We start from the raw sequence: 57671 nt of genomic DNA, 5'->3' as shown, positions 1-57671 counted from the left end.
GCCGTGGCCCTCGTTCGGGATGCGATCGAGCTGCCGGCTCGTATCGAGCAGCGCCGCGAGCGGCTCTCGCTGGCTCGAGCGCCGGAGCACGAGCACCCGCTCGGCGCTCAGCCACCCCACCGTGCGCGACGCGTCGAGCTCCGGGTGATGGGGCATCAGATCACGCCCCGAGTTGAGGACCATGATGTCCTGCCAATCGCGGCCCGTCCACGCGGTCACGCCGCGGAGGACCGCGGCGATGAGCGCGTGCTCCGTGCTCACCCCGAAGCGCGCCGGCAAGTCCCGCAAGATGACCTGAGACTCCTGCTCCGAGAGCGACGCCCAGTGATCGCGGACCGACTCCACCGTACAGAGATGGCGGGTCGCCGGGTGGTCCGCTGGGAGGGGATCGATCTCGTCCCAGGGCAGCGAGAGCCAGTAGGCGCGCTCGTTGGGCAGGATCTCCTCGCTCACCCACCGCTCGAGCGCGCGCGTCCAGCGGCCGGCCGATGCGCCCGCGGGCGGCAGGCGGGGCGTGGCCGTCGTCGCGAGCTGATCGTAGATGGATTGCAGATCGAGCGCGGCGATCATCATCGACATCCAGTCGACGACGAGGTGGTGCGCGTTGAGCCACAACCGCCCTCTCCCCTGCTCGTCCCACCGGAAAAACACGATCCGGAACAGCCGCCCGCGCTCGAGCTCGTATTCGTCTTGCATGCGATCGCAATGCCGCTCGATCTCGGTCCCGCGCCGATCCTCCGGGATCCCGGACAGATCCACGCAGGCGAACGGCGCCTCGGTCCACGGCGCGTCGATCACCTGGCGAAAGCCGCTCGGGGTGCGCTCGAAGCGCGCGCGGAGCGCCTCATGGTGGTTGACGAGGACGAGCGAAGCGCGCGCGAGCCTGTCGAGATCGAGCGGCGCCACGGCCTCCAGCAGCAGGTTCACGTTCCAGCGCGCCGGGCGGGTGCGCCCGGGGGCCTCCTCCAGATACCAGCGCTGGAGGACGGTGAGCGGCCGCTCCCCATTCTCTGGTTCGACGTCCACCGCCGTGCGGTCCCGGGAGGCGCAGGCGGCCGAAAGGCGCGCGATCGTCTGGTGCTGGAAGAGCTGCCTTGGCGTGACATCGAGCCCCGCCTCCCGCGCCCGCTCGACGAGCGCAATGCCAAGGAGCGAATCCCCTCCGAGCGCGAAGAAATTGTCGTCCACGCCCACCCGATCCAGCTTGAGGACGCCGGCCCAGAGCGCTGCCATGCGGCGCTCTGCCTCCGACGACGGCGCCCGGTAAGCCGCGCTGGCTCCCTGGTGGTGCCGGTGAGCGAGCTCGAGGAGCGCGCTCCGATCGACCTTGCCGTTGGCCGTCAGCGGCATGCGCTCTAGCGCGACCCACGCGCTGGGTACCATGTACTGCGGCAGCCTCGCGGCGACGACCTCCTCCAGGACGCGAGGCTCGAGCGCGGCGCCCCGCTCCGCCACATAGCAGGCGACGAGACGCCTGGCCCCGCTCGGGGTCGACTCCACGCACACCACCGCTTGGTCGACCTCGGGATGCTGCGCCAGCGCGGCCTCGATCTCCCCGAGCTCGATGCGGTTTCCCTGGATCTTCACCTGGAAGTCTTCCCGCCCGATGAACTCGATGTTCCCGTCCGGAAGGAATCGCCCGAGATCGCCGGTCCAGTAGAGCCGCTCGCCCGTCTCCGGGTGCTCGAGGAAGCGCTCCGCGGTCTGCGCAGGATCCCGGTAGTAGCCGCGGGCGAGGCAGATCCCGCCGACGTACATGCGGCCGACGACCCAGTCCGGACAACTCTGCATGCGCTCGTCGAGCACGTGGACACGCTGGTTCGGAAGGGGCTTGCCGTAAGGGATGCTCCTCCAGGTCGAATCCACCTCTCCGACGGGATAGAAGATCGACCAGATCGACGTCTCCGTCGGCCCCCCCGCGCCGATGACCCGCGCCGCCGGGCAAGCGCGGCGGATCCGATCGGGCAGGGGCACGGGGATCCAGTCGCCGCTCAGGATGACCCAGCGCAGCGAGGGGCACGCCGGAGGAGCGCCGCCGACGTGCTCGACGAACATCTGCATCAGCGCGGGCACCGAGTTCCAGACCGTGACCCGGTGGGTCTCGATGAGGTGCCGCCAGTGCGCCGGATCCCGCGCCGCCTCGGGCGAGGGGATGACCAGGGCGCCTCCCGCGCCGAGCAGGCCGAACACGTCGTACACCGAGAGATCGAAGTGAACGGCGGAGAGCGCGAGGGCGCGATCCGATCGGGAGACCTGGAAGCGCTCGTTGATCTCGAGGATCGTGTTCAGCGGACCGCGGTGGTCGAGCGCCACGCCCTTGGGCTTCCCCGTCGAGCCCGACGTGAACAGCACATAGGCGAGATCGTCCGGCCCCTGGACCGCCGCGACCGGGGTGTCGTCCTCCGACGCGGACGCGCTGTCGTCGTCGACCGCGATCAGGCGCAGGGCGTCGGGCCAGGCCAGCGAGGAGGCCAGACGCTCCTGCGTGAGGACGATCTCCACCTGCCCCTGATCCAGGACCGCGCGGATGCGCTCGATGGGCCACTCCGGATCGACGGGCAGGTACGCCGCCCCCGATTTGAGGGCCGCCAGGATCGCCACGATCTGCGCCCACCCCTTCGCCGTGGCCACCGCGACGAGCGCGTTCGGCCGGGCTCCGAGCGCGCGGAGGCGCCGGGCGAGCGCGCTGCTCTTCCGATCGAGCTCCCCGTAGGTGAGCGTCCTGTCGGGGCTGATGACCGCCGGGGCATCGGGGTTCAGCGCCGCTTGCCGCACGAACCCGCTGTGCAGGAGATCGCTCGAGACCTCTCGGGTGGTGCTGTTTACGCCGGCGCGGACGGCGCGCTGCCGCTCCGGGAGCTCGATGGTCGCCGCCCTGGTCCAGGGCGCGCCGTCCCGGGAAAGGCGGCTCAGGAGCGCCTCGTACGCCTCCAGGAGATCCGCCGCGAGGCCTTCAGGGAACAGATCGTCGGCGGAGCCGAAGCTCAGCACGAAGCCCCCCTCGTCCTGCTGGATCTCGTGCTCGATGCAGCGAGCCTGCGTGCCTTGTCCCTCTCCCTCAGGTCGGAAGGGCGCACAGACGCGCAGCCGGACGGCCGTCGCGCCGGGGTGACGCACGGCTTCGTCCGGCGCTCGTGCCCCGGGCGCGGCGCGCGCCATGGCCTCGTCGAAGGCCCGGACGAGGTCGACGAACGGCGCCTCGCCGCCGCGGCTCACCTCGATCTGCCCGCTCCCCGCGCCGATGGAGACGGACACCATTCCGTTCTGCGGGTCGCCCGGCGCGCCGACCACGACGGCCAGCGGCGACGTGCTCCACGCGGCGACCGCCTGCGCGAAGGCGGCGGCGACGGCCGCGCCCGGGGCCACGCCGAGGAGCGCCGCGCGCGCCTCGAGCCCGCGGAGGAGCCCGGCGTCGACGCGCCGGGCGCGGCGGACGAGCCGAGGAGGCTCCCTCGCGAGGTCGCTCCGCACGAACGGGAGCGCAGGCGCCGAGAGCCCCCGGCGCGCAGCCGCTGCCGTCGCGGGCCCGAGCGCCTCGCCGCGGAGGAGCGCCGAGACCCTCGTCTCGGGCTCACGCGCCGCCTCGGTGAGGAGGCGCTGGAGGAGCTCGGCGTGGCGCGCGATCGTCGCCTCGCGGAACAGCGCCGTGTCGTACTCGATATGACCGCTCAGGGTCGCCCCGTCGCGCTGCATCGACAGGGTGATGTCGTACTGCGATGTGCCGGGATCGAGGTCGATCGGCGTCACCCGCGCCCGGCCCAGCGAGACCGGCGCTGGCACCTTGGGCTGGAAGGCGAACATCACCTGGAACAGCGGAGTCCGGCCGAGATCTCGCTCCGGCCGAACGGCGTTGACGAGCCGCTCGAAGGGGATGTCCGCGTGAGCGAACACGCGCACCGCGGCGCCGCGCACCCGCGTGAGGAGCGCGCTGAAGGCCGGGTCGTCCCCGAGATCGCCGCGGAAGACAAGGGTGTTTACGAAGCACCCGATGACGCCCTCGAGCTCGGGGTGATCACGCCCAGCGATCGGCGTCCCGACGAGGAGATCCGCCTGCCCGCTGAGCCGGTGGAGCAGCGCGAGGAACCCGGCCATCAGGACCATGAACGGCGTCACGCCGCGCTCGCGGCCGAGGTCCTCGACGGCCTCGGTCAGCGCCCGCGAAAAGCGGAAGTGGTGCCGCGCCCCCTGGTACCGCTTCTCCGCGGGGCGAGGGTGATCCGTCGGGAGATCGAGCGTCTGGCTGGCCCCCGCGAGCTCGGCCTTCCAGAAGGCGATCTCCTCGCTCCGCGCCGCCTCGTCCCACCGCTGCCGCTCGTGGACCGCGTGGTCGCCGTGCTGGACCGGGAGCGGCTCCCAGCGCGGGCGCTCGCCCGCCGAGATCGCTTCGTAGGCGGCGGCGAGCTCGCGCACGAAGATCTCGTGCGACCAGCCGTCGGTCACGATGTGGTGCATCGCGAACGCGAACAGGTACCGCTCGTCGTCGAGCTGCGCGAGCTCGGCCCGCACCAGGGGGCCTCGGGCGAGGTCGAACGGGCGCCCTGCCATCCGCCGCAGCCGCGCGAGCGCCGCCGCCTCGCGCGCGTCCCGGGCGAGCGCCCGGTGATCGATCTCCTCGAAGTCGAGCTGCGCCGATGGCTGGACGATCTGGACGGGAGCCCCGTCCACGACGCGGAACACGGTGCGGAGGGCCTCGTGCCGCTCGATGACGGCGTGGATCGCGCGCTCCAGCGAGCGCACGCACAGGGGCCCCGCGATCTCGGCCGCGCCGCCGACGTTGTAGGCCCCTGTTCCGGGCGCCAGCCGGTCCAGGAACCAGAGCCGCGTCTGCGCGTACGACAGCGGGATCACCCCGCCCGGGTCGCGGCGGCGCAGCGCCGGACGTGTCGACGGACGCGCGAGCTGCTCGATCCGCCGCGCCAGATCGGCGAGCGACGGCGTGTCGAACAGCCACCGGAGCGGCACCTCGGCGCCCGCGCGCTCGCGGATGCGGGAGACGGCGCGCATCGCGAGCAGCGAATGGCCCCCGAGCTCGAAGAAATGGTCGGTCCTGCCCGGCGCGCGCCCGAGGAGCTCTTCCCAGACGGCGGCCACGAGCCTCTCCATCTCGGTCGCCGGCTCCTGCCGATCGCGCGCCGGCGGGCGCTCCAGCGCGTCCAGGCCCGGGAGCGCCTTGCGGTCGATCTTGCCGTTCGGCGTCTGCGGCATCCGGGGCAGCTCGACGAAGCGCGCCGGGAGCATGGCTTCGGGCAAGAACGCGCGCGCGTGCGCCCGGAGCGCCTCGGGGCTCACCGGCCCCGCCGCGGGCACGTAATAGGCGACGAGCACCGCCTCGCCCACCGCGTCCCGGTGCGCCGCGCAGACGCACTCCCCGACGCCGGGGTGGCGCGCCACGGTCGCCTCGATCTCGCCGAGCTCGATTCGGAAGCCGCGGATCTTCACCTGATGATCGATCCGGCCGAGGAACTCGAGCCGCCCGTCGTGCGTGATGCGCGCCAGGTCGCCGGTGCGGTACATCCGCGCGCCCGGCGCCGGCGAGAACGGGTCGTCCACGAACCGCTCCCGGGTCAGGTCAGGCCGGCCGTGGTACCCGCGGGCCAGGCCCGCTCCGCCGATGTAGAGCTCCCCGGCCACGCCGATCGGGAGCCGCTCGTGCCGCTCGTCCAGGAGGTAGATGCGCGTGTTGGCGATCGGGGATCCCAGGGTGATCCTGTCCGGATCGTCGACGCGCGCCGCGGCGGACCACACGGTCGTCTCCGTCGGGCCATACAGGTTCCAGAGGCAGCCCGCGCGCGCGCCGATCTCCCGGGCGAGGTCCGGCGGCAGCGCCTCCCCGCCTGCCAGCGCGCGGAGTCGCGGGCTGCCCGTCCACCCCGCCGCGAGCAGGAGGCGCCACGTGCTCGGCGTCGCCTGCATGACCGTCGCCCCCGAGCGCTCCAGCGCGCGCAGGAGCGCTGTGCCGTCCCGCGCTTCGGCGGCGGACACGAGGACCGTCCGCCCGCCGACGCTCAGCGGCAGAAACAGCTCCAGGACGGAGATATCGAACGACGCCGTGGTCACCGACAGCAGCACGTCGCCGGCGTCGAGGCCGGGCCTTTCCCGCATCGCCTCAAGGAAGTTCACGACGCTGCGGTGCTCGACCTGCACGCCTTTCGGGTGCCCGGTCGAGCCCGACGTATAGATGACGTAGGCGAGGTTCCGGCTGCAGGGCGGCGCCGCGAGTGGCTCCTCGGCCAGGCCGGAATCCGTGGTGAGATCCTCGAAGAACGCCGTCCTCTGCGGCTCGCCGGCGAGCGGGAGTCGCAGCGCGCGCTGCGTGAGCAGGACGGCGGCCCCGACGTCGCGCAGGATATAGGCGATGCGCTCGCCCGGCAGCGCGGGATCCAGGGGCACGTAGGCGCCGCCCGATCTCAGGATCGCGAGCAGCCCGACGACGAGATCGATCGATCGGTCCATGCAGATCGCCACCGGGACGTCCGGGCCGACGCCCATCGCGCGCAGCCGGCGCGCGAGGCGGGCCGAGGCGCGGTCGAGCTCTCCGTACGTGATCTCGCCCTCGCCGAACGCGAGCGCGACGCGCTCCGGATGGCGCTGCGCCTGCCGCTCGAAGAGCTCGTGGACGCAGAGCTCCTCGGGGAAAGGTCGCTCTGTCCGGTTCCATTGATCGAGGTGCAGCGCGTCGGCCTCGTGCACGACCGGCAGGTGGAGCACGCGCGTGTCGGGGCGCGCCGCCGCCGCGCGCAGGAGCACCTCATAGCTCCTGAGCATCCGCTCCGCCGTATCGCTGCGGAACAGGTCGGTGTCGTACTCCAGATCGAGCCGGAGGCCCTGCGGGCGGTCCCAGGCCTCGACGGTCCAGTCGAACTTCGACGTCGTCACCGGCACCTCGACCGGCTCGACCGTCAGCCCGGCGAAGGCCGGCAGATCGGCGGCAGCGGTCTGCAGGATGAACAGGGTCTGGAACAGCGCCGCGTGGGACGTGCTCCGCTCGGGTTGCAGCGCCTCCACGAGCAGCTCGAACGGCAGATCGTCGTGCGCGAAGGCGTCGAGCACGTCGCGCTTCGTGCGGCGGAGCAGCTCGACGAAGCTGGGGTTGTCCGAGAGGTCGGCGCGGAGCGCGAGGTTGTTGACGAACATCCCGGCGAGCGGCTCGATCTCTCGCCGCGTCCGCCCGGCGACGGGCGACCCGACCACGACGTCGAGCTTCTGCGTGACGCGACAGAGGAGGACCTGGTACGCGGCGAGGAGCGCCATGAAGAGGGTGACGCCCTCCCGCTGGCACAGCGCCTTCACCGCCGCGCCGAGCCGGGGTGACAGCGTGAGCGACGCCTTCGCCCCCCGGTGCGCCTGCGAGGCCGGGCGCGGACGGTCCAGCGGGAGCTCGAGGAGCGCCGGCGCGCCGCGCAGCCGCTCCTTCCAGTACGCGAGCGCCCGTTGAAGGCGCTCCTGGCTCCACTGGCTCCGCTGCCAGACGGCGTGATCGCCGTACCGGACGGGCAGCTCGGCCAGCCGCGGGGCGCGCCCCGCGACGAGCTCATTGTAGAGCGCGCCGAGGTCCCGGAGCAGCACGCCCCAGCTCCAGTGATCGCTGGCGATGTGGTGAGTCGCCATGAGCAGGACGTGCTCCTCTGCGGCCAGGCGAAAGAGCGCTGTCCGGAGGAGGTCGCCTCGCTCCAGGACGAAGGGCACCTGGGCGATCTCTGCGCACCGGAGGGCGAGCTCGCGCTCGCGGGCCGCCGGATCCACCGTGGAGAGGTCCGTGACCGCCACGGCGACGCCGGACGGCGGCAGCACCTCCTGGTAGGCCTCCTCGGCGTCCTCGCCGAAGCGGGTCCGCAAGATCTCGTGTCGCTCCACGAGGAGCGAGAGGGCCCGCTCGAGCGCGGCCACGTCGAGCGAGCCCCGGAGCCGCGCGGCCCCCTGGAGGTTGTATGCAGGGCTGTCGGGCGCGTACCGGTACAGGAACCAGAGCCGCTGCTGCGCGAACGACAGGGGGAACCTCGACCGCGTCCCGCTCCGCTGCGGCCCCGCCGCCGCGCCGCCGCCGGACGGACGCTGTCCCTTCAGCTTCGCGACGAGCGCCTTGAGCTCCTGGGACGACAGGCCTTTGATCCGCTGCTCTAGCTCGCTCACCTCGACGCTCCTCTCCAAGGTTCTGGCGCGTTCACGGCTCAGGACGGCTCGCCGGGCGCGGCCGCGTCTGTCATCGACTCGAGCACCGCGAGGCGCTCGGCGAGAGCGCTCGTGATCTTCTCGGCGAGCCGGGCGACGGTCGCCCCCTCGAACATGTCCTGCTTCGGCAGATCGACGTCGAACGCGTCGTTGATCCGCGAGAGGATCTGGATCGCCAGGAGCGAGTGGCCGCCGAGGCTGAAGAACTCGTCGTGGATGCCTATCGGCCGCCGGCCGAGCAGCTCCTCCCACTGCGAGCACACAACGCGCTCTATCTCGTCGCGAGGCCGCTCGTCGTCGCCGAGGGGCCGCCGCGGGCTCGCGGAGGGCTCCAGCCGGGCGCGGCGCTGCTGCTCGGCGAGGGCCGGGAAGTCGCGCGGCGAGACCACGATCTGCTCCGGCCCGGCGAGCGCGAGGATCTGCTCGAGTGCCTTCATCCCGTCCTCCGGGGCGATGCCGCGCGACGCCCTTCGCGACGGCGCGGCGAGGGCGGCGCCGCCGTGGACGCGCTGAAGGACGAAGCGGGTCACATCGGCGATGACCCGCCCCTGCTCGTCGAGCAGGGTCACGTCCGCGGAGAGCACACGGCCAGGCTCGGTATCGTCGCGGCGCAGGCGGACATGGCTGAACAGCCGCGCTGGAGTCGGCGCCAGGCAGACCACGCGGCCGTACCCCGCGGGGAGGTAGATCCCTCGAGGGTCGAGCACGGCGGTCACCGAGGTGGCCACGTCGAGCAGCGCCGGGTGCAGACCGTACACGGACAGATCCGCCGCGAACTCCGGGCGAAGGCCGAGCTCGGCGAGCGCCTCGTCCTCCCCGACATGGAGCGATTCGATGCAGTCCCAGCGAGGTCCCCACCGGAGCAAGCCGCTCGCGTTGACGGCCTCGAAGAGCTGCCGCGCGGCCGCCGGGCGGCAGCGCCGCCGGATCGACGCGACAGGCGCGTGCTCGCGCGTCTCGTCGAGCGCGGGCGTCCAGGTGCCCGACGCGAGCCGCTCCCTGGCCCCGGCAGGGCCCGGGGCGAAGATCGAGAACTCGGTCCGCGCCCCGCGCTGCTCGCTCTCGAGACAGACGTCCTGCGGCGCCCCGTCCTCCACGCGGCAGGGCGTGTGGAAGCGGACCTCATGCAGCTCGACGGCGCCCCTCCCCGCGAGCGTGGCCGCGGCCCGCGCCATCTCGAGCAGGGTCGTGCCGGAGACCAGCCCGTCGCGCTGCGTCCGGTGCTCCGCGACAGGCCAGTCGCGCGCCAGGCTGAACCGCTTGTGGAACACCCGGGGCCCGGGCGCCGCGCCGTCCACCCGGTCGATCAGCGGGTGGTGCCCCCGGAGGCTCGACCCTGGCCCAGGCGGCAACGGCCCTGGCCGGGTGATCCCGGCCCGCGCCGCCATCCCGATCTGCTCCCAGCCGTCCCAGGCGATGGCGAAGCTCGGGTTGCCGGTCGCGCTCTGGTACGCCCCGGCGAAGGCGTCGAGGTACGCATTCGCGGCGGCGTAGTCCGCCTGTCCGATCGCCCCGAGGTGCGAGAACGTCGATGAGAACAGCACGAGGAAGGGCTGCTCTCCCTCCCGCCCGAGCTGGTCGGCGAGGTTCCGTGTCCCGGTGGTCTTCGGCGACAGCACCCGGCAGATCTCCTCGTTCGTCCGCGCCTCGAGCGGGCCGGCGCCCGGGATCCCGGCGCCGTGGAAGATCCCGTCGATGCGCCCGAAGCGGGCCCTCGCCTCGGCGAAGACGCGCGCCACGTCCTGCGGCTCGGCGACGTCCCCGGGGGCGACGACGAGCTCCGTGCCCTCCGCCTCCATCCGCCCGAGCGCCTCGAGGATCTCCGCGGTCGCGGCCAGCGCCCCGTCGCGCTCCCGGTAGCTCGACCACTCCGATCGCGGCGGGAGCGGCGTCCTCCCCATCAGCACGAGCTTCGCCGCCCAGGCGCGCGCGAGGTGCTCGGCAAGGCGCAGCCCGATCCCGCCGAAGGCGCCCGTGATCAGGTAGACGCCCCCGCGCCGCAAGCGCGACGCTTCCGCGGCCGGCGATGGAGGGAGGATCGCCTGGAACGCGGGCACCCAGCGCTGCTGCGCGCGCAGCAGCACGAGGTCGTGCTCCGGCTCGCCCGCGAGCTCCCGGAAGAGGGCCCGCGCCCACGATGTGGCGGCCTCCCCGTCGCGCGGCGGGACCACATCGACGGCGCGACAGCGGACGCCGGCGAGCTCGTTGCCCAGGCTGCGGCAGAGGCCGACGAGCGCGGCGTGGTCCGGCGAAGGGGTCGTCTCGCCGGCGATCGCGTGGGCTCCCCGGGTCACGATCGCGAGCTCGATTCCCGCCCCTGGCGGCGCGGCGCCGAGGCTCCGCGAGACGGCGCACACGCTGAGCAAGCCCCTCCGCAAGATCGCTTCAGCGCCCTCGCCCGGCCCCCCCAGCGCGCTCCACAGGTGGACGATGCGTCCGGGAAAGAGGCCTTGCCCGTCGAGGGTCGAGAGCAGCGCCCGGAGATCCTCCTCGCTGTCAGGGCGCAGGACGAACGCGAGGTCGCCCGACGCGGCGAACGCCGGCCCGGGGCGCGCGGTGATCACGCGAGCGCCCGAGCCGCGGACGTGCGCCTCCAGCGCGCCCGCGCCCTCGTCTGCGTCGGTGAGGAGCAGCCACGGCGCCCCGTTCTCGAGCCGGGATACCGGGGCGGCCTCATGGAGACGAGACCAGCGGAGCCGGAACAGCCGCGCTCCCCCGGTGTCCTCCGCGCCCTCGGGGGCCATCGTCTCCGCCGCGCCCGTGGACGGCTCCGGCAGCTCGTCCTCGACCGCGTGGCGCCTCCGCTCGAAGGGATAGGTCGGCAATGGGACGCGGCGCGCCCGGGCGTCCGGGAATACCGCCTGCCAGCGCAGGTCGGCGCCGCGCGCCCACAGCTCGCCGGCCGCCTCGAGCAGCACGCGCCGGCCCTTCCCGGCGTCGCCCGGCCCGGGCAGCAGCGGAACGGCAGCGCTCTCCGCGCTCCCCCCGAGCTGCGTGCGCACGAGCGAGCACAGCGTCGAGCCGGGCCCGACCTCCACGAACAGATGCGGTCCTTCGCCCTCGAGCGCCGCCTTGACGCCGTCGCCGAAGCGGACCGCGCGCCGCAGGTGGTCAGCCCAGTACTGGGCGCTCCGCGCCATCGAGCCCGTCATCCACCCGCCGGTGACGTTGGAGAGGAGGGGAATCCGGGGCTCGCGCAGCGTGATCCCCGCCATGGCCCTGCGGAACTCGTCCAGGATCGGCTCGGTCGCGGCGGAGTGGAACGCGTGGGAGGTCTGGAGCCGGCGTCCCTTGATCCCGCGCGCGCCGAGCTGCGCCTCGTACCTCGCGATGGCCGCCTCGGGGCCGGAGACGACGCACAGCTCGGGCCCGTTCACCGCGGCGAGCGACAGCGCTTGTGGCAGGCTCTCGAGCGCTGCCCCCTCGGACAGCGGCACCGCGAGCATCGCCCCGCGCGGCAGCGACTGCATCAACCTCGCGCGCACCGCGACCGCCCGGAGCGCGTCCTCGAGCGAGAACACCCCCGCGACGCAGGCCGCCACGAGCTCGCCGACGCTGTGCCCGAGGAGCGCCTCGGCGCGCGCTCCCCACGACTCGAGCAACCGCGCCGCGGCGTACTCGACGGCGAACAACGCTGGCTGAGCGACCTCCGTCTCCCGGAGCTCCTCGGCCGGGCCGTTGAACAGCAGCGCTCTCAGATCGCGGCCAAGGTGCGGCCGGAGCCGCTCCGCGCACTCGTCCAGGGTCTCCCGGACGACGGCGTGCTCCTCGTATAGCGACCGGCCCATTCCAGGGTGCTGGCTCCCCTGGCCGGTGAACAGCATCACCACGCCGGCGGTGCCGGTCCGCGCCCCTCGCCCCGGCCTGGGCGCGCGCAGCCGCGCGACGGCGTCGGGCGACGACGACGCGACGACGAAATCGCGGTGCGGGAACCTCCGCCTCCCCTCGAGCAGCGTGAACGCCGCGTCGCGCAAGGAGATCTCCGGGTGCCCCTCGAGGTGCTCCGCGAGGCGCGATCGCATCGCTGCCAGGGCGGCCTCGCTCCGGGCCGACAGCGCCAGGATCTCGCTCTCTCCGCCGGGGGTCGGGTGATAGACCGGCCCTTCCTGGAGGACCGCGTGCACGTTGGCCCCTCCGATCCCGAACGAGCTCACGCCCGCTCGCCGAGGGCCGTTGTCCCTCGGCCAGGCGCGGAGCTCCGTGTTCACATAGAAAGGGGAGCTGTCGAAGTCGATCTCCGCGTTGGGCCGCCGGTAGTGGAGCGTGGCCGGGATCTGCGCGTGCCGGAGCGCCAGCACCGTCTTGATGAGCCCGACGATGCCGGCCGCCGTGTTCGAGTGGCCCACGTTCCCTTTCACCGATCCGAGGACGCACCGGCGGAGCGGGGCGGCGGCGCGCCGGAAGGCCTGCTCCAGGGCGCGGACCTCGATGGGGTCGCCGAGCGACGTGCCGGTCCCGTGCGCCTCGACGTAGTCGATGGTGTCCGGCCGGACGCCGGCCACCTCGTGCGCCATCACGATCACCGAGGCTTGCCCGTCGACGCTCGGGGCGGTGTACCCGACCTTGGCGGAGCCGTCGTTGTTCGTCGCGGACCCGAGGACGATCGCGTGGATGAAATCGCCCTGCGCGATCGCGTCCTCGAGCCGCCTCAGCACGACGACCCCGACCGCGTCGCCGAACACGGTCCCCGCGGCGTCGGCGTCGAAAGGACGGCAGTGGCCGTCGGGGGAGCATGGCCCGCCCTTCTCGTAGAAGTACCCGCGCCGCTCCGGGAACATCACCGACGCCGCGCCCGCGATCGCCATGTCGCACTCGACCGCGCGCAGGCTCTGGCATGCTTGATGGACCGCCGCGAGCCCTGTGGAGCAGGCCGTCTGGACGCTGATGCTCGGTCCCTTGAGGTTGAGTTTGTACGCGACGCGCGTCGTCAGGTAGTCCTTGTCGCTCGCGATCAGGAGCTGCATCGCCTCGGAGGACTCGAACTTCTGGAGCAGCGCGCGGTGGTGCGAGAGGAGATACGAGTTCATCTTGGCGCCGGCGAAGACGCCTATCCAGCCGGGGAACCGCTCGGCGTCGTGACCTGCGTCCTCGAGCGCCTCGTACGCGCACTCGAGGAACAGCCGCTGCTGCGGATCGATCCACTGCGCCTCCCGCTCGCTGTATCCGAAGAAGTCGGCGTCGAACCACTCCGGCCTGTCGAGGCAAGGTCGCGCCTTGACGTAGCCCGGATCCCTCACCTGGGCGCGAGGGACCCCGGCGGCGATCAGCTCCTCTTCCGTGAAGCGGGCGATGGACTCCCTGCCATCGCGCAGGTTCCTCCAGAACGCCTCCGGATCGTTCGCCTGCGGGAACCGCCCGCTCAGCCCGACGATCGCGATGGCGTCGCGCAGATCTCCGAGGTCCTGCATCGTTCAATCCTCCGGCTTGCCCTGGCGCGAGGCCTGCTCCGACGCGGACGGCGCGAGCTCGCGCCGCTCCAGGCCGCGCTCGCGCTGCCGCCGGGCGCGCGCGGTGATGGCGTCGAACCGGGCGCCCTCCGCCGCGCCCGGCGCGGCCCCGGGCGCCGCCGCATCCTCGCCTTTCGCCGAGGAGGGCGCGTTCACCCCGAGCGTCCTCAGGTACGCCGCCTGCTGGGACACCGTCGGATGCTCGAACAGGTGCACAAGGGGAACATCGCGGCTGAAGCGCTCGCGGAGGCTGCGCGCCATGCTGACGAGCAGGAGCGAATCGCCCCCGAGGTCGAAGAAGTTGTCGTCGTGACCGACGCGCGGGCGTCTCAGCACCTCGGCCCAGATGCTGGCAATGGCGCTCTCCAGCCCGTCGCTCGCCGCCGCGGCGGGCCTCGCCCAGGCTCGCTCTGCGGGCGGCGGCGCGTCCTCCGGGGCTGACCGCTGCGCGCCCTCCGGGGCTGACCGCTGCGCGCTCTCCGCCGGGCCAGGGAGCCTGTCGACGACGACCACCCTGACGGGCTCCTCCGCCCAGCGCTCCGCGACGTACGACGAGAGCGCCCGCGCGAGCCCATCGCGCGGCCGCTCCGGCCTCGCCAGGGCGGCGCCCTGCGGCGGCGCGGCGCGCGTCGCGGCGTCGACCATGGCCGCCAGCGCCGCCGACTCGCGGGCCAGCGCCTCGAGGGTGGTGTCCGCGTCCGAGATGGCCCCCCCGACGAGGCCGTGGAGGTATTCGTGGCGCGGGCCGACCTGGAAGAGGTGGGCGACCTGCGCGAAATCGAATCCGCCGGTCTGACAGAGGCCGATCTGGTGATCCGGCGCCGTCGACTCGAGCAGATGGGCGATGACGCCGGCCTCCATGAGGCACAGATCCCGCGCCCGGCTGCCGTACACCGGCTCGATGGCGCCTAGATCCGCCACGAGGTACACGCTGAATGCCGAGCTGTCGAACGCCTGCCCGTTGGGGCCCCCGTGGACCGAGCGGTCGATGTGCGCGCCGGGCTGGATCGCGACCAGCTGCTCGCGCTCCGGGTGGAAGTAGTACGTGCCTCCGGGGACCCGCTCGATCCGATCCGGCTTCACATACAGGTACACGTGCACCGGATACAGGTTGCCCGCCGAGGCGTAGAGCTGCTTGGCGAGCGGATAACCCGGCAGCCTCACCGGAGACAGCTGCCTCAGGAAGCGCGCCAGACGTTCGAAGGCGATGGGCTCGCTCCGGAACTGGCGATAGCTGCGCCGCCGCGCGAACGCCGAGAGATCCTCGTCCGTGCGCGCGCGCGCGATCAGGGGGATGGCGGCCCCGGCGAGATCGTCGCGCTGCGCCGGCTTGCTCAGCTTGAACTTCAGCTTCGCGATCGGATCCTGCAGCAAGGGGACCTCCGGGTCCGCTGCGCCCTCCCGGGCCGTCACGTACGCGACCAGCCCGGCGCGCTCGCCCGCGGCGCGCTCCACCCTCGCTGCCGCGACGCTCGGGTGCTCGCGGAGCAGCGCCTCGACCCCGGGCGCGAGCCCCGGATCTGCCGCATTGTCCCGCGGAGGCGCGATGACCTGCTCTTCCACGCCGGACTCCCGCGCTGGATCCGGAAGGGCGCTGCGATCGACCTTGCCGTTGCTGGTGAGGGGGAGGCGGTGCACCTCCACGAAGGCGCTCGGCACCATGTAGTCCGGGAGCTTCGAGGCGATGAACGCCCGCAGCGCGGGCGCCTCGAGCGCCTTGCCCGGGGCCGGAACGACATGGGCGATGAGCCGCTTTCCACCGCTCGCCGTGCTCCCCACCGAGACAGCGGCGCTCGCCACGTCGGGGTGCTGCAGCAGCGCGGCCTCGATCTCCTCGAGCTCGATCCTGTGCCCTTGAATCTTCACCTGGAAGTCTTCGCGTCCCAGGAATTCGATGTTCCCGTCCGGCAGACAGCGTCCCAGGTCGCCGGTCCAGTACAGCCGCTCTCCGGTCTCCGGGTGTGTCACGAAGCGCTCGCGCGTCCTCTCCTCGTCCCGCCAGTAGCCGCGCGCGAGGCCCATGCCGCCGATGTAGAGGCGCCCGGGCACCCCGTCGGGACACGGCTCCATCGCCCCGTCGAGCACGTGGAACCGCTGGTTCGCGAGCGGCTTGCCGTAAGGGATGCTCTTCCAGCTCGGATCCACGCGGGTGATCGGATAGGCGATCGACCAGATCGACGCCTCCGTCGCCCCGCCGAGGCTCAGCACCGACGCGCCCGGGAACGCCTCGCGGATGCGATCGGGCAGGGTCACCGGGATCCAGTCCCCGCTGAGGAGCACGGCGCGCAGGGGCGCGGGGGCGCCCGGGCGCTCCGCCCGGTGCTCCACGAGCATCTGCATGAGCGCCGGGACGGTGTTCCACAGCGTCACGCCGTGCCGGGACATCAGCTCCTCCCAGTGGCCGGGATCGCGCAGCCGGCCCGGCTCGGGCAGCACCACCGCGCCCCCCGCCGCCCACAGGCCGAAGAGGTCGTAGACCGACAGATCGAAGGCGAGCGACGAGAGCGACAGGACACGATCGGACGCGTTCACGCCGAGGCGCGCGTTCACGTCAGCGAGGGTGTTCACGGCGCCGCGGTGATCGATCGCCACGCCCTTCGGCCGCCCTGTCGAGCCCGAGGTGAAGATGACGTAAGCCAGATCGTCGGGCCGCTGAACGGCCTCGAGGGGCGACTCGTCCTCTGACAGTCCGCCTGGCGCGTCCAGGGGCACGACGATCGTCCCCGCAGGCCACCGGGCCGGCTCCGCGAACCGCGCCTGGGTGAGGACGATCTGCACCTCGCCCTGCGCCAGGATCCCCCAGAGCCGCTCTCTGGGCCACGACGGATCGATGGGAAGGTAGGCAGCCCCCGACTTGAGGACGCCGAGCGCCCCGAGCGCCTGCGCGATGCCCTTCTCGCAGGCGACGGCGACGAGGGTATCGGGGCGCGCGCCGCGGCCCCGCAAGGCGCGGCCGAGGGCGTTGCTCTGCCGGTCGAGCTCCCCGTACGTGATGCTCCCCTCGGGCGCGATCACCGCGGGCGACCCGCCGCGGACCGCCGCGCTCCGGAGGAACGCCGCGTGGAGCAGCTCCTCCGGCGCGGGCCGCTGCGTCCGGTTCATCCGGGCGCGCGCCTCCTGCTGCGCGACCGGGAGCGCGACCCTCGCCCGCTGGAGCGCCTCGTCGCCGTGCGCCAGACGGGTGAGCAGATCCAGAGTGGACTCGAGCATCGCGCCGACCATCCCCTCGGGGAAGAGCCCCTCGACGACATCCCAGGAGAACGCGAGCTCTCCCTGGTCCTCGGTCACCTGATGATCGAGCCACACCTGCGGTGTCTGGGTGACCATGAAGACCTCCTTGCCGAGCCAGGAGAACAGCGACTGTGGCTCGGCCCCTCCCTGGCCCAGCAGGCTCGTGAACACCACGGGGACGCTCGGCGCGTGCGCCTGGCGGAGCGCCGGGATCGCCCCCGCGCGCCGGTGCTCGATCGCCCTCCAGATCTGATCCTGGGTGGCGCGCGCCAGCTCGGACACCGCCTTGCGCCCGCCGACGTCGAAGCCCACGAGCACCACCGTGGTGAAGTCGCCGACGATCGCCGCGACGTCCTCGTGCAGCCGCGGGCGCTCGAACGACGTCAGCGTGAGCGAGAACTCCGGGCGGGCGCTCCACTTCCCGAGCACCTGGGCGAACGCCGCGAGGACGACGGCCGAAGGCGTGAGGCGGCTCGCCTTCGCCCGGCTCTTCAGCGATTCCCACGCAGCCCTATCGAGGCGCCCCTTGTGCCGCACGAACCGGGGCGGCGTGACGTCTCGAGGCTTCCCGGCGAGCGGCAGGTCGGGCGCCGGGGGGAGGCTCGCCACGCGCTCGCGCCAGAACGCGAGCGAGCGCTCGTGATCGGCTGTCTGTCGATGGCGCTCCGCATCGACGATGCAGTCCCGGAAGGTCACGCCGAGCGGCGGGAGCTCGAGCTCGGGCTGCTCGTAGAAGCGCTCCAGATCGCGCGAGACGATCCCGCAGCTCCAGGCGTCGAGCGCGAGGAGATCCAGGTTGATGTGCACGCGGCGCCGGCCGTCTGGAAGGAGCGACACGGCGGCGTCGAACAGGGGCCATTCCGTGGGCGCGAACACGCGGTGGGACAGCCGATGACGGATGTCCTCGAGCGCCCGGCCGGCGTCGGCCGGCGTCATCGCGCGGAGATCCCAGATCTTCGGCTCGAAGCGGGGCACCGTCCGCTGCACCCGCTGGAGCCCGTCTCCGGTGAACACGGCCCTGAGCATCCCGTGCCGCGCGATGACCCGATTCCACGCTCGCTCGAAGCGCTCGAGATCCAGCCCATCGCACTCCCGCTCGAGGTAGCCGTGACAGCCGACTCCCCCGAGGTCGAAGGCGCTCTCGCGCCCGACCAGATACGCCCGCTGAACGTCGGTCTGGGGAAAGGGCGCGCCCGGGTCGTCGTCGCCTGGGCTGACGACGGGAGCCTCTCCCTCGCGGCCACCGGGCGAGAGCGGCCCGGCGAGCAGGCGCGACAGCTCGGTCAGCGTGATTCCCTCGATCAAGCTCGCCGGCGAGATCTGCCTGCCGCTGAGCCCCGCGATGCGCTCCGCAAGCTGGATCGCCTTGACCGACTCGAGCCCGATCTCGACGAGCGGCACGTCCCAGCGCAGCTGCGCGCTGTCGACCTGAAGGACGTCTCCCACGAGCGCCCCGAGGCGCGCGGTACAGCTCGATCCGCTGGGCTGCGCGCCCCCCGTCGCGGAGGCCCCGTCCTGGGCCGCGGCCACGCCATCGCGCGCGTTCGCGCCGTGGAACACGCCGAGGGGCTCCAGCTCGCCGCGCAGAAAGGCCGCCTTGCACGCCCTCCGCTGCACTTTCCCGCTCGTGGTCTTGGGGAGGCGGCGCGGGGGGAGGAGCACGACCGCGTGCACCGGGAGCCCGAACTGCTGCGCCACGGCGCGCCGAGCGGCGCGCGCGAGCGCCTCGAGATCGAGCCCGCGCTGCCCGCGCTTGATCTCCTGGCAGACGACGATCGCCTCGGGCTCCTCGGCGGGGAGGCTCAGCCCATCCTCGACGCCCACGGAGAAGGCTGCTCCCCCGTCGGGCGCAAAGGCCTCGTGGGCGGAGCACACAGCGAGCTCGATGTCCTGCGGATAGTAATTGCGTCCCCGGACGATGATGACGTCCTTGAGCCGCCCTGTGATGAACAGCTCTCCCTCCTGCAAGAAGCCGAGATCGCCGGTCCGCAGGAAGCGCAGGTCGCCCGCCCCGCGCAGCCGCGCGCCGAACGAGGCGCTCGTCGCCTCCGGGTTCTTCCAGTAGCCGCTCACCACCGCGCTGCTCTCGACCCACACCTCGCCTACCTGCAGATCTGGCGCGGCCGCTCCGCTGGCTGGATCGACGATCGCGACGCGCGTGCCGGGCAGGGGCCGGCCGCAGCTCACGAGCTCCTGTGCGTCCGGCTCCGCCGCGGCGCAGGCGCGCGCCCGCCCCTGTTGCAGCTCCGTGGAGCTCATCGTGACGACGCGCGGCGGACGCCTCGGCGAGACGCTGACCCCCAGCGTCGCCTCGGCCAGGCCATAGGAGGGCCGTAGGGCGTCGGGCCGGAATCCGCTCGGCGCGAAGGCCTCGATGAAGCGCGCGAGGGTCCCCGCGCGGACGGGCTCGGCCCCGTTGATCACCGTCTTCCATGCGGACAGGTCGAGCCGGGCGCGCTGCTCGGCGGTCGAGCTCGTCACGCAGAGATCGAAGGCGAAGTTCGGAGCCGCGCTGTGGTGGCCGCGGTGGCGCGACAGCGCCTCGAGCCAGCGCATGGGCCGGAAGATGAACGACGCCGGAGGCATGCTGATGCATCTGCCGCCCACGAAGAGCGGCAGCATGATCCCGTGGATCAGCCCCAGATCGTGGAAGTGGGGCAGCCAGCTGACGAAGGTGTCGCCGCGCGCGATCCCGAACCCCTCGGCGAGCATGCGGCAGTTCTGCAGGACGTTGCGATGGCTGACCATCACGCCCTTGGGGCTGGAGGTCGAGCCGGAGGTATATTGCAGGTACGCGACGTCGTCTGTCGTGCCGCGGCCGCCGCGCGCGTCCTCGACGACGCGCGCGCCGCCCGCGCGTCCGGCGTCGGCGCCCGAGGAGCACTCCTCCAGCGTGTGAACGGCGAGCCCGGAGCGCGACGTCGACCCGCTCCGCTCCCGCGGCGCCGCTCCCGCGGCGAGCGCGCACGCAGGGGCACAGTCGGCCGTGATGGCGTCGAACCGAGACTCCGTCCGATTCGGCCGTGGCAGCGAGGTGGGGACAGCCACCATGTCCGCCAGCAGGCAGCCGAAGAACGCCTCGATAAACTCGAGCCCAGGCGCGAACAGGAGGAGCACGCGGCTCTTCGGCGGATAGCGCGCCCGGAGGAAGGCGGCGATCGTTCGAGCGCGGGCGTGGAGCGCGGCGAACGAGAGCGCCGCCGTCTCCTCCTCGCCTTCGTGGAGATGGACGTACGCGGGCGCGTCGCCGAGCTCCTCCGCGCGGCGAGCGAGCAGCTCAGGCAGTGACGTCAGGGCGCTCCGAGATCCAGACAGGTCATCCTGTGCGGCGCCGGGCGTATGCCCAGAAAAAGTCATGCCAAGTGTCACGAACGGTTCCTTTCGATTCAAGCACGCAAGACCGCCTGCGCGCACCCAGGCGCTTCACCCATCGAATCGATGCATGCGGCCCGCAGCGCATCGAATGCTTTGCGGGAGATGCAGTGTGCGCCAACGGTCGAGGTGATTCACCGGGCTCGGCGCTCGCTTCGCTGCGAGCCCGAGAGGATCGTGGGTTACGGGGAACGCTCGAGCAACGGGCGCAGGTCATGACACGAAGGAGAGGGCTTGTCTAGCCCACCCATCGACGGAGCATGACATCACCTGACGATGCGGAAGAGGTCTGTGGCGCGGTGATGTGCTAGGCGCGCTCACCGCATGATCGCCTCGCAGGGGAGCAATCGTTAAATAGTGTTATTTATTGTGTAGAACGACGCCGACCGACGAGCCCGGTCGCATGACGAGATCACACGCTCGATCTGTCGCAAACTGGCGAATGGCCCGCGCGCGGCGCACAGCCGCCCTCGGGCCGAGCGACGATGGCCTCTCGAAGCGCTGCTCCTGGTCGGACGGCGCGCGCGTCCTCGACGCCACGCGCGCCGCCCGCACGCCCGCCGCCCGCGCGCCCGCTCAGCCCTGCTTCGGCGCCTTCATCCGCGCCGGATCCACGCTCACGTCGCGCGCCACCTTGCCGAACGCGATGACGCTCCGGTCGCCGTTCCGCTCCTCGATGACCACGCGCCGCACCGACCACAGCTCCGGCCCCGAGGTCATCTCGAGGCTGCGCACGTGCTTCGCGACCTCCTCGGCCCGCGGCCGCGCCGCCAGCGTGATCCCGTCCGCGCGGCTCGGGATCGACAGATCGTAGCGCGCCCGCAGCTTCCCGAGGTCGCCGCCGAGCAGCACCAGGAGGTCCGACAGCACCGCCCCGAAGCGCCCCGCCGCGCCCCGCCCCGCGCCCGCCGCGCCCTTCGGCGTCGCGAAGCCGAACCCCTCGGGCGTGATCCAGTAGGTGATCGCGTCCGGCGGCTTCAGCTCCCAGCGGAGCCGGTCGGGCAGCACCAGCGTCATCTCGCCGTCGCTCTTCACCGCCGTCGCCAGCAGGCCGATGCTCCGCTCCTGCGTGAACGGCGCGACCAGCGTCTTCACCGACGCGCGCGCCCGCGTGATCTCGGCGAGCGCGTCGCCCACCTCGTCCGCGCGCGCGCGGCTGCCGAGCGACATCGCCCCGCCGCACGCCGCGAGCCCCATCAAGAAAGATCGTCGCTGCATCCTCGCCTCGTCCTCCTCATGTCAGACGAGCGCGCCGCGCTCAATCCGCAATGGGCTTCGGCGTGTTGGGCCCGCTCTCGGGCAGGTCCGGCTTCGCGATGTACTCCTTCGGGAGCTCGCCCGTCAGGCTCTTCAGCCACACCACGATCTGCTCGACCTGGGTATGGGAAAGGTCCTTGCCGAGCTGGTGCTTGCCCATGAGCCGCACCGCCTCCTGCAGCGACGAGACGGACCCGTCGTGGAAGTACGGCGCCGTCATGGCCACGTTGCGGAGCGTCGGCACCCGGAAGACCATGAAATCGGCCTGCTTTTTCGTGATCTCGAAGACGCCGCGGTCCATCGTGTCCGGCCACGACCGCACGAGGCCGAGCTTCTGGAACATCGTCGCCCCGACGTGCGGGCCGAAGTGGCACGTCACGCAGCCGACCTCGACGAACGTGTTGAACCCTTCCTTCTCCGCGTTGGTCAGGGCCTCGGGCTCCCCCTCGAGGAACTGGTCCCACCGCCCGCGCGTGATCAGCTTGCGCTCGAACGCGCCGATCGCCTTCGCGGTGTTGTTCGCGTTGACGGGCCACGGATCGTTCGGGAACGCCCTGCCGAACGCCTTCACGTACTCCGGGATGGAGCGCAGCGTCGCCTCCAGCCGCACCGGCGTCATCGCCATCTCGCTCGGGTTCATCATCGGCCCGTTGGCCTGGGCCTCGACGTTGTCGAAGCGCCCGTCCCACATGAGCGAGAAGAACCCCGCGGAGTTGTACACGCTCGGCGTGTTGCGGCGGCCGCTCTGGTGGGCGTGCCCGATCGACACCTTCGCCCCGTCCGCGCCGTAGCGGTCGAGCGGGTGGCACGAGTTGCACGCGAGGTCGTGGTTCTTCGAGAGCCGCGTGTCGTAGTAGAGCATCCGGCCGAGGTTGATCTTCTCGTCCGTGAGCGGGTTGCTCGAGGACGTGATGACCGCCGGCAGCGGGTTGAAGCTCCCGAGCCGCTCCGGATCGATCTGCACGGCCGGCTCGGCCGGGGCCGCGGCCGCCCCCGGCGCCGCGGTGGCCGCGCCCGGCGCCGCGGCGGCCGCCGGCGCGGGCTGCGTCCCGCCGGTCGCCGGAGCGGACGCTGCCGCCGTCGTCTTCTGCACGAGCCAGGCGCCGACGCCGGCGCCCGTCGCCGCGACCAGCGCCGCCGCCGCCACGAGCGGGGCCGCCCTGCTGCGGGGGCGCACGTGGGCGGTGGGCTGGTCGCCCGCCACGATGATCGTCTTCTGGAAGGGCACGGAGGTGCCCGAGACCGTCCTCGATGGCGGCGAGCCGTCCGGGAACCCGCGGATCAGGAGGCCGTGCGGGGTCGCGTGGTGGCCGCTCTGGGTCGCGTGGTGGCCGCTCTGGGTCGCGTGGTGCTGCCCGCTCTGGCCGAGGGGCCCGCTGTGCGTGACGTGCTCGGGCCAGCTGCGGGGCGTCCCCACGGGCGTGGGCGGGCGCCGCGTCGAGATCTCGCCGGGGTCCGGCCAGCTGCGGGACGTGCCCGCGGGCGTCGGCGTGCGCCGCGAGAGCTCCGCGCTGTTCTGCCAGCTGCGGGGCGTCCCCACGGGCGTGGGCGGGCGCCGCGTCGGGGCGTCGGGGTTCGGCGGCCCCTGCGAGGGCGGCGGGGCGTCGGCCTGCACCGAGTCGGGCAGGGGCCGCAGCATGCTCTCGTGGATCGAGATGCCGTGCGGCAGGAGCATCCGGCACTCGTCGAGCATCTCCGCCGCGCTCTGGAAGCGCAGGTTCCTGTCGATCTGGAGCGCGCGCGCGACGATCTCGGAGACCTCGTACGGCACCCAGGGCGCCAGGCTCTGGATGGGCGGCGCCGGGGTCGAACAGATCGCGACGATGAGCTCGCCGAGCCCCCGCGAGTTCCTGTAGGGGGTGCGCCCGGCGAGCATCTTGAAGAGGACGATGCCGAGCGACCAGACGTCGGTCCGGCCGTCGACGTCCCGCATGTTGCGCGCCTGCTCGGGCGACATGTAGATGGGCGAGCCGATCAGGTTGCTCGTGGCCGTGAGCTCCTGGTGGTGCTCGAACGAGTCGTCGGCCTGGATCTTGGCGACGCCGAAGTCGAGCAGCTTGACCGAGTACTCGCCCCCGTCGCGCCGCGCCAGGAACAGGTTGGCCGGCTTGATGTCGCGGTGGAGGACGCGCGCGTCGTGCGCCTTGATGAGGCCCATGCACGCCTGGGCCACGATGCAGAGCGCGAGCTCGGGCGGCAGGGGGCCGAGCCGCCGGAGCATCTGGTCGACGTCCTCGCCGTTGAGCAGCTCCATCACGAGGAAGGGCAGGCCGGTCGCGCGGTCCCTGCCGCTATCGAGCACGCTCGCGATGTGCTCGCTGTCGATCGCGCCGGCCGCCCTGGCCTCGCGCTCGAAGCGGGCCATCACCGCCTCGTCCTGCGCGAGCTTGCTCGTGATCACCTTGACGGCGACGCGGCGGCCCGTGCCCAGGTGCCGAGCCTCGTAGACCGCCCCCATCCCGCCTTCCCCGAGCAGCCCGAGGATGAGGTACCGTTGATCGAGGGTCGTGTTGATCAGGTTGATGTCCGTCATGGTCTGGTCGACCCGGTCGCCGCTCCGATGCCGCGACCTTGGCGCCCCGAATCGCATTGTCGGACGGAAGGTCGCGCTAGGCAATCTTGCGGTAAGGCCACGCCGGACGAGAGGTGTCCCACCTCCGGTGTACGGGCGTGTGAAGAGATGGCACCCCGAAACCACGCCGAAATAATTGCGATTTCGCGTCGGGTGTGTCGCCGCTGCGCTGCGGGGAGGGCCCTCGTCGGCGCGGCGGCGCGGCGCTTTCGTGCTCGCCGCGGGATGAGGCCCATCCCGGGCGCGCGGCTGTCGCGCTCGCTCGCCACACACACACCACGCTTGCCACGCTCACCACCACGGCGTCACGGCATGGAGACGGCGCCGCCGCGCTTGCGCGAGGGACGGAGCGGTTATTTCGTTGCGTCTGTTTATTTAAGGATTGTCGTTGCCGCGCTCACCGCCTTCGTGGGGGGAGCCGGCGCGCTCCCAGGCGGCGTAGTCGCCGCTCGTGAGCAGCGGATCTTCGGGCATGGCGTCGGGCTCGGCCGTGTCGAGCGCCGGGTCGAACGCCGGATCGAGCAGCCGGGTGAGGTCGAAGCGGAGGAAGCGGCCGGCGAGGTGGGGGCCTTCGCTGACCCAGAGGACGCGCGCCGTGGCGTCCATGACGACCGCGTGGGTGGCGATGAGCGCGTCGATCGCGCGCCGGTCGCCGAGCGGCAGCGGCGCGCCGCCGCGCCCGCGCCTGTCGCGCAGGACGTCGATCGCCGCCTCGACCGTCGCGCCCTCGGGCAGCGCCGCGAGCCGCTCGTCGAGGCGATCGCGCCGCGGGCGGGTCGAGGTCTCGGCCAGGACGCGGAGGTTGCGCGGATCGCCGGCGAGCGGCCCCTCGAAGTGGTTGGTGAGCGGCACCTTGCCGCGGCCCCGGCGCGCGTGCAGCGGCGCGCCGGGCGCCCGCTCGGCGATCGCCGCCTCGCCGCTCGCGTCGACGAGCATCACGAGGTGCGAGACCATCGGCGCGCGCGCCTCGAGGATCGCGAGCGCCTCGTCGACATTGCGCGCGCGGCCGAGCACCTCGCGCATCGTGTGGACGACCGGCTCTCCTGCCGCCCGCGGCTCGCCGGCCCGCCCGCCGTGGACGACGAGCGCGAGGCCCGCGGCGTTCATCCCCGTCACCGCGCCGATCAGGCCGGGCCAGGACACCGAGGCGTACGGGATCTTCCCCTGCTCGTGGACGAGGAACACCGCCTTGCCCTCGTCGAAGACGGGCCCGGCCTCGAAGTCGAAGTTGCGGGCGAGCACCGCGTGCCCGTCCGCCGACGCCGTCCCGGTGAGCGCGAAGCTCGTGCAGCCGATGAGCGGCGAGTGCTCGAACGACAGCGCGATGTCGTAGAGCGACTGGAGGAAGACGAAGCGGTGGTACGTGGGGAGGACGCCGTCGAACGGGTCGGGCGAGAAGGCGCGGGCCTGCGCGGCGATCTCGCGCCGCACGCCCTCGGTCATGCCCTGGTCCACGTCGCGGAACTCGAGGCGCGACAGGTCCATGATGAGCCACCGGAGCGGGGCGACGGGCACGTAGTGGTGGAACTGCTCGTAGAGGGTCCCCTCGTTCTTCACCATCTCCGGGTAGAAGAGCCGCCCGTGCTGGTGCCCGATCTCCTCCGGCGATCCGGAGAGGCGCGCCTCGAGGATCCGCCCGCGGCGGCGCACGTAGGCCGGGCCGAGCACGCGCAGCCCTCCGGGCCCCGCCTCGGGCTCGCCGGCGGCCGCGCGGATCGGGGGCGGCTCGATCCGCGTCGCGGCGGCGATGCCGAGGTGCGCGAGGGCCGGCGCGGCGAGGAGCGCGGCGGCCGCGAGGAGCTTGCGGCGGTGGCGTGCGAGGCGCGACGGCCGCAAATCAGGGAGGCGCCGTCGCCGGCTGCCGCGGGTGGGGGTCGAGCTCCGTGGCGAGCGCGCTCGCCGTGGCCGGGCGGACCGGGTCGTCCGGGGACAGCGTCGGCGCGGCCGGCACGTGGCGGAGCCCGCGCGTCAGCGCGAGCGTCGCCACCACCCGGCGGATGATCCGCGCCGGATCGCGCACGCTGTCGAAGTGGGTGAGCCGCTCGCCCTCGGGCGGGTAGATGACCCGGATCGGCACCTCGACGAGGCGGACGCCGGCGGCCACCGCGCGCAGGAGGATCTCCGCCTCGAAGGCGTACCCCTCGTCGCGGGCGCCGAGCGACAGTGTCTTCCGGAGCGGGTAGCGGCGCAGGCCGCACTGGGTGTCGGCGAAGGGGCGGCCGGCGAAGAGGGAGAGGAAGAAGTTCGAGATCCGGTTCGAGATCTGGTTCGCGCGCGGCGCGCCTGCGCCCACGAGATCCCGGATGCCGAGCACCAGCGCCTCGGGGTCGGCGTCGGCCTCGATGAGGCGCCGCGCCTCCTCCGGCGGGTGCTGTCCATCCGCGTCGATGGTGACCGCGACGTCGAAGCCTGAGGCGAGGGCGAACTCCATCCCGGTGCGCAGGGCGGCGCCCTTGCCCTGGTTCTCCGGGTGGCTCAGCACCGTGGCGCCGGCCGCGCGCGCCCGCTCGGCCGTCCTGTCGGTCGATCCGTCGTCCACCACGATGACGGTGCCGGCCAGGCCATGGACCCGGAGCGCCTCCCGTGTGACGTCCCCCACGTTGCGCTCGGCCTGGTAGGCGGGAATGATGGCGCAGATCCGCATGAGACAGAGCGCGATTACCATGGTGTGCCCTGGATGAACAGCGGCAGCCGCCCGGAGCGCCGTCCTGGCCTGCTCCTGCTCCGTTGCCGTCCTGCGTTCCGTCGTGTCTGGATGAGCGAGGTCGTCTCGCTGCTCGGCGACTGGATGAGCTTCGTCGCTGTGAGCCTGCTCGCGCTGGGGGGCGAGGGGGGCGGGGTCGTGGCGCTCGCGCTGGTGATGGTGGGGCATCACCTCCCGATCGCGCTGTTCGCGCCGGTGGCGGGGGTGCTCGCGGACCGGCTCGATCGGCGGTGGCTGCTCATCGCGACGAGCGTCGTGCAGGGGGCGCTCACGGTCGGGATGCTGGGCGCCGCGGTCGCCGGCAACGTGGTCGGGCTGCAGCTCCTCGTCTTCGCGCGCGCGTCGGTGGGCGCGCTGCGGTTGCCGGCGCAGAGCGCGGTGCTGCGCCATGTCGTCGAGGAGGACGAGCTGCTCGAGGCGAACGCGATCGCGTCGGCGACGTGGAGCGTCATGTTCGCGGTCGGGATGGCGTTCGGCGGCCTGATCGCGGGGCTGGGCCCTGCGGCGGCGCTCGCCCTGGACGCGGCGTCGTTCGGCCTGTCGGCGCTGTTCCTCCGGGGGCTCCCCCCGATGGTGGCGGAGGGGCGGCCGGCGGAGGGCGGCATGCTGTCGGCGCTCGCGTCGGTGCGCCGCGACATGGTGCTCGCGTGGCGGCACGCGTGGGAGCGTCCTCCGCTGCTCGACGCGGTGCTCGCGAAGACGCCGGTCCACATGGCGAACGGCGGAGCGCTCCTCTTGCTCAACCTGCTCGCGACGCAGCTCCCCTTCGCGGGCACGGGCGCGCTCACGCTGGGGGTTCTCCAGTGCGTGCGCGGCGCGGGCACGGGGGTCGGCCCGCTGGTCGGCGTCGCGCTGGTCCGCCGCGGACTGCGGGGCGAGCGCGCGGCGACCGGGGCCGTCTGGGTGACGTTCGGTGCGATCGCGGTGTTCGCGGTGACCCGCCACCCGGCGGCGCTGCTCGCGGTCGTGCTCGCGTGGGGCCTGGGCAGCGGGGCGAACTGGGTGCTGTCGAGCTCGGAGATCCAGCGGCTCTCGCCGGATCGCTTCGTCGGCCGGCTCTCGGCCGTCGACAACCTGGCCCTCACGGTGGGCCTGTGCGCGACGTTGCTCGGCGGTGCGGTCCTGGTGGAGCGCGCCGGCGTCCCCGCGGCTTCCGCTTGGCTCGGCCTCGGGGCCGGCGTCGTCACGTGGCTCGGGGCGCAGTGGATGCTGCGCCGGCGGGCCGCGGCGGTCCCGGCGGTCTCTGCGGTCTCGGCGCCGCCTCCCTTGCCCCCCGAGACCGAGCGCAGCTAGCCTCCCGGCCGATGATCCCGGACGTGTGGGCGCCCCTGAGCGGCCTCTCCGTGCGCCGCTGCGAGGACGAGGGCCTCATCAACGGCACCTGGCTGGCGGGCGACCCTCCGCGGTACGTGGTCCAGCGGGTGAGCCCCATCTTCGCCCCGGAGGTCCACGACGACATCGAGGCGGTGACGGCTCACCTGGCCGCCCGCGGCCTCGCGACGCCGCGGCTGCTGCGCGCGGGCGACGGCGCCCTGTGCGCGCGCGACGCGGAGGGCGCGGTGTGGCGGGTGATGGACTTCGTCCCTGGCCGGACGCACCACCGGGTCGGCTCTCCTGGGCTGGCGCGCGCCGCGGGGGAGCTTGCGGCCCGGTTCCACCGGGCGGTGGACGATCTCGAGCACGTGTACCGCCACGTCCGCGCGGGCGCGCACGACACGGCGCTCCACATGGAGCGGCTGGACGGCGCGGCCACGGGCGGGGAGGGGCGGCGCCTGGCGGACGCCATTCTCGACGCGTTTCGCACGTGGCGGGGGCGGCTCGACCTGCCGGTCCGGCACTGCCACGGCGACCTCAAGATCTCGAACCTGCGCTTCTCCGAGGCGGGGGAGGGGATCTGCCTGCTGGACCTCGACACGCTGGCGCTCCAGTCGATCGACGTGGAGCTCGGCGACGCGTGGCGGTCGTGGTGCAATCCGGTCGGGGAGGACTCGACCGAGACGCGCTTCGATCTCGAGGTCTTCGCCGCCGCGGTCGCTGGCTACCGCGAGGCGAGGCCGTTCGGCGCGGAGGAGCAGGAGGCGCTCGTGGACGCGGCGGAGCGGATCGCGCTGGAGCTCGCGGCGCGCTTCTGCCGGGATGCGTTCGAGGACCGGTACTTCGGCTGGGACCCGTCGCGCTTCCCGACGCGGGTCGCGCACAACCTGTACCGGGCGGCCGGGCAGCTCTCCCTGGCGCGCTCGGCGCGGCGCCAGCGCGGGGAGATTGCGCGGCTGCTCGCGGGGGGCTGAACGGACCTGTTCGCGGCCACTAACGTGGTCGTGGTCGTGAACGTGAACGTGAACGTGGTCGTGGTCGTGAACGTGGTCGTGGTCGTGGTCGTCGACGACACGACCGTGGACGTGAACGTTCTGCCGAATCTTTGGTCGACTTCCGGTCGACGTTCACGTTCACGACTGAGCCGTTAACGACCACGACCACGACCACGTTCACGTTAACGACCACGACCACGTTAAGGACCACGTTCACGTTCACGTTAACGACCACGACCACGTTAAGGACCACCACCCGCTGAGCACGCCGCGGGAATGTCGTGTCACACCCATGACGGCGGAAGTGCGAGGACTTCCGGCCCCCCGCTCCAGGCCGGCTGCGTTGCTGAAGCGCTGCTCCGGAGGCAGCAGCGTCGCGCCGCGGCGCTGGCGAGCGCGCGGCTTTCGCCGCTGGTACGTCCTGTGCCTGCGCCATCCGCTGCCGCGCATCAGCGCTGCCGGCGCGCTCGGCTGCTGGCCTTGTGCTCGCAGAGGAGCAGCGTCGGCGGCCCGGGCTCGCTGCCCGCGACGCTGGCCAGAGGCCAGGAGAGGTGCCATCGCCATGTCAGAACGCAAACTCTTCTACCCGGAACGCTTCAAGACCGCTTCGCGGTACTACACGACTGGCCGCCCTTCCTATCCGAAGCTCCTCAGCCGCCGGGTGGCCCAGCTGGTCGGGCTCGATCGGGGCGCCAGCGTGCTCGATCTCGGGACCGGCCCGGGGTTCCTCGCGATCGACTTCGCGCCGCTCGCCGGGCCGGTGACCGCGGTCGACCCATCGCCCGAGATGCTCTCTGCGGCCAAGGAGAACGCCGCCCGAGCGGACGTGTCGATCCGGTTCGTTCACGGCAGCTCGTACGAGCTCGGACCCCACCTCGGCCGTTTCAAGCTCGTCACCATCGGTCGCGCCTTCCACTGGATGGATCGCGTCGAGACCATCAAGTCGCTGGACGCGCTGCTCGAGCGAGGCGGGGCGGTGGCGCTGTTCGGAGAGAGCTACCCCGAGGTCCCGGCGAACGCGTGGCACAAGGAGTTCCAGGCGCTCATCGACCAGTACTCGACCGATGACCCAGCGCGCCCGCAGATCCGCGAGTCCGCGAAGAACGAAGCCGTGCTGCTCGACTCGGCCTTCAGCCATCTCGAGCGCATCTCCGTCCTCGAGCAGCGGGAGACGCCCGTGGAGCGCTTCGTCGACCGCGCCCTGTCGTTCGCGGCCACATGGCACGGCCGGCCGGGGTCGCGCGAGGAGGACCTGGCCGTCGACGTCCGCAAAGCCATCGCGAAGTACGCCGGCGCGGACGGCAACGTTCGCGAGGTCCTGGAGGGGCACGCGCTGATCGCCCGCCGCCCGCGCGACGTGCTGGCCGACTGACCCGGCGGAGCCGCTTGCTCGTGGTCCTGGCGGCGGCCCCCGGCGGGTCGCCGCGAACAATGCACGACGTGCGCCTCGTGCACGCCCCCTGCGCCCCTTTGCGCTCGTCAGCGATCCGCCACCGCGTAGGTCATCACCGGCTGCACTCGGCCCTTGACCGTGATCTCGCTGACGGGGCGTGTGTTGAAGACGTCCTTCACGAGGAGGTGAGTGTCCTCGCTGAGGAGCACGCTCACGCCGAGCTCCTTGGTCGCGCTCTCCAGGCGCGAGGCGAGGTTCACGGCGTCGCCGATGACTGTGTATTCCATCCGCGCTTCACTGCCGATGTTGCCCGCGACGACCTCGCCGGTGTGGATCCCGACACCGGTCTTCAGCGCCGGGATTCCCCGCCTGGTGAGTCGCTCGTTGAAGTGCTCGAGCGCGGCGCGCATGCGGACGGCCGCGCGCACGGCGCGCACGGCGTCGTTCGACCTGGGGACGGGCGCGCCGAACACCGCCATGATCGCGTCGCCGATGTACTTGTCGACGACCCCGCCCTCGTCGAGGATGATGGCCACCATCTCGGTGAAATACTCGTTGAGGAGCCCCACGAGCTCATGGGCGTTCATCCGCTCGCTGATGGTCGTGAAGCTCCGGATATCGCAGAAGAGGATCGAGACGGTGAGCGTCTCGCCGCCGAGCTGCACCTTGCCGGAGAGCAGGTGTTCGAGCACGGATTCGGTCATGTACTTGCCGAAGGTGCTGCGGAGCTTGTCGCGCTCCTTGAGGCCGTCGACCATCGAGTTGAAGCCGGTCGCGAGATCCTCCAGCTCGTCGCCGGTCTTCACCGCCTCCACATGGACGTACCGCTGTTGCTCGAGCTGCTTGAGGGCGACGTTCACGCGGGAGAGCGCGCGCGACATCGTGCTTGCGAGGCGCGCGCCGAGGAGCAGCGAGAAGAGCGCCGCGACCGTGAGCACGCCGGCCGCGAACATCAGGTTCTGGCGCACGATGTTCCGGACGTCGCTCACGTCGAGCGCCATGACGATCGAGAAATCGCCGGCCTTGCCCCGGAGCGATCGGGGCGCGAAGCGGGAGAGGGCCCACAGCGAGCTCGCCTCCTCGACGATCGTGGGGTGGGTCTCGTCGCCGATGGCGGCGCCCTGGAGCAGCTCGGTCGGGAAGCGCGCCGTGCCCGTGACCCTCTTGCCCGACGGGTCGACGAGCGCGATCTCCACGCCGAGCTTCGTCGCCACTTCATCGAAGTAGGTGTGATCGATGGGAATGCAGGCGAGCAGCGATCCGGCGTCGCTCCTCGCATGCTGGGCGATCATGTACGCAGGCGGCGAGCCTTGCTGTCCATCGCACCCATGGACGAGCACGTCCCGCAGGTCGTCCATCTCGGCGAGGCTCGAGAGGCCCTCGGTGAGCCCGGGGACCTCCTCCGTGCTCGGCGGCGGCGCGTCGAGCCCCCTCGCCGCGACCAGCTCACCGAGCTCATCGAAGGCGACCATGGCGACGTTGGGGTGAGCGGCGATGACGGCTTCGAGCGCCGTCCCCACGGCCGTCTCGCTGCGCAGCCGGAGCCCCTCGACCAGCTCGCGCGTGCGAGACGCCTGGCGTGAGGTCGCCGAGATGGCGCGCTGCTGCTGCCTGAGCTCCAGCCGGAAGTTGCGGATCGCCTGCGGGACGCGCTCGCTGATCTGCGCGAGGAGCTGCCGGTGCATCACCCAGGACAACACGGGGAGGGCCGCGAGGGTCGCGAGCGAGGAGAGCGCGACGAGGACGGTGAGCTTGGCGCGAACGGTGCTGAGGCGGAACATGAAGATCGTCATCAAAGCAAAGTCGGCTTCCGGTGGACAGCGATTCGACATGTCGAGCTGACGTCGAAGTTCGAGCGCTCCTTGACGGAGACCAGCAGGGCCTCGGTGTAGACGGCCAAGATGTAGCGGGCATTGGTGATGAACGTAGCGGTGCGCGTCAGCACATCCGTGAACGCGCAGAGTGAGCCGACGTCGCGAAGGGGTATTTCGGCAGGGATCCGGCGCGGGCGCTGCTGGGCCTTCCGGCGGTGTGTCGAACAGGGGGAGGTGCCTGCTGGCTGGGTGGTGCCCTAGTTTGGCTTCCGCTGCCCTAGTTTGACCCCGGACCTCGCGTGAGCGGCTAAGTTCGGCCGCAAGTAAGTGCAGCCCGCGTCGGCGCCAACCGACCGGGCTGCGTGGCCGAACCCCGCGTCAACGAGGTCCGACGATGCAGTTGTACTTGATCCCGCCCGATGGCGGGCAGGGCGAACGTGCGCCCAAGCGCCGCCGCCGTGTTTCCCCCTGTATTTCGCTGACCCAGACCCAACGCAAGCGGCTCCGTGCCGCGCTGCGCAGCCTTCGATCGGCGTACGGTTCGTGGTCCTGCTTGGCCGAGGTGATGGACATGTCCGTCATCGCGATCGAGAGCATCGCGAACGGACGGGCCAACGGCTCGCCCGCGACCGCGCTCCGCGCTGCGAAGGCAGCGGGCGTCACCGTCGAGCAGCTGCTCGGTGGCCTTGCTCCGGTCCATCGCTGCCCAACCTGCGGGAGATCCGGGTGAAGCGCCCGCGGAAGGAGGCCAAGCGCCCGCCTGCCGCACGACATCCCAGGAAGAAGCCGACGATGGAGGCGATCCTTGCGGAGCGCGGCATCGTCCTGGCGACGCTCGCCGGCATCCCGAAGCGCGACCGCCGCGACGTGGAGGCCGAGGTGTTGCTCAACGCCTGGAACGCCGTCCGCCGTGGGATGTACCGGCCTGACCCGCGGGACAAGCCGCGCGACGCGCTCCGGAAGTGGCTGCACGGCATCGCCTGGCGCCTCGCCTCGCACTACATCCACAGCGCGTACGTTCGTCACGCCGTGCTCCATCCGTCGCCGCTCGGGTTGCTGCGCGAGCCGGTCGGCGTCGACATGCACGCCCAGATCGAGGCGCGCGAGGTGCTGGACGCGATGGCCAGCCTGCCGCCTTGGCAGGTCGACGCGCTCCTCTCCGTGGACGACCCCGATGGCGTCTCGGCGTACGCGCGGAAGCACCGCATGAGCCCGCACACGGCGCTCAGCCGGTTGCGGATCGCCCGCGAGGCGTTGGCGCTGCGGCTCAAGAAGTGGCGGCGGTAGGCGACCGCGAGGCCGTCGCCGAAGCGCGCGGCGCCTTGCAGATCCTCGACGCCATCGAGCGGCGCTTCGCGCGTTGCGACGAGTAGGCGTACCGGAGGCGCACGCCCGGCGAGTTGCTGTGCGGGGTCGCCGCGCTCGCGCAGATGGCCGAGGGCGAGTAGACGACGGACGAGCCCATCAGCGGCGCCAACGGCGCCCATACTGGATGTGGCCGGCGCCTGTCTCACGCCGGACCAAGCCGCAACAAACGACGTTGACATACAGCTCGCGATGTGCATCCAGGCCCGGCGGCACGCGTCCCCGGGAGAGTTGTCTGGGGGCAGAGTTTCTCAGTCTCCACGAGAATTGGCGACAAATATCGAGTTATTACGATTAGTTACACACAGATGCAGGGCCGCGGCAAGTCTCGCGGAACTCGTTCGGCTTGCGCCGTTGGCGACGTCGCAGTACGGTATGTACATGGCGGTCGATTACAACAGAGATGCCGAACGGACGCGGGCGCGCCGCTCGGCGCGGCTCAGTGCCTGGCGGCATCTCGTGCATCTTCAGCCCGAGGACATCCGAGCGGTGCTGATCGAGATGCTGGCCGACCTCGACGACAACATGATCCCGGCCGTGACGCCGATCGATGCGCTTCCCAAGGAGCCAACTGCGCCCGCGGCGACTGCGCAGCAAGCGGATGTAGCGCCCACTCCCGCTACAGCAGCGGCTCCGACCCGCAGACAGCACACGGTTGCGGAGGGGCCGGCGCCGGTGCTCCACGATCCCTGGGAGACGCACACGGAAGAGCCCGCCGATGAAACGGCAGGGAGCGAGAATGTCGGCGATCTCGCGCGTGGCGTGCTGGCGGCTGCAGGCAGGGCCATGAGCGCACCGGAGATCGCGGAGGGGGTTCTGCGCGTTAGCCCGAAGACCGACCGGCGCAACGTCATCCAGTGGCTCACGCGGGAGTACCACAAGGAGGATGGGGATCTCGTCCGGCGTGGAGAGCGAGGCAGCTTCCGCTACGCACTGAAGAACCGCGGCACGACGAAGGTCACCGACATGAACGTCGAGAAGGCGCCAGAGAGGAAGAGCGCTCCCACCGGTGACTCGTACTCAGAGCCGATCGTTGCGCAGCTACTGAAGCGTCTCGCGGCCGGTCCGAGCGGGCTCGACGAACTCGCGACCGAGATCCTCGGCTCAGCCCACGGAGAGGCGAGGAAGACCGTCCGCAACATCCTGTACTACCTCCGCGACAAGAAGGGGCTCGTGCGGCGTCGCGAGGAGGACGAGAAATGGGAGGTGATCACGCCGCACTAGGGCCCAAGAAAGCGGAACGCCTCGGAGAGGTCAGAGACTCCGAGGCGCGGCGTGATGCCCAAGCTTGCAGGCGTCACGCTGGAGGGCACAGGCGCACCCTTTCCACACGGAAAGATACGCCCTCGCCGCGCAGCACGCAAGCGCGTAACGGCCTCGCCGGACAGGTGCCGGTGGGGTCTTCATGGAGGCGTACGCCGTGCGTAGCCCGATTCTCCGGACATTCGTGTGGGCCGCGGGTCAGGATGATGCTCCTGACTCGCAGAACGTCGACCCGCTCCCGCCCGCGCCGCTGATGCGCAGGGAGCCCAACCGGAAGCAGTTCCGCCCGAAGCCGCCGCCTGCGCCGCGCAGGATCCGGCGGCAGAACGAGTAGCGAGCGACCGCCCGGGGAGCGAAGGTGCTAAGCCTTCGCTCCCCGGTGCGTGGGTCGGCACTGGCCATGGCCCACCAGTGGCAAGCTCATCAGCGGGGCGGGATTCATTGAATCCCGCCATCATCGCCTCCGATCGGCGACTCTCGCTCACCGAACAAGCTCAGCTGCACCATCCTGCGGCGCTCAGGCGGCGGCTGTGACGGCGGGGGTTCCGGCTCCGGCGACGCCGCTACTGGCACCACGGGCGGCGACTGCGGAGCGGTCGGCGCTGATGGAGCGGAGCCGCCCGGGAGCACCCGCAGCCAACCGCGGCCAGCGGGGAGCTCCCTCGCTGCGCCCTCCGGCTTCGGGATGGCGAGCGGCTGCGGCTCCGGCTTCTTGCCCGCGGGCTCGGCCAGCGCCGCGTCCATGAGCTCCTGCAACGACCACACGGTGTCTGTGATGCCCGCCGCCATCGCCGGGGTGCCCCGCATGTTCCGCGGGAGGTGGCAGAGGTTCACGTACGTGTAGTGCAGCGCGATCGCGGCGCGGTGCCGCGAGAGCTTCTTGGAGAACGCCAAGGTGCGGCGCCGGAGCCGCGCGTTCCACTGCCGCGCCGTTAGATTCGCCCGTTCTATGGCGTAGTTGGTCGCCTTCGCAGGGTCCGGCGTCCCGAACACGGCGCGCTTCTGGATGAAGTCGACGCCGCGCTCGACCGCGAACTTCTCCGACGTCCCCGGCTTGCCCGGGCGCGCCGTGAAGTTCTTGACGGTCTGCATGTACGGCGCGGCGCGCCCGAAGTTCGCCGCGATCGGCTGCGCGTAGAGGCCGAGCCCGTCGGTGGTGATCTGCGGCATGACCGTGAGCCGCGCGCGCACGTCTTCGACGAGAGCATCGGCGCTCTCCTGGTCCCGCTTCCCGACGTGCCACGCGATGACGAGCTTGCTGGTGCGACAGATGGCGGCCCAGATCCACTGCTCCCCGCTGGTCGCTGCGTCGTGCTGCGCGGGGTCGACGTGGACCTGCCGGCGCCCGCACCACGAGTGCATCTCGTCGAGGTCTACCAGCGGGCACGTCAGATCGCGCACCAGCCGGTCATGGAGCCGCGCGCAGCCTTCACCGATCGCCTGACCGAAGCGGCCGATGGTGTCCTGATGGACGCCGGTCATGCGCGACGCGGCGCGGATGCTAGTGCCGTTCACGAGCGCGGCGAGCACCTCTAGCCGCCGCTCCGCCGGGAGCACGTTCGCCATGGGCCTTGCACCTCTCCGGACGCGAGCCCATGATCGCAGTGCGTCGTGCGACGGGTGGGCCACCATCCGGCGTTCCGCAGCCCCGTCTCGGGTACCAGCCGAGGCGGGGCGCTTTGCCTGTCCCACCAAGGTAGCATCGAAAGCCCATGTTTCCCGGCCTATCGGCTCCGATGGGACAACGCATGTCCTAGCCCGTGTGCGCGTTTGCAGCCTGTTTGAAGGGTCTTTCGCGTGATGGCGCGCGAGCGTCGTCGGAGCGCACTGAGCCCGTGGTAGGGTCGCCGCATGCGCGTACGGCTCATCCTGGAGAACGGGGGGAACGCGATGGCAAAGAGAGCGAAGCGTCCGGAGGTGACATGAAGACGTGGGAGTATCTGCTCGACAGCATCGGCTCCATGACGAACGACGACGAGCGCATGGAGTGGCTCAACGAGCGCGGGAGGGAGGGTTGGGAGCTGATCTCGGAGAGGGACAGGGGCAACAAAATCCAGTACATCTTCAAGCGCCCGAAGGAGTCGGCATAAAGCCCGCCCCCCAAGCTGTACGATGCCCGCCTCGCCGCATCCCAGCGGCGCCCCTCGGTGAACGGCGGGTGCCTGGGTGAGACGGTGAGGTGGACGCGTCGTCGCGCGCGTGGCTCACGCACCGGATCAACCGGCAGGACGAGGAGGAGCCGGTCGAGTTGAACTAACCTGCCATCTCCACATCAGGAGGGTGTCTTGCTCACGAAGGGTGCCAGTCGCTCAGCGAGCGCTTGGACGACGCCGTCGGCGATAAGCTTCGGCACGTAAACCACGCTATTGAAAGCAAAATTGATGCACCATTCATTCTCTGGGTCACGCCGGCTCGACTCCGATGCCACGCGCCCGATGGACATGATCGCCCACCGCACGTCGTTACCGTCCTGGAGGCGAAACGCAGCGCACGGCAACCTATGATTCCCGTGCGAATTGTCATGTTCGTACCCGAACGAGAGCGTCACACCACCGTTTCCGCGGGCCGTCGTGCTGGCGAAGGCAGCCTCGGCGACACGATGGAGCACCTCCGCGGCCAACGAGTAGTCCCTGGCGTCCATGGCGACGCGCATATCGAACCCCTTCATCACATGTGTAAGCGTCTCGATATCCAGCATGCACACCTCCGTCATGGCTCCACAATGGCACACATCTTCATTCCTGACCTAGATCAAGCCGAGCTCACGGTGACCAACGCGCACGAGTCCGCGCACTCGGGCGCGGCTCAGCGTGAGACCACGGCCCAGTGCAACACGCGAGCGCGTTGCGAGCGCAGCAACCGCTCACGAGGTCCTAGCGCAGGACCCGTGCCACGCTGCATCCGAGGTGAAGCCTAGCTCGCCGCCGGCGAGGCGCAACCCCCAGAGGGTGATTTTCTGGCAACCTCAAAGTATATGCACGCGTAGACGGTCGTCAAGAAGAATGCGGCTCGCCTGTCGTGTGTGTGGTCATGCTACGTTGGTGCCGCTGGTGCGCGCGTCGTCGCCTGTGGTCCATGGGTCACATTCGCCTACAGCGAGGGCTGCGGTCGCGACGTGGGAAACCGGAGTCGAGTGGGGCCATGAAAACCGGGGCGCGATCGACCCGTCTGCCCTAATTAGGGCACCACCGCTGGCTGATGCGCCCGGGGATGTCGGACATGGGCGGGTGCCTCGCCGAGCAGGCCCCCGGGGATGTCGGACATGGGTAGGTGCCTCGCCGCTCACACCCCCGGGGATGTCGGACATGGGCCGGTGCCTCGCCGCTCACACCCCCGGGGATGTCGGACATGGGCCGGTGCCTCGCCGAGCAGGCCCCCGGGGATATCGGACATGGGTAGGTGCCTCGCCGCTCACGCCCCCGGCATGTCGCCGCGAGCGGTCCGGCTACAGCTCGGGATCGGCGCTCACCTCCGGCGCGGTCGGCGCTGACGCGCCGGGCACCGTCGGCGGGCTGGGGGGCGTGGGCGGGGCCTGCTCGGGCGCCGCGCGCCCGCGCCCGACCCGCTCGCGATCGGCGTTGAGCTTGTCGACGTAGGCGAACAGCCGCGCCTCGTGGTCGGCCGGCAGCTTGCTGCCCTCTTCCTGGATCTCGTCCCGGAGCGCCTCCCGGAACCGCCCGAGCAGCCCGACGGCGGCGCCGCGGAGCGGGCCGGTGGCCGCGGCGTTCTCGCCCGTCGCGAGGAGCGTGGCGCGCCTGCGCAGCAGGCCGTCGATGTCGTCTCCGGCGGCGACGAACGCCTTCACCCAGTCGTGCAGGGTCCCTCCGCCGGGGGTCGCGGCGGCCTTCAGCTCCGCCTTGAGCCGGGTCAGCTCGGGCCGGTTGTCGAGCGCCGCTGACGCCTCGTCCGCGTACGGGGCGCGGAGCACGTCGAGCTTCGGGACGAACGTCTGCTGCGCTGTCGCCGCCGCTTCCTTGAGCGCCGCCGGCAAGGCGGGGTGCGCCTCGACGGCCTTGCACAAGAAGAAGACGGCGGCCCCGAGGCCGTCATGCCGGGCGTCCGCCTCGGCGAGCTCCCTGGCCAGCGGCGACTGCGTGCCCGCGGCGTCGGGGATCGCGTCGATCTCCTTCTGCTTCGCCCTGAGCCGCGGCTCATACAGCTTGCCTGTCGCCGACAGGCGCAGCTCATCGGCCTTGTCGGTCAAGAGATCGCGCAGCGCGAGCTTCAGGTCCCCTATCGTGAGATTGCGCAAGGTCACCTCCGTGAACGGCGTGATCGGCCACCCCGCACGCCGCACGGGCGGCCGAGAGGGCGAGCCAAGGATGTTGCTTGAGCGTGACAGGATAATGAACTTCTCGGCATCCGGTAGTCCGAATTGGATGGCTCGGAGACGGAGCGTCCGCGGATGCGCTGAAATCGTGCTGGAACCCAGCCGGATCCGGCGCTTTTTGCGGTGAGACCGCCCCGCCTGTTATCGCTTGTAATTGCTATTTGCGATGTCGTTTGCTCCCTTCGCGGCCGCGGAGGCAAGCGATGACGTCCGGGTGGATGAGACGGGTGTGGCGGCGGTGCGCGGGTTGCGTTCTCTTGCTCATGGTGGTGAGCGCGCCCCTCGGCGCGTGGGCTCGAGCGTTGACGTTGCGCCGGATAGGCGATCCCCTGCGCGCGCGGCTCACCGGGGCTCGCGGCGGCGCCGAGCCCGCGGCGGCGCTCGCCGGGGACGCCGCCTTGCTCGCGAGCGCGGGAGACCCCGCCGGCGGCCCCGACGGCCTCGCCGTGGTCCCGATGGTCGCCTTGCCAGCGGACGTTCGCGCCGCCGGCGCCGGCCCGGGGGCGGACCCGTGGGTGCTGTTCGACGGCCGCGGCGATACGGGGCTTCGCAGCGAGACCGGGGAGAAGGTGCGGATCCGGGTCTCGTTTCCGCAGCCCACCGCGCTCGAGGCGCTCTCGCTGTACGGGCGCAGCGAGGGCGCGCTCACGGTCCGTGCGGAGGACGGCGCCGAGCTTCAGGCCGTCTCCGGCCTCGTCGACATGCCGCTCCACGACACGGGCGAGCGCTGGACGCGTTTTCCCATGGCGGTCACGGCCCAGCACGTCGTCATCGAGTGGCTTCCTTCGGGCGAGCGCGGGCCGCAGGAGATCCTGTTCTGGACCGCCGGCGCGCCCACGCGCGGCCTCTCGGAGGTGGAGCTCGCCGATCGCGTGCTCGCGGGGCGGCTCGCCGGGGCTTACCAGTTCGCTGCGACGTCCGAGCGGGCGACCGTGACGCGCACGGGCGGAGAGCAATCGTTGTCGCTCCACGTGGACACCGATCCACGGGCGCTCGCACGCGCGTTCCTCGTCTACCAGCTGGAGGGCCGCGGGCACTGGTCGAGCGTGAGCCGGCAGATCAACGGCACGGCGCCGCGCGGCGGCTCTCTGGCGGCAGCGCCCGCGACCGGAGGCCTGCAAGTCGAGGAGATCGCGCCCGCATGGCTGAGGCGCGGCGATAACGTGGTGCGGTTCCGGCCTTCCGCCGAGCACGAGCACGGATTCACCGTGAGCGCTCTCCGGGTGGTCGGGATCCCGCACGCCGGTGTGGTCGAGGCGCGTTCCGCTGCCGAGGCGCGCGCCCTGCTGGCCGGCGGCGAGCGCGCGCGTCGCACGGAGGCGCTGAGCGTCGATTTCGGCGCCCGCGTGGCGCCGCACGCGCTCCTCTTCCAGCTGACCAGCGCGGGCGCAGGAGAGCTCCAGATCGCGCCCAGCGAAGGAGCGAAGGGGTTGCGCTTCGACCTGAAGGACCTGCCGCCGGGCTGGCACCGGTTCGATCTTCCGGAGTCAGCGATCTGGCCGGGGGCGGCCTCCATGCAGATCGCGCGGGCTAAGGGGAGCCACGCCGAGGTGTCGGACGTCGCCGTGGTGGCGAGCCCTGTCCCCTCCCGTGCGCGCAGGATCGCGCTGAGCACGCCGCTGCACGGCGAGTGCGCCGAGGGAAGAGCCCATGTGCGCGGGTTCCTCGAGCTGGCCGGCGAGGACGCGTCGCGAGCACGGCTGTTCGCCGGCGCGGAGCCGGTGGCGCTGGGCGACGACGGCAGCTTCGAGCTCACGCTCTCGGAGCCCGAGGGGGCGAGTCACCGGACGTGGACGGCGCGCCTCGAGGCGCGGCTCGAGGACGGCACGCGCCTCGGTCGAGAGCTAGAGCTCGGTCCGTGCGCCGCGGGCGCCGCTCCGAGCGGGCTCGTCGTGGACCACGGCGCGCCCTATGGCGCGGTGGTGAGCCCGGACAAGGGCGCGGTGCTCTCGTTCGCGGGCGCCACGCTCGATATCCCGCCTGACGCGCTGGAAGAGACGACGCGCATCACGATCCGCCCGCTGATGCCCGTCCAGGTGCAGCCGATGGGCCGCGCGATGCGCAATGTGACGCCCGAGGGGCGCGCGTTCCGCTTCGGGCCGCACGGGCTCAAGTTCAAGAAGCCGGTGAAGCTGACGATGCCTGTCGACGCCGCGGCGATCCCGAGCGGCGCCAGGGCCAGGGAGATCTTCGGCTTCTACTTCGACGAGGCGGTCCAGCGATGGACGAAGCTCGGGCGCGTCGAGGAGGGCGGGGCCCGGGAGCTCACGAGCTTGACGGATCACTTCACCGATTTCGTCAACGCGGCGATCTCCATGCCGGACCAGCCGGGGGCGCAGTCGTTCGATCCCAACGCGATGAAGGGGATCCAGCTCGCGAGTCCGTCCGCGGGCGTGTCGTTCATCGAGCCGCCGGAGGCGAACGGCCGGGGCACGGCGCAGCTGTCGTTCCCGATCGAGGTGCCGCCGGGCCGGCACGGCATCGCGCCGGATCTGGCGGTCACGTACGAGAGCGAGCTGGGCAATGGCTGGCTCGGCGTGGGGTGGGATCTGCGCGTCTCGGCGATCGAGATCGACACGCGGTTCGGCGTGCCGCGGTACTCGGGCGACGAGCTCTACACGCTCGACGGCAAGATGCTGCGGGCTATCCCCGGTCAGCCGGGCCGGTACGAGCGGCGCGTCGAGGGCGCCTTCGATCGCATCGAGCGCCTCGGGGCCGATCCCGGGAGCTTTCATTGGGTGGTCACCGACAAGGACGGCACCCGGTATACCTACGGCGAGAGCGCGGACGCGCGCCTTGCGGACCGGTCCGGCGAGGTCGGGATCTTCCGCTGGAACCTGGAGCGGGTGGAAGACACGTTCGGCAACCGGATGCGGATCTCGTATTTCAAGGACGCGCCCGAGGGTGAAGACTGGGTGCAGCTCTATCCGCGGCGGATCGACTACACGGAGCACGAGAGCGGCTTCCCTGGAGCGCACTATCACGTGGTCTTCTCCGTGGACGACGGAGCGCAGCGGAGAGACGTCGTCAGCTCGGCGCGCGCTGGCTTCGAGGTGCGGATGACGCGGAGGCTCACGCGCATCGACGTGACCATGGGCCAGGCGCCCGACGCCGAGGAGATCATCCGGAGCTATCGTTTCGCCTACGACACGCCGGACCCGCGGCACCATCACAAGTCGCTGCTGAAGAGCATCGCTGTCCACGGAAACGGCGGTGAGGAGCCGCTCTACGAGCACGGCTTCGAGTACTTCGGCCTCCAGCAAGAGGACGGCGAGCTCCAGGTGTTCTCGGCGCCGACGGAGTGGAGCCGCCCTGCGGAAGGGCGCGACGGCCTCGGGGCCACGAGCTCGGTCGAAGGGGGGCTCAGCGCGTTCGTCGGCGTGGGGCCGACGGTGTGTGATCCGCACGTCGGGCTGGGGGTCTCCGTCTCGTTCGGGGCGGACGACGAGGACGTCGCGTTCACGGACATCAACGGCGACGGGCTCCCGGATTTCGTGGGCAGCAACGGCGTCTGGCTGAACTCGCTCCCGGATCGGTCGAGCGGAAACGCGTTCTCGCCGGAGAGCGTGGGCAGCACGCACCAGATTACGGCCGGCCTGCAGGGGGCGGTTCACTGGTTCCAGGAGCTCGGAGGTGCTGGCATCAACCGCTCCTGGAGCACCGCGACCGCGCAGAGCCTGCTGCTCGACATCAACGGGGATGGCTTCCCCGAGCTGCTCGATGGGGGCGGGGCGACCCTGAACCCGAACAACGCGCGGCTGGGGCCGGGCGCCCGCGGCGCCGGGTTCACGATCGACGAGGATTTCAGCGATGGCGAGCAGGTCGAGGCCCTCCGCAATGCGTTCTACCGGACCAGCCCGCTGGTGAAATGGGCGCCGCCGTACGACGGTGTCGTCATCATCGACGGCGGCGTGTCGCTGGCCGGGGGCGGCGCGGGAGACGGGGTGACGGCGTCGATCACGAAGACGACGTTGGCGCCGCGGGCGAATGACAGGGCGCACCGCGAGCACCAGCTGCTGTGGCAAAGGGACATCGGGCCGAGCGATCCTGCGTGTGTCCCCGAGGGCCAGGCGGGTTGCGGGAGCGGCATCCACCTCCAGGTCCGTCGGACCGACGCGCTCTTTTTCCGGGTGGACCCGGAGGAGGACATCGAGGGCGACATCACGCGCTGGAACCCGCGCATCCGCTATACGGAGCTCTGCTCGTCGGAGCTCTGCATACCGCTGCTTCCGGGCGAGAGGACGCGCGTCAACGCGCTCGGGCGTCCGGTCTTCACCTTCACCTTCGCGGACGACTTCTCCGTGCTCGACCGGAGCGTGCCGGGCTGGGCCGCGGGGGCAGACGGGCAGGTCACCGTGCAGGCGAGCTTCATCCGGACCGACGCGGACGATGCGTTCGATGTGCGGCTCTTGCGCCAGGACGTCGACTCGGGGCAGAGCATCGAGCTCCATCGGACCAGGGTGTCGGGCGCGCAGCTCGGCACCGAGATCGCGTGGCCGGTGTCCGTGCTCCAGGGCGATCTCCTGTTCCTGTACGCCGAGCTCGGCGAGAACGTTGTCGACCCGTCGCGCGTGCAGTACCAGGGGTTTGCCCGGTACACCGAGGTGTGCGGCCACGACGCGGATCCGGGGACCTGCCGCACGGTAGGCGAGTGCGCGCCCAGGTCCGGTGGTCCGTCCGGAAAGAGGGTTTGCGGGCTCGACGCGTTGCCCGGCGACCGCGGGCCGATCTCGGTGCCCGAGGAGTCGATCGTGGCGCCCGTGCAGCTGAGCGACAGCACGACCGGCGGGACGGCGCTTTCGCTGTCGCGGGTGGTCATGCCTGAGAGCGGGCCGGTCAGCCTGCTCGGCTCCGCCTCCAAGCGAGCGACGCAGGGGCCGGTGACCCTGCGGGTGGATCGCGGGAGCGAGCGGCTGTTCCGGGAGCTGCTCGGAGCGGAGGCGATCTCCCCGGCCAGGAGCGTGCCTGGCCCGGGCGATCCGGTGGTGTTCCCGGTGACGGAGGGCGAGGAGCTCGCCTTCACGAGGTTCTTCGAGAGCGCAGCGGACATGGACACATCGCTGTCGGATCCCGGAGCGTCGGTGTCGTGGCTGCCGCAGCTCGTGTTCAACGAGACGGGGACGGTGCTGGACGTGCCCGCCGTGAACGCTCGAGCGATCCCGGATGGGAAGCTGGAAGCCCGCATGGTGGGCGGGTTCCGCGGCTTCAGCTATGGCGAGTGGACGACGGAGTACCCGTTCGACGAGAACCAGCTCCGCCGGAGGCCGGAGGGGAACAGGCCGCCTTACTTCACGCGCGTCGAGCCGCACTGGGAGGGGTACCATGCGGGCTGGGCGCCGGGGGACGCCGGGTTTCCTCTCGTGGGCAGCGTCAGCGGCCCGGTGTTCCGTGGCTCGGGCGCGGACATGTACATCCGGGCCGGGGAGCTCAAGCCATCGCGCGTCGGCGGCGTCCGGCCGGAGGACGTGGCCAACGTCCCCGGGCTGAGGAAGAGCCACAACGGCTCGGCCTCGGTGGACGTCGCGCTCATCGGGTCGTTCCAGGTGACGACCGGGACCACCGAGTCGAAGCTGGAGCTCGTCGACGTCAACGGCGATGGGCGGCCCGATGCCGTCACGCAGGGCGGCGTGCGCATCCAGACGTGCGGCGGCGGCCGGTGCGACGGGCAGCAGCCGGGGCAGTATGGCGCCCTGACCATCGAGGGGCCGGGGGACTTCCGGGTCATCGAGACCATGAGCGCGCGGTTCGGGTTCGGCTTCGGATCCGCGGCGTCCGCGGTCGCGGAGAAGGTCGAGGCGAGCGCCGAGACCAAGGAGGTGCTCAGCGTGCTGCCCTCTCTCGGCAAGAGCTGGGGCACGTCGCAGACGACGCACGACTTGCTCGACGTGAACGGCGACGGGCTTCCGGACAAGGTGAGGAGCGCGGGCGGCGTGCTCCATGTGCAGCTGAACCTCGGCTACCGCTTCGGGGACGAGCGCCCCTGGGCGGCGCTCGATCGGAGCGGCGATCCGTTCGAGCCGCTGCCGGAGGTCGAAGGGGATCCGCTGACCGCGCTGAGCCGGGTCTGGTCTCCGGAGCAGCTCTCGTCGGTGCGGGTGCAGGACAACACGACGAACAGCCTGCAGGTGGGTTATGCGGGGATCGGCGGCGGCATCGCGCACACGGTGAGCCGGACGCTCGCCGACTTCGTGGACCTGAACGGCGACAGGCTGCCCGACCGGGTGATCAAGCAGCCTGGGCAGGGCTATTACCGGGTCCGACTCAACCTTGGCCACGGCTTCGGACCGGAGGAGAGGTGGAGCGCGCCGGCGGTGAGCGGCGGGCTGCCGTGGGGGGTGGTGCTGGAGAAGGAGTACACGAAGGAGATCAACGGCAGCAACGACGCGCTGTCGTTCTCGGAGACGACGGCGTTCAACGCGGGATATGGCGTGCCGATCAAGATCACGACGCCGTACGTGTGCATCGTGCTCGAGATCGCCGCGCAGCTCGGGTTGAGCGACGGGCGGAGCGAGCTCGGATGGGAGGACCTGGACGGCGACGGGACGGCGGATCACGTGTTGAAGCTGAGCGAGGGGATGCTGCGCGAGAGCGACACGGCGCTGCGGGCGCGGCTGAACCTGACGGGCAAGACCAACCGGCTCTCGCGCGTGGTGCGTCCGCTCGGCGGCAGCATCCGGCTGGATTATGCCCGTGAGGGCAACAAGGTGGCCTATGCGAGCGGGCCGGACGAGCTGAGCGTGGACATGCCCGGCAGCAAGTGGGTGCTGTCGCGGGTGGAGGTGGAGGACGGCATGGGCACGCCCGCCTACGTGCACACGTTCGATTACCACCAGAGCGGGTTTTACGACCGTGCGGAGCGCGAGGACTACGGGTTCGCGCAGGTGACGGCGACGCGCGAGGACGGGTCGCAGATCGTGACGCGCTACCACAACCAGGACTATTACCGGCGCGGGCTCGTGGCCGAGGTGATCGAGCAGGACGGCGAGGGGCGGCTGTTCAGCCGGCAGCAGGTGGCGTACCGCGCGCCCGGGGCGCAGCCGGCGCTGACGGGCTCGTTCTTCCCCGGGGAAGAGCTGCGGACGATGTCGTGGTACGAGGGCAAGACGACGGACCCGAGCGCGCCCGGCAAGCAAACGAGCGAGGAGCGTGACTGGGACGACCGCGGCAACCTCATCGGGGTGATCGAGCACGGCGAGCCAGGCACGCTGGAGGACGACGTCACGACCACGATCCATCACGTGACGTACGACGGGCCCCACGTCGTGCGGGCGGATAGCGTCGAGGTGCGCGACAGCGCGGGGAGGCTGCTGCGGGAGCGCACCGCCGGGTATGACGAGGCGACCGGGGCGGTCGAGTGGATCACGAGCACGGTGATCGGCGGCAAGGATCCTGCGACGGGGGCGCCATACACGGGAGACCCATCGACGAATCCAACATGGGAGTTCTCGCACGACGCGTACGGAAACCTGGAGCAGGCGATCGAGCCGCGGGGCTTCACGCTGACGTACGAGTACGACGATGTCGCGGAGACGTACCTCTCCCGGGTGGACGACTCGTTCGGATACTTCTCGGAGACGTCGTCGGACTACCGTTACGGCGCGGTCAGCGCGGTGCGGGACGTCAATGGCCATGAGGTCCACTACGACTTCGACGCGTTCGGGCGGCTGCGGGCCGTGTTCGGTCCGGACGACCCGCCGGCGGCGGCGGAGGCGACGATCGCGTTCGAGTATGCGCTCCAGCCGGGGGAGAGCGTCGCCCTGCCGGCGTGGGCGCGGACGCGGCACAAGGATGTGCAGCACCCGGGGGATCCGATCGACACGGTGACGTTCATCGACGGGCTGGATCGGGTGATCCAGACGAAGAAGGATCTGGAGAAGGATCCAGGGACGGGGGCGGCCCCGGTCGTGGGCATGAGCGTGAGCGGCCGGGTGGTGCTGGACGAGCGGGGGCGTGTCTGGCAGCAGGGGCAGCCGGTGTTCGCGACGGGCGAGGCCACGGCGTTCGTGGACGTGGCGCTGAAGCACCCGACGACGTTCGAGTACGACGTGCTCTCGCGTGTCGTCGAGCGGAGGGAGCCGGACGAGGGGGCCGAGACCGGCGAGGCGGTGACCACGACGAGCTACGATATCGAGGAGCTCGATGGCGCGGCGATGTTCGTGGCGACGGAGGTCGACCCGAAGGGGAAGGTGCGCAAGGCGTACCAGGACGTGGACAACGCGATCGTGGCGGTCGAGGAGCGCAATCGGGTGCGCGGGTCGGAGGCGTGGACGACGCTGATGACGCGGTACGGGTACAGCGCGGTCGACGAGCTCGTGCGGGTGACGGACGCACGCGGGAACGTGACGACCGCGGCGTACGACACGCTGGGGCGGATGGTGACGCTGACGAGCCCGGACATGGGGCGTACGGAGTGGCGTTACGACCGGTCGGGCAACGTCGGGGCGCGGCAGACGGCGAAGCTCTTGGCGGAGGGCGCGGGCAAGCTGATCCGGTACGAGTACGACTTCAACCGGCTCAGGCGGGTGGACTACCCGGACTCGACGGACGTGACGTATGTGTACGGCGCGCCGGGCGAGGCGGGCGACGCGAACGGCAACCGGGCCGGGCGGCTGGTGGAGGAGCAGAGCGAGGCGGGGAAGAGGACGTTCTGGTATGACCGGCTGGGGAACGTGGCGAAGCTGACGACGGAGTTCCCCCGGCTGCGGGAGCCGCACCGGGGGCCGTACCAGGCGACGATGGAGTACGACTTCGACGGGTTCGGGCGGCTGCTGTCGATGACGTTCCCTGGCTCCGGGGCGGAGGTGGTGACGTACGGCTACGACCGAGGTGGCCTGGTCCGGTCGGCGGTGGGAACGAACACGCAGATCAACCCGCAGCACCCGGACGAGCCTGCGGTGACGCAGTACCTGCAGCACATCGGGTACGACGAGTTCGAGCAGCGGGTGAGGGTGGTGCACGGCAACGGGATCGCGACGTCGTATCGGTATTACGAGAAGTCGCGGCGGCTTCAGGAGATCAACGCGGACCACCGCGATCGGTACCTCGTGGAGCGCGGGCAGCCGGCGAGGGCGTTCCAGCGGATGCGGTATGTTTATGATGCGGCGGGCAACCTGGAGCGCGTGCGGAACGACGTGCCGTACGACCAGTCGATGCCGGGCTCGGTCCTGGTGGGGCCGACGACGCAGGAGTACGGGTACGATGATCTGTATCAGCTGCTCTCGGCGAGCGGGACGTACCAGGACCGGAGAGACTGGCAGTACCGGTACCGGCTGTCGTTCTCGTACGACGAGATTGGCAATATCCTGAGCAAGGACCAGGCGAGCTACCGGTACGTGCCGCAGACGTGCCCCACGCCGGTTCCGGCTGGGTGCGACGGATGGCGGGAGGACCACGCGATCCGGGAGCAGACGTACCGGTCGGAGTACCAGTACCCGGGCCCGCAGCCGCACGCGCCGAAGCGCATCGAGGAGCACCTCGTGGCGGAGTCGATGCCGTGGCCGCGGGAGATGCGGTATGACGCGAGCGGCAACCAGACCGGCTGGACGTACCGTGGCTCGGACACGCGGACGACGGACTGGAACGAGGAGAACCGGGTCACGCGGGTGAGCCAGAACGGTCAGGTGCTGTCGCGGATGCTGTACGACGGCGACGGCGAGCGGCGGGTGCACCTGCACCACGTGAGCGGCGAGGAGGAGACGGCGTACCACGACCAGCACCTGACGCTGCGCGATGGGCGGTTCGTGACGAAGCACATCTATGCGGGGCAGACGCGGATCGCGAGCAAGATGGATCCGGACTGGTTCCGTGACCCGCCGACGCTGTACTACCACCCGGACCACCTGGGCAGCACGAGCTTCGCGTCGAACAACGAGCAGACGCTGACGCAGCGGGACGAGTACTTCCCGAGCGGGGAGCTGTGGATCGACGCGTCGGATTCGCGGTACGAGCTCAGGCGGGCGTACGTGTTCACCGGGAAGGAGCTCGACCAGGCGACGGGGCTCTACTACTTCGGGGCGCGGTACTACGACCCACGGATCAGCGTGTGGCTGAGCCCGGATCCGATCCTGGACGAGTACATGGAGGGGGGGACGAGCGGAGGGGTGTTCAACCCGGGGAACCTCGGGCTGTACAGCTATACGCTGAACAACCCGGTGAACCTCGTCGACCCGGATGGGCGGCAGACGCAAGGGGCGAGCCGGAACTTCCCTCCCGGGGCCAATGGTTGCCGGAACCCGAGCTGCTTCAACGGGCCGGAGGGCGGCAAGTTCCACCAGGAGCAGATGCTGCAGCGGATGAACGCTGGCGCTGCGGCGGCGGGTCGCACGTCTCGCGGTATCGGGGACGGCATGCGCCGGCTGCTGTTCAGGTTCGTCATGCAGCAGCAGCAGGCTGCTCGGCCGCCGGCGCAGCCAGCAGCCGCGCCGGCGCAACCGCGGCCGGCCGCGCAGCCGGCGAAAGGCCCGCAGCCGGCGCCGCCGGCGAAGCCGCCACAGGGGGCGCAGGCGGCGAAGGCGCCTGTGAAGCAGGCAGCACCATCTAAAGAAGCTGCAGGGATCGACCAGGCTCGTGCCGCTCGCGATGCGGCTGGGCGACTCCCAGACGGAAGACCTGATCGAAGCAGCGCCGCATACGTGGGAATTGCACGTGACGGGAAAGTGGAGGTAGGACGATCTGGTCCCCGTGTTCATGCGGAGGTTGATGCCGACCGGAAGCTCCCAGGGGGAACAATGACCGAGGTGAATGGCTGGCGGAGGAATCAATCGACAGGGAAGCTAGAGTGGACGGAGATCCCTGTGTGTAATTCGTGTCAACAGAAGTTTCCGCCTGAGAGATTCGTTCCGGGGACGCTGCGAGCTCCTGGCGGCACGTCGGGTTCCAAATGAAAAATATGAACGTCGCGGAGCGTCTCATTGGGGCCATTGACTGGACTAGCGTTCATGAGGCGGAGGGGACCGGAGAAAGGGTGAGAGATGCGTTGCTTGGTCTACTGAACGCAAAGGGCCCTGAGGAGTCTACGAAGGCTTACTGGGGGATAGAGAATCACGTTGTCATTCAGGGCGAGTTGTATGAGATCGCGGAGGCGTGTACCTCCGTGCTGGTTGCCTGTCTCGTAGATCTGCGCCCACGATTCGTGAGGATAGCGGTGCTCGATCTTCTGTTTCAGATTCTCGGGGGGTATGCGTCATCCTCGAGCTTCACTCCGGGTGACATCGTTGAACGATGTCACCGCGCGGCACGGGAGGGGCTATGGATTCTCATCGACGAAGCCATGCACGGTGAAAGAGAGGCCGCTCGCGATGTTCTTAGATTGCTCGGTGAAGAGGAGCGGGTAGACGCGCTTTTGAAATCCGCTCCCTAACCCGGCAGGGGGTCGGGCGCCGGTGAGGGGCACCGCCTGATGCATCCGATTAGGTAGTCCCAAGAATTTCATGGGTTACGGCGCGCTCACCGAGAACCTCGCCATCGCGGGTCATGAGTGAAACGAGCGCGGGTTCCCTCCGCCGCTCAGGGCGCCGGCTGTGCCGGCACGAAGCGCTCGATGACCGCCTTGCGAAGCAGCTTCGGCGGCAGGATGCCCTGGGCGAGCACGAAGTCGTGGAATCGCTGCGCGTCGAAGCGCGGGCCCATCATGGACTCGACCTCTCGCCGCAGCTCCATCAGCCGGGTGAACCCATAGAAGTACGACGTCGCCTGCCCCGGTGCGCGGAAGGTGTAACGCTCCACCTCGGATTGCGCGAGGGGCGGCGACAGGACCACCTCTCTCTCCAGGAAGGTCGGCGCGGCGGCCGGCGTGATCTTGCCCGCCTGGAGCTCCGGGTCCAGGAAGCCGCGGGCGGCCCGGACCAGGCGGTGTTGCAAGGAGACGAGCTGGCCCTCGGGCGGCATGAACGGGAGCAGGATGGCCTCCGAGTAAAGAGCCCACCCCTCCATGTTGGCGCTGTTCTCCGCGAAGACGGCCCGGGCGAGCGAGTCGCCCCGCTCGACGAGCGAGGCGAACTGGAGCTCGTGCCCGGGGCGCGCCTCGTGGGCGGTGAGCGTCCATGACGCCGCGGCGTGGGTGAAGTCGTCGATCCTCCGCAGCTGGTCAGAGGGCCCAGGCAGGCTGAGCGGAAGCACGAACTCCCCCTCTTCTCCCTGGTTGTCGAGCAGCCGCGGCGGCCGCATGCGCGGCGCCGGCATCTCGGCGCTCTCGGCGGCGGTGCCGAGCCGGATGCGCGCCGGCCGCTCCGGCAGCGTGACGAGGCGCTCCTTCCGGATGATCTCTTCGATCTGGGCGAGGCGCTCCTTGTAATGCGGCAAGATCGCCTCGCCAACGAGCTGTTCTTTCTTCAGGGCGCGGATGACATCCCGGTAGTCCGCGCTCGGCAAGCTGCGTGCTTTCGCGATGGACAGCGAGAGCTGCTGCATCTGCGCCTTCAGATCGTCGAAGGCGGCGTGGGCCAGCCGGGCGAGATCGGCGGGCGGGATGTCGACGCCGTGCAGCTCGAGCAGGTACGCGTAGAGCGGCGGCGGCAGCGCGAAGTCGGTCCGCGCCTTCGGGAGGACGTCCTTGCGCAGCGCCGCGTCGTACGCCTAGCTGGCGATTCAGCGCTGCCAGCGGCTGTTCGTGGCCGCTGATGGCGTATTTCCGGAAGAGCTCACCGAGTCCCTCCCGCACGCGGGCGCTGGTGGCGAGGTGCCGCTCGATCTCCATCCTGGAGGGCGCCAGCAAGCCGGGCTTCCCGAGCTCCTGGTCGAGCCTCTTCCTCGCCTGCTCGGCGATCGGCGCGTCGCCCGCCTCCAGCCCGGCGTACCGCCGGAGCCGCGCGAGGGCCGTGGCTCGGCGCGGCGGCGGGATGCGGTCGTCGAGCAGGGTCGAGAGGCCCTCGAACACGAGCCCCGTGGCGTGCACGTAGGTGACCCTGGTCCTCTCCTCGAGCTCGGACCCGCGGACGGCCCCGTCCGCAGCGTCCAGCAAGATCTGAAGATCCTCGGCGACCGCAGGGTCCTTCTCGGCCGCTCGGCGCTTCTCCAGCTCGGCGATGGCCTCGTGGTACGCCGCGCGCAGGCGCGCCTCGACGCCGGGCGATAGATCGGAGACCTCCTGGTCGGCGCGATCGACCCCGAGCGCGCTGGCGCGCTCGGGCGAGAACCTGATAAGTCGTTGAACTGGCACCGCTTTTCAGGGGATGTCGGAGCGCATAGAAAACGTTCGGGCGACCCGGGCGGGGCCCCGCAGCTGGGGCTTGACGTCTTCGAAATGTTTGGATTTTCTTCTCCCCTGGCAGATTGCGGTAGATGAATTCAAGATAGTGAAACCGGCCCTGCGCGGCCGTGTCGGCCGACAGAACGCTGAGCCGCATGGGAAAGCGAGCGGTGGAACATGGCAGACATCCGTCATCTGGTCATCGTGATGCTCGAGAACCGCTCTTTCGACCACATGATTGGTTACCTGCGCAGCACAGGCATGGACGTCGATGGGGTGATCGGCGCGACGAACTCGGACGATAACGGTACGCCGATCACGGGATATCATCTCGAGAGCACGAGAGCCCGGATCCGCCCGCATCATCTCCGAACGGACGTCGTGCGGCAGATCAACGGCGGCGCGATGGACGGCTTCGTGAAAGGCTACAGCACGAACAGCCACGTCGCGGAGATCATGAGCTGGTACGACCAGCGCGATCTGCTGACGTACGATAGCCTCGCGCGCCAGTACGTCGTTTGCGACCGGTGGTTCGCTTCGTTCGCGGGCCCGACGTGGCCGAACCGGTTCTTCGCGCTCTGCGGAACCAGCGCCGGGCGCACGGGGAACCTGCAATGGATCGACCGCGCGACGTTCTTCGACCTGTTGCCGGCCGATTCGTGGCGCTACTACTCGCACGACATCGCGTTCTTGCGCACCGTCGAGAAATACAAGGGCCACCGCGGGCTGCCGATCGCGAAGATCTCCTCGTTCTACAGGGCCTGCCGCGAAGGCACGCTGCCAAGCGTCTCGTGGATCGACCCGAACTTCACGCTGGTCGACGTGGACGCGCTGCTGAACTGGGCGAACGACGACCATCCGCCGGCCGACGTGGCGCGCGGTCAGAACCTGATCGCGCGCATCTACAACCACCTCATCGCGAGCCCGGCCTGGCCGCACGTGGCGCTGGTCGTGACCTACGACGAGCATGGCGGGTTCTACGACCACGTGCGCCCGCCGCCGTCGCCCGCGAGCGAGGCGGCGCCGTTCGATACGCTCGGCGTTCGCGTGCCGGCCCTGGTCATCTCGCCGTGGGCGCCGCGCGGCGTGCCGTTCCACGGCACACTCGATCATACGTGCATCGCGCGCACCGCGCTCGAGCTGTTCGCGCCCGACCGCGTGAACGCGCTGAGCCCTCGGGTCACGGCGTCTCCGAGCCTGCTCCCCGTGCTCAGCGAGCCGAGGCCCCGCACCGACCAGCGCCGGCTCGATGGCATCCCGATCCTGGAGACCGCGGTCGCCCCGATCCACATGGGCCCGACCGCGCCATCCGGCTTTCATTCGATGGAGCTCACCGACAGCCAGCAAGAGATTCTGACGCTGAAGAAGGCCGTGCTCGAGGCCGGCGTGCCCGTCGAGAACCATTGAGCCGGAGCGCGGCACTCCGCTGCCGCGCTCCCCTCCGGACGATACAGGCGTCAACGGGCGCTGCGTCGACGGGGAGCCCGCTCACCGGCGAGCCGCGCCCGCAGCGCCGCCCGCGCGGTGATCTCTCCGTTATGCGTTAGGCGCCCTTCAGCGCCGCCGTGCAGTGCCCGCAGCGCACCGCCTTGATGGGGATGCTCATCGCGCACTCGGGGCACTCCTTCGTCGTCACCTCCTCCGCGCGCTGCCTGTGAAGCTTCCCCATGAGCCGCACCAGGAGAAAGACGCAGAGCGCGACGATGAAGAAGCTGACCAGGTTGTTGATGACGACCCCGTACTGGAGGAGCACCGCGCCGGCCTTCACCATCTCCTCGGGGGTCGCGTACGGACCGGGGCCGCTCGGGGGCTTCAGGACGATGTAGTGCCGGCTGAAATCGATGCCGCCCGTCAGGAGGCCTATCGGCGGCATGATCAGGTTATCCACCAGCGCCTTGACGATGTTGCCGAACGCCGCGCCGATCACGACGCCCACGGCCATGTCGACGACATTGCCTCGAATCGCGAACTTCTTGAAATCCTCCCAGAACATCGCTTCCTCCGGCGTCGGGGGCTCCTGCTCTCGCCGTGGCCCCGTTCCGCTGTCGCCTCTCCGCGATCAGGGTGCTGCCTGCGCGGATCGCGCGGTGGCGGCGGTCGCCGCCATCCACGCAGGCGCCGCGAGCAGCACGAACGGTGCCACCGGGCTCGTCCGTGGGCTCACCCCGGCCAGCCGCTCGCAATTGCGCCCTCCGCGCGGTCGCCCCCGCTCTCTCCGCCCGCTCCCTGCGCGCACCGAGCCCCGGCCGTCCCGCTCCCCCGCGCTCGCAGCGCGAGCCGCTGCCCCCGCGCTCGGTGCAAGAGCGCCGCACCTGGGGCCAACTGCGCCACCTCCCATCGATTTCGCACATGGCGGTTCCCCGGCCCGGGGCGGCTCTCTAGGATGCGCGCCGGAGGAACCACCGAGCCATGGACCCCGATGCCGAGGCCGCCCTGCGCTACCGCGCCAAAGCCGAGCTACGGAAGCGCGCCCGGGCCGTCCGCAGCTCCATCCCGGCCGAGGCCATCCTCGAGCGATCGCGCCGGATCCAGCGCGCGCTCGCCGAGCTGCCGGCCCTCGCCGCGGCCCGGCGGGTCGCGCTCTTCTACCCGATCGAGGGGCGCAACGAGGTCGACCTCCGGGGGCTCGATCCGCTCCTGCGGGCCCGCGGCGCCCGGGTTGCTTACCCCTCCATCGACCCCGAGTCGCGCGCCATGACCTTCCGCTTCGTCGAGGACCCCGAGGCCATGCAGGAGCGCGGCCTCGGCTTCCGCGAGCCCGACGCGACCGACGAGGAGGCCGCTGCGCTCGACGTCATCGTCGTGCCCGCCCTGCAGATCGATCCGCGAGGGCACCGGATCGGCTATGGCGCCGGCTACTACGACAGCACCCTGCCGCGCTTTTGCCCGCCGGCGCATTCCGTGGGCGTCGTGTTCGACTTCCAGCTCGTCGCCGAGGTGCCGGCGACCCCGGGCGACGTCCCGCTCGGGGCCATCGTCACCGACGCCCGCGTGCTCGCCGCCGAACCGGCCTAGGATGCCCAGGGCACAGGTGGGAGAGGACATCGCGAGCGACAGGCCCGTTCTCGTCGCGGCCATCGCCTCGGGCGCGATGATCGCCCAGCAGGTCGCCGGCCGCGCGACGCGCGACGCCCTCTTCCTCGCCAGCTTCGGCGCGGCCGACGTCCCCAAGGTCATGGCCGCCGGCGCGGTCCTGTCGTTCGGCGCGGTCGTCCTGCTCTCGCGCGCGCTCCTCCAGCTCTCTCCCGCGCGCGTCGTCCCGGCCACGTTCGCCGCGAGCTCCGCGCTCCTCGCCCTGGAGTGGGGCCTCGCCCGGCGCGCGCCTGGCGCCGCCGCCCTCGTCTTCTACCTGCACATCGCCGTCTTCGGCGCGACCCTCATCTCCGCCTTCTGGTCGCTCGTCAACGAGCGCTTCGACCCCCACACCGCCCGCCACTCCATCGGGCGCATCGCGGGCGGCGGGACGGTCGGCGGGGTGATCGGCGGCCTGTTCGCCTGGCGCGCCAGCCGCCTCATCGACGCCCCGACGATGCTCCTCGCCCTCTCCGCGGTGAGCGCGCTCACCGCCTGGGCCACCCACCACCTGGGCGCCGGCCTGGCGCGCGCGGCCGGCGCCGCCGGCGGGGCGGGGCGCACCGAGGTTGAGGTGGTGCGCACCGAGGTTGAGGCCGGGCGCACCGAGGTTGAGGCCGGGCGCACCGAGGTTGAGGTGGCGCGCACCGAGGTTGAGGCCGGGCGCACCGAGGTTGAGGTGGCGCGCACCGAGGTTGGGGCCGGGCGGACCGATGTTGAGGCCGGGCGGACCGATGTTGAGGCCGGGCGCACCGAGGTTGGCGCCGGCGGGTCGGGGCTCGCCGCGCTCCGCGACAGCAGCCACCTGCGCGACCTCGGCCTGCTCGTCGGCCTCGGCGCCGTGAGCGGCGCGCTGTTCGACGTCGCCCTCAGCGCCGAGGCGGCCGCCGCGATGACCGACCACAACGCGCTGCTCTCGTTCTTCGCGCTCTTCCACCTCTCGGTGAGCGTGCTCTCTTTCCTTGTGCAGTCGCTCGCCGCCACCTTCTCGCTCGACCGGCTCGGGCTCGCCGCCACCATCGGCATCCTTCCGGCCGCGGTCGTCACGAGCACCCTCTCCCTCGTGGTCGCGCCGCGGCTCTGGGCCGCCTCGATCGTCCGCGCGACCGACGCGGTGCTCCGGAACTCGCTGTTCCGCTCGGGCTACGAGCTCCTCTACACGCCCCTGCCTCCGGACCAGAAGCGGTCGATCAAGACGCTCATCGACGTCGGCTTCGACCGCATCGGTACCGCGGCGGGCAGCGGCCTCGCGATGGGCCTGCTCGTGCTCGCCCCGGGCGGGTCGCTCCCGCTGCTGCTCGGCCTCGGCGCGGCGGCCGCGGGCGTCACGCTGCTCTTCACGCCGCGGCTGCACCGGGGCTACGTCGCCGCGCTCGAGGGCAGCCTGCGCTCCGGCGCCGTCTCGCTCGACCCGACGAACGTCGTCGACGCGACCACCCGCCGCACCCTGAGCGGCACCGTCGACGCGCTCAGCCGCGACAAGGTGCTCGCCGAGCTCGCTGCGCTCCGGAACGCGGCGGCGCGGTCCGACGTCGGGCGCGGCCCTGCCGACGGCGAGCGCACGTCGCACCCCGGCCCGCCGCTCTCCGGCCGCCCACCGCTCTCCGGCCCCGGCCCCGCGCCGCTCTCCGGCCACGCCCCCGGGGGCTCGCCGCGGCCTCCGGCGGGCGATCGCAGGGGCGTCGACGGGCCGCTGTCCGCGCGCGCCGCCTCGGCCGCGCTGGCGTCGGATCCGGTGCTCGCCGCCACGGCCGACCTCCGCTCCGGTGATCCCGAGCGGATCCGCCGTGCGCTCGTCCGGGAGCCGGATCCCGCGCTCGTGCCGCACCTCCTCCCGCTCCTGGAGCGCGAGGGGCTCGCCTCCGAGGCGATCCGGGCGCTCCGCGCCGTCGCCCCCCGCGCGACCGGCCAGCTCCTCGACGCGCTCCTCGACCCGTCCGTGAGCGTCGCCCTCCGGCGCCGCATCCCGCGGGTGCTCCAGGCCTGTCCCACCCAGCGCGCCGCCGAGGGCCTGATGCTCGGCCTCGCCGACGAGCGCTTCGAGGTGCGTTATCAGTGCGGCGTCGCGCTCGCGCGGCTCCTCCAGCAGCGCGCGCCTGTCCACCTGCGGCGCGACGACGTGATCGAGGCGGCGATGCGGGAGATCGCGATCGGTCGCCGCGTGTGGGAGGCCCAGCCCCCCAACGT

27 protein-coding genes (2 of these 27 only partly in view) are annotated in these 57671 nt (G+C 71.2%); 14 read left to right on the top strand and 13 right to left on the bottom strand.

The window, feature by feature from the left end; all coding sequences use genetic code 11:
- From WMF14_RS37730 to WMF14_RS37700, 7 genes are all read right to left on the bottom strand, one after another.
- A protein-coding gene (locus WMF14_RS37730) for an amino acid adenylation domain-containing protein (RefSeq protein WP_437794273.1) crosses the window boundary here: on the bottom strand, positions 1–8130 show its 5' portion. 333 nt of this gene lie to the left of the window's left edge; 8130 of the gene's 8463 nt are visible here — the first part of the coding sequence; the start codon lies at positions 8128–8130; its stop codon lies off the left edge, out of view.
- A 38-nt stretch (positions 8131–8168) separates the two neighbouring features.
- Positions 8169–13577, bottom strand: coding sequence for an SDR family NAD(P)-dependent oxidoreductase (locus WMF14_RS37725; RefSeq protein WP_437794270.1), 5409 nt, complete (start codon positions 13575–13577; stop codon positions 8169–8171).
- Positions 13578–13580: 3 nt separating this feature from the next.
- Positions 13581–20216, bottom strand: a complete 6636-nt coding sequence (locus WMF14_RS37720; protein WP_437794267.1) for an amino acid adenylation domain-containing protein — start codon at positions 20214–20216, stop codon at positions 13581–13583.
- A 579-nt stretch (positions 20217–20795) separates the two neighbouring features.
- Positions 20796–21437 carry a LolA family protein gene (locus WMF14_RS37715; RefSeq protein WP_437794265.1) on the bottom strand — a complete coding sequence of 214 codons (642 nt, stop codon included), beginning with the start codon at positions 21435–21437 and terminating at the stop codon, positions 20796–20798.
- A 40-nt stretch (positions 21438–21477) separates the two neighbouring features.
- Complete coding sequence (locus WMF14_RS37710; RefSeq protein ID WP_437794263.1) at positions 21478–24009, bottom strand: cytochrome c peroxidase; 2532 nt, start codon at positions 24007–24009, stop codon at positions 21478–21480.
- 414 nt (positions 24010–24423) lie between these two features.
- A complete protein-coding gene (locus tag WMF14_RS37705) occupies positions 24424–25884 on the bottom strand; it encodes a C45 family autoproteolytic acyltransferase/hydolase (protein WP_437794260.1) in 1461 nt (486 codons plus the stop codon).
- A 1-nt stretch (position 25885) separates the two neighbouring features.
- Positions 25886–26713 (bottom strand): glycosyltransferase family 2 protein, encoded by an 828-nt coding sequence (locus WMF14_RS37700; RefSeq protein ID WP_437794258.1) that lies wholly within the window; start codon positions 26711–26713, stop codon positions 25886–25888.
- A gap of 12 nt (positions 26714–26725) precedes the next feature.
- Here WMF14_RS37700 and WMF14_RS37695 point away from each other — a divergent pair, with 12 nt between their 5' ends.
- From WMF14_RS37695 to WMF14_RS37685, 3 genes are all read left to right on the top strand, one after another.
- Entirely contained in the window at positions 26726–28045 is a 1320-nt protein-coding gene (locus WMF14_RS37695) for an MFS transporter (RefSeq protein WP_437794255.1), read from the top strand.
- Positions 28046–28056: 11 nt separating this feature from the next.
- Positions 28057–29040: a phosphotransferase enzyme family protein gene (locus tag WMF14_RS37690; RefSeq protein ID WP_272104289.1), complete on the top strand. Its 984-nt coding sequence runs from the start codon at positions 28057–28059 to the stop codon at positions 29038–29040.
- A gap of 583 nt (positions 29041–29623) precedes the next feature.
- Complete coding sequence (locus WMF14_RS37685) at positions 29624–30433, top strand: class I SAM-dependent methyltransferase (RefSeq protein ID WP_437794253.1); 810 nt, start codon at positions 29624–29626, stop codon at positions 30431–30433.
- A 107-nt stretch (positions 30434–30540) separates the two neighbouring features.
- On the opposite strand, the gene WMF14_RS37680 is transcribed toward WMF14_RS37685, so the two are convergent.
- Positions 30541–32235, bottom strand: a complete 1695-nt coding sequence (locus WMF14_RS37680; protein WP_437794251.1) for an adenylate/guanylate cyclase domain-containing protein — start codon at positions 32233–32235, stop codon at positions 30541–30543.
- 439 nt (positions 32236–32674) lie between these two features.
- On the opposite strand from WMF14_RS37680, the gene WMF14_RS37675 reads away from it, so the two are divergent.
- The 4 genes from WMF14_RS37675 (at position 32675) to WMF14_RS37660 (ending at position 35230) form a co-directional block, all read left to right on the top strand.
- The gene (locus tag WMF14_RS37675; protein ID WP_437794249.1) at positions 32675–32998 is read left to right on the top strand and encodes a transcriptional regulator; all 324 of its coding nucleotides are present in this window, start codon (positions 32675–32677) and stop codon (positions 32996–32998) included.
- Positions 32995–33555: an RNA polymerase sigma factor gene (locus WMF14_RS37670; RefSeq protein WP_437794247.1), complete on the top strand. Its 561-nt coding sequence runs from the start codon at positions 32995–32997 to the stop codon at positions 33553–33555. Before WMF14_RS37675 ends, WMF14_RS37670 begins: the two co-directional genes overlap by 4 nt.
- A 459-nt stretch (positions 33556–34014) precedes the next feature.
- Positions 34015–34857 carry a hypothetical protein gene (locus WMF14_RS37665; RefSeq protein WP_437794244.1) on the top strand — a complete coding sequence of 281 codons (843 nt, stop codon included), beginning with the start codon at positions 34015–34017 and terminating at the stop codon, positions 34855–34857.
- 196 nt (positions 34858–35053) lie between these two features.
- On the top strand, positions 35054–35230 hold the full coding sequence (locus WMF14_RS37660; RefSeq protein ID WP_437794241.1) for a hypothetical protein: 177 nt from the start codon (positions 35054–35056) through the stop codon (positions 35228–35230).
- A 104-nt stretch (positions 35231–35334) separates the two neighbouring features.
- Here the strand turns inward: WMF14_RS37660 and WMF14_RS37655 are convergent, their stop codons facing one another.
- A complete protein-coding gene (locus tag WMF14_RS37655) occupies positions 35335–36462 on the bottom strand; it encodes an IS1 family transposase (RefSeq protein WP_437794240.1) in 1128 nt (375 codons plus the stop codon).
- Positions 36463–36818: 356 nt separating this feature from the next.
- On the opposite strand from WMF14_RS37655, the gene WMF14_RS37650 reads away from it, so the two are divergent.
- Positions 36819–36986, top strand: coding sequence for a hypothetical protein (locus tag WMF14_RS37650; RefSeq protein ID WP_437794238.1), 168 nt, complete (start codon positions 36819–36821; stop codon positions 36984–36986).
- Between the two features lie 182 nt (positions 36987–37168).
- Here WMF14_RS37650 and WMF14_RS37645 read toward each other — a convergent pair whose 3' ends face one another.
- The gene (locus tag WMF14_RS37645) at positions 37169–37594 is read right to left on the bottom strand and encodes a hypothetical protein (protein WP_437794236.1); all 426 of its coding nucleotides are present in this window, start codon (positions 37592–37594) and stop codon (positions 37169–37171) included.
- 747 nt (positions 37595–38341) lie between these two features.
- A complete protein-coding gene (locus tag WMF14_RS37640) occupies positions 38342–39154 on the bottom strand; it encodes a hypothetical protein (RefSeq protein WP_437794233.1) in 813 nt (270 codons plus the stop codon).
- 374 nt (positions 39155–39528) lie between these two features.
- On the opposite strand from WMF14_RS37640, the gene WMF14_RS37635 reads away from it, so the two are divergent.
- Both WMF14_RS37635 and WMF14_RS37630 read left to right on the top strand, forming a co-directional pair.
- Positions 39529–50109 carry a SpvB/TcaC N-terminal domain-containing protein gene (locus WMF14_RS37635; protein ID WP_437794230.1) on the top strand — a complete coding sequence of 3527 codons (10581 nt, stop codon included), beginning with the start codon at positions 39529–39531 and terminating at the stop codon, positions 50107–50109.
- 5 nt (positions 50110–50114) lie between these two features.
- Entirely contained in the window at positions 50115–50585 is a 471-nt protein-coding gene (locus WMF14_RS37630) for a hypothetical protein (RefSeq protein WP_437794227.1), read from the top strand.
- Positions 50586–50731: 146 nt separating this feature from the next.
- Here the strand turns inward: WMF14_RS37630 and WMF14_RS37625 are convergent, their stop codons facing one another.
- Complete coding sequence (locus WMF14_RS37625) at positions 50732–51742, bottom strand: DUF885 domain-containing protein (protein WP_437804380.1); 1011 nt, start codon at positions 51740–51742, stop codon at positions 50732–50734.
- A 91-nt stretch (positions 51743–51833) separates the two neighbouring features.
- On the opposite strand from WMF14_RS37625, the gene WMF14_RS37620 reads away from it, so the two are divergent.
- Together WMF14_RS37620 and WMF14_RS37615 are read left to right on the top strand one after the other, a co-directional pair.
- Positions 51834–52298 (top strand): hypothetical protein, encoded by a 465-nt coding sequence (locus WMF14_RS37620; RefSeq protein WP_437794224.1) that lies wholly within the window; start codon positions 51834–51836, stop codon positions 52296–52298.
- A gap of 291 nt (positions 52299–52589) precedes the next feature.
- Entirely contained in the window at positions 52590–53819 is a 1230-nt protein-coding gene (locus tag WMF14_RS37615; RefSeq protein ID WP_437794222.1) for a phospholipase C, read from the top strand.
- A gap of 136 nt (positions 53820–53955) precedes the next feature.
- Here the strand turns inward: WMF14_RS37615 and mscL are convergent, their stop codons facing one another.
- Positions 53956–54405, bottom strand: a complete 450-nt coding sequence (gene mscL / locus WMF14_RS37610; RefSeq protein WP_272104310.1) for a large conductance mechanosensitive channel protein MscL — start codon at positions 54403–54405, stop codon at positions 53956–53958.
- Positions 54406–54821: 416 nt separating this feature from the next.
- On the opposite strand from mscL, the gene WMF14_RS37605 reads away from it, so the two are divergent.
- Together WMF14_RS37605 and WMF14_RS37600 are read left to right on the top strand one after the other, a co-directional pair.
- Entirely contained in the window at positions 54822–55427 is a 606-nt protein-coding gene (locus WMF14_RS37605; RefSeq protein WP_272104312.1) for a 5-formyltetrahydrofolate cyclo-ligase, read from the top strand.
- A gap of 16 nt (positions 55428–55443) precedes the next feature.
- Positions 55444–57671, top strand: partial view of a hypothetical protein gene (locus WMF14_RS37600; RefSeq protein ID WP_437794218.1) — the 5' portion only. It continues 427 nt past the right edge of the window; the window shows 2228 of its 2655 coding nt (coding positions 1–2228); it begins with the start codon at positions 55444–55446; the stop codon falls past the right edge of the window.

The organism is Sorangium sp. So ce693 (genome assembly GCF_051521375.1).
GTDB lineage: Bacteria > Myxococcota_A > Polyangia > Polyangiales > Polyangiaceae > Sorangium > Sorangium atrum.
This window is presented reverse-complemented; position numbering and strand designations above follow the sequence as displayed.

Bases quoted from the DNA above. Each gene is read 5' to 3' on its own strand.
- mscL (WP_272104310.1), bottom strand. From the start codon at position 54,405: ATGTTCTGGGAGGATTTCAAGAAGTTCGCGATTCGAGGCAATGTCGTC.
- WMF14_RS37650 (WP_437794238.1), top strand. From the start codon at position 36,819: ATGAAGACGTGGGAGTATCTGCTCGACAGCATCGGCTCCATGACGAAC.
- WMF14_RS37655 (WP_437794240.1), bottom strand. From the start codon at position 36,462: ATGGCGAACGTGCTCCCGGCGGAGCGGCGGCTAGAGGTGCTCGCCGCG.
- WMF14_RS37685 (WP_437794253.1), top strand. From the start codon at position 29,624: ATGTCAGAACGCAAACTCTTCTACCCGGAACGCTTCAAGACCGCTTCG.
- WMF14_RS37710 (WP_437794263.1), bottom strand. From the start codon at position 24,009: ATGACGGACATCAACCTGATCAACACGACCCTCGATCAACGGTACCTC.
- WMF14_RS37665 (WP_437794244.1), top strand. From the start codon at position 34,015: ATGGCGGTCGATTACAACAGAGATGCCGAACGGACGCGGGCGCGCCGC.
- WMF14_RS37700 (WP_437794258.1), bottom strand. From the start codon at position 26,713: ATGGTAATCGCGCTCTGTCTCATGCGGATCTGCGCCATCATTCCCGCC.
- WMF14_RS37695 (WP_437794255.1), top strand. From the start codon at position 26,726: ATGAACAGCGGCAGCCGCCCGGAGCGCCGTCCTGGCCTGCTCCTGCTC.
- WMF14_RS37630 (WP_437794227.1), top strand. From the start codon at position 50,115: ATGAACGTCGCGGAGCGTCTCATTGGGGCCATTGACTGGACTAGCGTT.
- WMF14_RS37605 (WP_272104312.1), top strand. From the start codon at position 54,822: ATGGACCCCGATGCCGAGGCCGCCCTGCGCTACCGCGCCAAAGCCGAG.
- WMF14_RS37725 (WP_437794270.1), bottom strand. From the start codon at position 13,577: ATGCAGGACCTCGGAGATCTGCGCGACGCCATCGCGATCGTCGGGCTG.
- WMF14_RS37715 (WP_437794265.1), bottom strand. From the start codon at position 21,437: ATGCAGCGACGATCTTTCTTGATGGGGCTCGCGGCGTGCGGCGGGGCG.
- WMF14_RS37690 (WP_272104289.1), top strand. From the start codon at position 28,057: ATGATCCCGGACGTGTGGGCGCCCCTGAGCGGCCTCTCCGTGCGCCGC.
- WMF14_RS37680 (WP_437794251.1), bottom strand. From the start codon at position 32,235: ATGTTCCGCCTCAGCACCGTTCGCGCCAAGCTCACCGTCCTCGTCGCG.
- WMF14_RS37615 (WP_437794222.1), top strand. From the start codon at position 52,590: ATGGCAGACATCCGTCATCTGGTCATCGTGATGCTCGAGAACCGCTCT.
- WMF14_RS37645 (WP_437794236.1), bottom strand. From the start codon at position 37,594: ATGCTGGATATCGAGACGCTTACACATGTGATGAAGGGGTTCGATATG.